We start from the raw sequence: 56,187 nt of genomic DNA, 5'->3' as shown, positions 1-56,187 counted from the left end.
GGCGCCGCGACGGCCGCCGCGGGCCGGCTCACGTCGAGCGAGTTTGACGTTCCCCACGGCACGCTCTGGTCTTCCGTCGGCAAAGGAGTCGGCGGCTTGACGACCGGACGCTACTCCCTCGACATCTACTACCTGCACCTCGCCAAGGGCACCCTGCGAACCGACGCCCAGCAGGTGGCGGCCGCCGACGTGGTCGACGTCGACGTTCGCCAGTCGATGACGCAGAAGGTCCGGGGGGTCTACACAGTGACCGTCCACGTGCAGAGGGGAGCCACGCGCGAGGTTGTGACCATGGACGACATCGCCGACGGGCCCGGGGCGCAGCGGGTGATCAACGCGACTGCTCGTGACGCCAGGCTCGCGCTCGAGCACCGGTCGATCCAGATCGACGGTCTGCGTCACCAGGCGACCAATACCGTCCGCCGGGAGATCAGCTACGAGATGGCCGGGCCCGCGCCGTCCGTCGCGCCCGTGCGAGCGCTCACCGCTGCTGTCGCGCAGGTAGCCCCGGAGATCACAGTCGACGCAGTCGAGATCGGCGCACGACCCGAGGACCTGTTCGAACAGATCACGAAGCTGGCCTCACTGCGCGACGCCGGGATCCTCACGGACGAGGAGTTCTCGAGCAAGAAGGCCGACATCCTCAGCCGCATGTAGCGACCGGCCGCCCGAGGGTTCGTCTGAGGTCTGGGTCTCGCCACGACCCTCTCCGCCGGCGGCCGACTGCTGGACGAGTCGGACGGTCGCTCGCGGGTCGTCGACCCCGAGGGCAACGAGCTGGTGATCGTCAGCGGGACGTGAGCTCGCTCGGCTCGAACCTCTCCGACATCGCCCCTGCAGAGCGGTCGGCCAGCGCGAGGCCCTGGCACGTGAGGACGGCGTCGGTGAGCATCGCGACGAGCGCGTCGTCGGCGCCGGACGACGCGGCGACGGTGGCGATCGAGGCGTCGACGATCCCGCGCGTCAGGCCGCGGACGTGCCGCGGCGTACCCATGGCCCGTGTGAACTCCGCGGCCCACGCGGCAGCCGCCGGGACGGTCGCGAGCGCCTCGGTGGTGGTCGCGCGCGGCTCGCCCGGTGCGCGCCCGTCCGTCGGCGCGAGCAGCCGGTCGAGCGTCCCCAGGGCGACCGCGAGCTCGCGCGCGTCCTGCGCGCCCGCGCACCGCAGGGCGTGCCGCACGGTGACCGCGGCGATCTCGAGCGACCACGACCGGTCGTCGCTCCGGGCGCCGGTCAGCGACGGCAGCAGGTGGATGAGCGCAGGCCGCGCCGCGTCGCTCACGCGGTCGTTGACCGAGCGAGCCAGGTGGGCGAGCAGTCGATGGGTGCAGGCGGGGTGGTCGCTCCAGCGCTCACCGGCGAGCAGGCTCACCCACTCCATGAGACATCCCCCGTCGCGGGGGTCCCGATGGTGCCCGGCGGAGAGCACCGGGAGGACGTCAGGGAATGCGGAGTCGTCGTGCACGTCGAGCACCTCCGACCGGAAGGGATGCGCTCAGTGTCCGTCCGCAGCGCCCCGGCGGCAAGAGAGGGTGCGCGGGACCCGCACCGTCAGTTCGCCTCGGAGCGCCCCGCCCGCCAGTACCCCATGAACGCCACGGCCTTGCGGTCGACGCCGCACTCGGCCACGAGGTGCCGGCGCAGGGTCTTGATGACGGCGGCCTCACCGGCGAGCCAGGCGTACAGGGCGGCGTCGCTGCGCAGCGGCGCGCCCGCCTCGTCGACCGGCACCTCCCACAGCAGGCCCCCGTCGATGTCCACGTCCTCGAGCTCGATGTCCGGCGCGGGCGCCTGCCCGGGCAGCAGGCGGGCGGCCGCCGACTGCACCGCCGGGATCAGCAGCTCGCCGTGGGCGCGGCCGTCGCGGCCGTACCAGCGCACCGTCACCCCGGCCGGCGCCACCAGCGGCAGGCGGTCGCCGGACAGCGGCATCTCGATCAGGGCCTCGCCGCGGGCGTCGGCGGGCAGGCGCTCGAGGATCCCCGCGATGGCGGGCAGCGCGGTCTCGTCGCCGGCGATGAGCAGGCGGTCGGTGTGCGCCGGGGGCACGAAGTCGACACCGCCGTGCGGGCCGGCGGCCTCGGCGTTGGGGCCGAGGATCACCAGGTCGTCGCCGGGTGCGGCCGACAGCGCCCAGCGCGAGGCCGGACCGAGGTCGCCGTGCAGCACGATGTCGACGTCGATCTCGCGCCGGTCCTGCCGGACGCCGCGGGCCGTGTAGGTGCGGATCGGGTGGCGGCGGTCGTCGGGCATCGCGCGCCAGCGGCCGTACCAGTCGCCGCTTCCCGACAGGCTGAGCAGCTCGTCGTAGGAGGCGTCCGCCAGCGGCAGGAAGAACTTGATGCGCTGGTCGAAGCCGTTGTCGGCGAAGCGGTCCAGGTCGTCACCCGTGAACGTCACGCGCAGCACGCTCGGGCACATCGGCTGCACCGCGGCCACCCGCACGGCGAACATGCGGAAGGGCAGCGCGGGGGCTTCGACCTGGACGGGCACGTCGACCAGAGTAGAGGAAGGTGAGGCTGTCCTCACACGGTCGTTCGTCACACTGCGCTCCTTCGGGTCCGCCACAGCAGGGAGATGAAGTACGGGGCGCCGATCAGGGCCGTGAGCAGCCCGGCGGGGATCTGCGCGGGGGCGATGACCGTGCGGCCGAGGGTGTCGGCGACGCTGACCAGCAGCGCGCCGAGCAGGGCCGCCACGGGGACGACGCGCCCGTGGGACGACCCGACGAGCGACCGGGCCAGGTGCGGCGCCATCAGCCCGACGAACCCGACGACGCCGATCGCGGACACGGCCACGGCCGTGAGCAGGGCCGTCACGACGAGCACGCCGAGGCGCGTTCGCTCGAGCTGCACGCCGAGCACGCGCGCCACGTCGTCGTCGACCGCCAGCACGTCGAGGTCGCGGCGCCAGCGCAGCACCAGCGGAGTGAGGACCACGAGCGCGATCGCGACCGGCCACACCTGCGCGGCCGTGCGCCCGTAGGTCGAGCCCGACAGCCAGGTGAGCGCCATGGTGGTGTTGTAGGGGCTGGTCAGGACGACGATGAGCGTGATCAGGGAGGTCGCCACGGCCGAGACGCCGATGCCGACCAGCACCAGCCGGTCGGAGCTCAGCCCGCGGCGGTTGGCCAGCCCGTAGACGAGGGCGAACGTGGCCAGCGCGCCCAGGCACGCGGCGGCGGAGACGACCCAGATGGTCGTGCCGGGGACCAGCACGATCGCGAGCACCGCGCCGACGCCCGCGCCGCCGGTGATGCCGAGCAGGCCGGGATCGGCCAGCGGGTTGCGCGCGACCGCCTGCACCGTGGTGCCCGCGAGCCCGAGCGCCGCGCCGGCCAGCAGCGCGGCCAGCACACGCGGGGTGCGCTGGTCGAGCACGAAGCTCACCTGCCGCCCGCCGACCCCGGCGAACCAGTTCGCGACGTCGCCCATCAGCAGCAGGCGGTCGCCCAGCAGGAAGCCGGCCACGAGCGCGGCGACCACGGCGACGACGAGGACGCCGACGACGACCGCGACGCGCCTCCTCGATGCCGGGTGCGCGCCCACCGCGGCGGTGCTGCGCGCCGGGCCGGAGTCGCGCAGGCGGCGCGCGAGCCAGACCATGATCGCCGCGCCGAACAGGGTGGTGACCACGCCGGTCGGGACGGCGACGCCGGCGACGCCCGGCACCGCGAGCCGCAGCAGCACGTCCGCGGCCAGCACCACGACGCAGCCGGTCAGTGCCGCGAACGGCAGCAGGAGCCGGTGGTGCGCCATCCCCGGCACCCGGCCCGCGACCAGCCTCGCGATCACCGGCGCACTGAGGCCGACGAACCCGATCGGCCCGGCGACCGTCACCGCGAGCGCCGCCAGCAGCACCGCGAGCAGGACCGTGACCACGCGCGTGCGGCGGACGTCGAGGCCGAGCACCGACGCGGTGTCGTCGCCGAGCGCGAGCACGTCGAGCCGGCGCGCCCAGACCACGAGCGCGATCCCGGCGGCCAGCACCACCGGCGCCGCCTGGACCACCTTCGTGGTCCCGGACTGCACGATGGAGCCCTCGCCCCACGCGAACATCCCCTGCGTCTCCTGCGCGAACAGGATCATCAGCAGGATCGTCACCGACGACAGCGCCAGCATGGTCGCCGAACCCGCGAGCACCAGGCGCGTCGGCCCCTCGGCTCCGCCGCGCGCGATGGCCAGCACGAGCGCGGCCGCCGCGAGCCCGCCGACGAAGGCCAGCGCCCCGCTCACCGCGAACGGCAGCGCGAACCCCGTGACGGCGGCGAGGACCACGGTGAAGTACGCGCCGGCGTTGACCGCAAGGGTGTCGGGCGACGCCAGCGGGTTGCGCGCCACCGACTGCAGCGCGCTGCCCGACATGCCCAGCGCGACGCCGACCAGCAGCCCGGCGAGCACCCGCGGCGCGCGCGACGCGACGAGCACCGCGAGGGCCTCGTCGTCGCCCGAACCCGTGAGGAGGCCCAGCAGGTCGCCGAGCCCCACGCGCGACGTGCCGAGCGTGAGGTCGACCGCGGCGAGCAGCAGGACCACGGCGGTTGCGGCGACGAACACCGCCACGATGCGCCCGCGCGCCGATCCCCCGTCCGGCGTGGTGCCCGACGCCGCGGGTGCACGGGTGGGTGCGAGATCCGCGGTGACCGGCGCTGCGGGTCCTGCAGGCGTCGGTGCGTTCACGTTCATGGGTGCGTGCTCCCGGGTCGTCATGGGGGCGGCCGGCGGGGAGCCGCCCGCCGAGAGGGCCCTCAGGCTGTGATCGCGTCCACGGCGGCGTCGATGAACGCCTCGCCCGAGCGCGGGCCGCCGAACATCCAGATGCCGTCGGGCAGCCGGGTCGTGCTGCCCGAGACCACGAACGGAAGCTGCTCCCAGATCGCGTTGCCGGTCAGCCCGTCCTTGAAGGCGTCGCCCCCGTCGGTGTCGTTGCCGACGTAGAGGAACTCGAGGTCGCCGAGGCCGGTCAGACCCTCGACGTCCGTCTGCGCGAGGCCGTAGTCGGGGTCGCCCTCGCCGGTCCACGCGTTCGTCAGGCCCAGGAGCTGCGCGACGCCGCCGAGGTAGGAGCCCGGGGTGTACATGCGGATGGAGACGGCGCCGTCGGTCACCCAGCCGTCGGCGAACGTGAAGGCGGCGCCCGCCTTGCCGGCCCCGTCCAGCGTGGCCTTCGCCTCGTCCACCGCCGCGTCGAAGTCGGCGAGCGCCGCCTCCGCCTCCTCGGACGTCCCGGTCGCCTCGCCCAGGATCTCGAGCGTGCTGCGCATCTTGCCGATCGGGTCGGACGCGTCCGAGCCGCGCAGCGCGATGACGGGGTACTCGGCCTCGATCTGCTCGATGACCTCGGCGGGCAGGTCCGTGGTGGTGACCACGAGGTCGGGGTCGAGGGCCGCGATCGCGTCCAGCGAGGGCTCGCCGCGGAAGCCGACGTCCGGCGTCGAGGCGTCCAGAGGCACGACCGTGTCCCACGTGTTGTAGCCCGCGACGTCGGCCGCGCCCACGGGCGTGACGCCCAGCGTCAGCAGGTTCTCCGTGAGGCCCCACTCGAGCGAGACGACCTTGGTGGCGGGTGCGTCGAGCTCGACGGTGCCGCGGTCGTCGGTGACCGAGATCGGGCCGCCGGTCGCGGCGGCCGACTCGACGGGCGCGGCACCCGCCGCCTCCTCGGTGGTGCCGCAGGCAGCGAGCAGCAGGGCGGCGCCCGCGAGCAGGGCAGGGAAGGTCAGCGTGCGCACAGGGATGTCCTCTGGGGTCGGTGGAACAGGGCGTGCTAGGCGGTGGTCAGGTGCGAGCGGTGCGTGTGCCTGCCGACGGGCCGGGTGTGCACGCGGCCCGTGCGCTCGTCGCGCACCACCTCGATGCGGATCCCGTACGTCTCGGTGAGGGCGTCGGCGGTGAGCACCTCATGGGGCCTGCCGGAGCCGACGACCTCGCCGCGGCGCAGCAGCACCACGTGGTCGGCGACGGCCGCGGCCTGGTCGAGGTCGTGCAGGACGACGCCGACGGCGACGCCGTGGTCGTCGGCCAGGTCCCGGACCAGGTCGAGGATCTCGACCTGGTAGCGCAGGTCGAGGTACGTGGTCGGCTCGTCCAGCAGCAGCACGCGGGTGTCCTGGGCGAGGCACGTGGCCAGCCAGACGCGCTGCAGCTCGCCGCCGGACAGCTCGTCGACGCCGCGGTCCGCCATCGACCCGACGCCCGTGACCTCCATGGCCCACGCGACGGCGCGCGGCCCGTCGGCGTCGTTCTGCCGCCAGCGACCGCGGTAGGGGTGCCGGCCGTAGCGGACGACGTCCCGGACGCTGACCCCCGACGGCGTCGGCCGCGACTGGGACAGCAGCGTCACGCGCCGCGCGAAGTCCTTGGCGGACAGTGCGTGCGCGTCGGGGACGTCGGGGAGGCTCACCGTTCCGGCCTCGGGGGCGTGCAGCCGAGCGAGCGCCCGCAGTACCGTCGACTTGCCCGAGCCGTTGGGCCCGATCAGGGCCGTGACCTGCCCGGGCCGCAGCCGCAGGTCGGCCGACGTCACGACGACGGTGCCGTGGTACGCCAGGGTCAGGCCGTCGCCGCGCAGGGCGTCCGAGGTGGTCACGCGTGCAGGTTAGCCTTATCTAAGTAAGGGTTGCCAAACCTTGCTCACGTGGTGAACGTCACACCCACCGTGCGCTAGACGACGCCCCCGAACGCCAGACCGAGCAGGTACGTGGCCGCTGCCGCGCCGTAACCGATGGCCAGCTGCCGCAGCGCACGCTTGGCCGGCGACGCCCCGGAGAGCACCCCCACCGTCGCGCCCGTCGCCAGCAGCGCGAGCCCGACGAGCACCGACGCCCACACCACGGCCGTCAGCCCCTCGGCGCCGAGCAGGTACGGCAGCACCGGGATGGCCGCACCGGACGCGAAGAAGCAGAAGCTCGCCGCCGACGCGCCGATCGCCGAGCCGACCGCCTCGTGCTCGTCGACCACCTCGACCTCCGCCTGCTCCGCCAACGCGTCGGCCTGGTCCAGCGACCCCAGGACCTCGTCGGCACGGGCCTGCGCCTCGTCCGGCTCCATGCCCCGGGCGCGATAGACCAGGGCGAGCTCGTTGGCGTCCACGTCGAGGTGCGGCAGCGCGGCCCGGGCCGCCTGACCGGGGCGCGACGCCTCGAGCAGCTCGCGCTGCGACCGAACCGACACGTACTCGCCGGCGCCCATGGACAGCGCGCCCGCGAGCAGCCCCGCCAGGCCCGTGAGCAGCACGGCCGCCGTCGACGCGCCGCTCGCGCCGATGCCGAGCACCAGCGCGAGGTTGCTCACCAGCCCGTCGTTGGCGCCGAACACCGCCGCGCGGAACGTGCCCGAGATGCGGTTGCGCCCCCGCGTGGCCAGGCCGCGCACGACCTCCTCGTGGATGGCCTCGTCCGCGGCCATGGCCGGGGTGGCGTCCTCGTCGTCGTCGTACCCCGAGCGCGCCTCCGCCCGCTGCGCGAGCGCCAGGACGAACACCGAACCGAACCGCCGGGCCAGGAATCCCAGGGTCCGGGTGCGGAAGTCGCCCCGGAGCGGCCTGCCGACGTCGTCGCCCAGCAGATCCAACCAGTGCTGCTCGTGCCGCCCCTCGGCATCCGCCAGCGCGAGCAGGATCTGGCGCTCCTCGCCCGTGCGCCGCGACGCGATGTCGCGGTAGACCGCCGCCTCGGCGCGCTCGTCGGCAAGGTACTTGCGCCACCTCCGGACCTGGGACCGGGAGGGGCTCTGACGTGCGGTGGAAGTGTTCGGCACTGCTCCATGGTCGCAGCCGCTGCTGCGACAAATCGCCTTGAGGCCGGTGTTCAGGTTGCCGAATCATCAGATGTGCAGAACCGTGGCGGGAACCGACGGGCGCCCAAGGCGGTGTTCGTCCCCGTTCCACTCTCCGGGAGGCTCCCCTTGTATGCCGAGACGGCCGTGGCGCCCGCGCTCTCCGCGATCGCTCCCGCGCGCCACTGGGCACGAGACCGACTGACCGAGGCCGGCGTCGACGACGGGCGCCTCGAGCTGCTCGTCCTGCTGGTCAGCGAGCTGGTCACCAACGCCGTGGCGCACGCCGACCCGCCCGTGGTCCTGCGCGTGCACGTCGACGAGGAGCGCACGCGCGTCGAGGTCACCGACGGCGTCCGCGAGGTGCCCGTGGTGCGCAACCCGCCGCCCACCGCGCTCGGCGGTCGCGGCGTGATGTTCGTCGACAAGCTCGCCTCGAGCTGGGGCACGTCGGAGGAGCAGGGCGAGGCCGCCAAGGCCGTCTGGTTCGAGCTCCGGCACGACGACGTCAGCGAGCTGGGCCGCTTCGGCCGCTGAGTGCCGCTGCGGCGCGTCCGCGACGTCCGGTCACCGAAGGACGACCGTGTAGACCCGCGCCAGCCGTCCGTCCCGGACGAAGCCCATGTCGACGCCGCTGACCACCGCATCGCCGTCCGCCGGGCCGAGCTCCCATGCGAGGTAGCCGAGGTCCTGGACCTGGTAGACGTCCCCCGCCGGCCGGAAGACGACGTCGGGAGCGCCGTCGAGGATGCCCTGCGCCTTGGCGTGCAACGCGTCGTGGCCCTGGAGCTGCCCCTCGGCGTCGGCGAAGACGACGTCCGGCGTGTAGGTCCGACGGATCGCCTCCAGCCGGCGGTCGGGGTCACGTTCGCCGAAGACCTCCAGCAAGTTCGCGCGCATCAGCGACTCCAACAGGTCCGGCATGGCGTCCTCCACGGTCGAGACGGTCGGCAGGCGGCTACTGATCCCAGGGTGCCGTCTCGTCGAGCTTCTTGTAGTACTTCGCCAGGTGGCTCTTGATGCGGTCGCGGTCCTTGGCCGGGACGTCGACCCCGCCGCGCGACCCCTGCATCACCGCCGCCGCTGCGAAGACGCCGCGCGGGACGGCCGTGAGCTTTCCGTCGATCACGTCGGCGATCAGCAGCTTGTAGGCGGTGAAGTTCTCCTTGGAGTCGGCGTCGTACCAGACGTGCGCGTCGCGGTACTTCTCGTTGGGCTCGGCCTCGGCCTTCGCCCAGGCCCGCACGCGCTTCTCGGCGGCGTCGCCGTCCCACGCGCGGTCGCGGTCGGCCAGGGGAAGGTCGCCGAATGCGGTCACAGCCATGTCGATCGTCCTCTCAGTCGGTGGGGGCGGCGGCGCGGAGCTTCTCGAGCAGCGGGCCGGCCGCCGTCGACAGGAACTCGTCCTGCCGCTCGTCGCCCACCTGCACGAGCGCGATGTCGGTGAAGCCGGCCTCCCAGTAGGCGGAGACGGCCTCGACCACGGCATCCAGGTCCGGGCCGCACGGGATCTGCTCGGCCACATCGGACGGCCGCACGAACTGGCTGGCCGCGTCGAACGCCTCCGTGGTCGGCAGGTCGGCGTTCACCTTCCAGCCGCCGGCGAACCAGCGGAACTGCTCGTGCGCACGGGCGATCGCCGCGTCCCGGTCCGGGTCCCAGCTGATGGGGATCTGCCCGATCTTGCGGGACTCGGGCAGCGCGTGCCCGCGGACGTCGTCCCAGTGCCGGATGGCGTCCGCGTCGGGCTCCACCGCGACCAGGTGGTCGGCCAGGGTGGCGAACCGCTCGATCGAGTCCGGGCCCGAGACCGCGGCGCCGATCTGGATCGGCTCGTCGGGCAGGTCCCACACCTTGGCGGAGTCCACCTGGAAGAAGTCGCCGGCAAAGTTCACGCGGTCGCCGGTGAGCAGCGAGCGGATGATCTCGATCGCCTCCTCGAGCATGTCCTGTCGCTCGCCGACCGCGGGCCAGCGCTCGCCGACCACGTGCTCGTTGAGGTTCTCCCCCGCGCCGACGTTGAGCTGGAACCGACCGTCGGAGAGCACCCCGAGCGTCGCGGCCTTCTGCGCGACGACGGCTGGGTGGTACCGGACGGTGGGGCAGGTCACGTAGGTCATGAGCTCGACGCGCTCGGTCGCCTGGGCGACCGCGCCCAGCAGCGTCCAGGCGTAGGGCGCATGGCCCTGCTCGTCGAGCCAGGGGAAGTAGTGGTCGCTGGACACCTCGAAGTCGAACCCGAGGCGCTCAGCGGCGATGGAGTAGCGGACCAGGTCCTTCGGTCCGGACTGCTCGGTCATGAGGGTGTATCCGAAACGGGTCACCGATCGACGGTCGCACTCCTGCCAGCGCCTCGCATCCGGTCAGGCGTCCGCCCAGGCCTCGCGCTCGGTCCGCACCGTGAAGCCCGTGCGGCCGGCCTCCTCGATCGCCAGCCCGAGCAGGTGGTCCTGGCAGCCGTCGGCCAGCGGGTACGGCGGCGGTCCGTCGCCGCGCACCCACGCGCCGGTCGCGTCCAGCAGCGATGCCACCGCGATGTCGTCGTCGGCCAGGCGGGCGCCGTGGAACGCGTTCCGGTAGAGCACGCGCCCGTCCAGGCTGAGGTGCTCCAGGTCGAACCCGTCCAGGTTCTGCTCCAGCCCGGAGACCCGGCGCACGATCGGCGAGCTGAGCACGGTGCGCTCGTCGACCCACCGGGTCACCGTGTCGTCGACGATCTCGCCGTGCGACCCGCGGATGACGATCCGGTTGGTGCGCAGCGGGTTGTGCCACTGGTTGTCCGTGAAGTCGTACAGCGCGCTGCGGCCACCGCCGAAGTCGAGAGTGGCGAGGATGTTCCAGGCGTCGGCCGGCTCGGTGGCTCCCGTCCAGCCGTCGCGGCCGAGAGGGCCGAGGAGGGGCGCGGTGAACACCGACGCCCGCACGACGACCTCCTCTCGGCCCGTGTCCAGCAACCGGCGAATGAGCCCGACCGCGTGGTACAGGTGCGTCGAGCTGATCTGTACACTCGTCGGCCGCCCGATCACGCCGTCCTCGACAGCCGCGATCCGGGCCGCGTGGGACGGCATCGCGGGGCTGTGCTCGGCCACCTGAACCAGACCCGACGAGCCCACCTCGGACCACAGGTTCCGGAGCCCGTCCGCGTCGGGGGCGGGGGGCGTCTCGGCCAGCACCGGGATCCCGAGCGACACCAGCTCGGCGGTCGCCTCCGGGGTGACCGGCCACGGGACGGAGACCACGACGAACTCGGGCCGGTCGGTGCCGCCGCCGGGCACCGCGCCCGTGACGAGCTCCTCGATGGTCCGGACCGTCGGCACGCCCCACGCCCGTTCGACCTCGGCGCCGCGCTCCGCCGACCGTGTCACCACCGCGGTCACCTGGAACCGCTCCGGCATGAGCCGGGCCATGCGGACGAAGAACTCCGCGCGCCAGCCGCTGCCGACCACGCCGAACCGGATGGGTGCCTGCTGCGTCATGCGCTGTCCTCGTCGTCGGCGGATGCGTGCGCGTCGAGACTAGTCCGCGGTGACTTCGGTGACCTGCCCGTCCTCGACGTGCCAGCGGCGCGTGAGGCGGACGGTCTCGAGCATCCGTCGGTCGTGCGTGACCAGCAGGATCGTGCCGTCGAACGAGTCGAGCGCCGACTCCAGCTGCTCGATCGCGGGCAGGTCCAGGTGGTTGGTCGGCTCGTCGAGCACCAGCAGGTTGACGCCGCGCGCCTGCAGGAGGGCCAGGGCCGCGCGGGTGCGCTCGCCGGGCGACTGGGACGACGCGGGCCGGTGGATGTGGTGGCCGCCCAGGCCGAACTTGGCCAGCAGCGTACGGACGTCGGCGGTGGGCCAGTCGGGCACCTCGCGGGCGAACGCGTCACCCAGCGGCTCGTCGCCCTCGAACGCGCGCCTGGCCTGGTCGACCTCGCCGACGAGCACACCGGAGCCGAGGTCGACCGCCCCGGACGTGGGCTGCAGCCGGCCGAGCAGGAGCGCCAGCAGCGTCGACTTGCCCGACCCGTTGGGACCGGTCACGGCGACGCGGTCCTTCCAGTCCAGCTGCAGGTCGACCGGCCCGAGCGTGAACGCGCCCCGCGTCACCACGGCGTGCCGCGCCACGGCGACCACCGCACCGGAACGCCCGGCGGTCGCGATCGACATCTGGAGCTGCCACTCCTTGCGGGGCTCCTCGACGACGTCCAGCCGCGCGATCATCTTGTCGGTCTGCCGCGCCTTCGCCGCCTGCTTCTCGGACGTCTCGCCGCGGTGGTGCTTCACGTGCTTGTCGTTGTCGGTCGCCTTGCGACGGGCGTTGCGCACGCCCTTCTCCATCCACGCACGCTGCATGCGCGCGCGGGCGTTGAGCGCGTCGAGCCGCGACGAGTAGCCCTCGTACGCCTCGCGCGCGCGGCGACGGGCGATCGAGCGCTCCTCCAGGTACGAGTCGTAGCTGCCGCCGTACGTGGACACGCGCTGCAGGCTGCGGTCGATCTCCACGACGGCGGTGACCGTGCGGCTGAGGAACTCCCGGTCGTGGCTCACGACGACGATCGCGGCCTCGGACCGCTCGACGAACTCCTCCAGCCGGTCCAGGCCGGCGGCGTCGAGGTCGTTGGTCGGCTCATCGAGGAGGTACAGGTCGTACCGCGACAGCAGCAGCGCCGCGAGGCCCACGCGCGCCGCCTGGCCGCCGGACAGCGCCGTCATCGGGTGGTCGAGGTCGACGGTCAGGCCGAGGTCGTCGGCCACCGTGCCCAGCCTCGCCTCKAGGTCGGCGCCGCCGAGGGACAGCCACCGCTCGAGCGCCTCGGAGAAGGCGTCGTCGGCGCCCTCCTCCCCCGCGCCCAGGGCCTCCGCGGCCGCGTCCATGTCGCGCTGAGMCGGGGCGACGCCCGTGCGGCGCTCGAGGTGGGCGCGCACCGACTCGCCGTCCAGCCGCTCGATCTCCTGCGCCAGGAACCCCCGCTGCGCGTGCGCGGGCGACACGGTCACCGAGCCGGTGTCGGGCGGCCGGATCCCGCCCAGGATGCGCAGCAGGGTGGACTTCCCCGCGCCGTTGGGCCCGACCAGCCCGATCACGTCACCGGGCGCGACGACGAGGTCGACGCCCGAGAACAGCTCCCGATCGCCGAAGCCGGCCCCGACTCCCTTGGCCTGCACTGTGGCGGTCATGCGGTCATTCTCCTTGCTCGGCGAAGGTGCGAAGGTACGCGGACGGGCCGCCCGCGCACCTTCCTTTTCCGCCGGACCTCAGGCGATCGCGGCGCGCAGACCCTCCACCAACGGCGTCGTCGGCCGGCCGATCAGCGTGCGCAGGTCGGCGGTCGCGTCGGCCAGGTCGCCCCGCCGGATGTCGGCGTCCAGGGTCGCGACGAATGCCGCGGTGCCCTCGTCGAGCCCGGCGTCGACCAGGATCGCGCGGTGCTCGTCGAACGAGACCTGCGTGTTGACCACCGGCGTGCCCAGCACGGTCGACAGGGCGTCCGCCAGCTCGTCGAACGACCACGCAACGTCGCCGCTGAGCTCGTAGACCTTGCCCTCGTGCCCCTCTCCGAGCACCACGGCGGCCGCCCCGGCGGCGTAGTCGTCCCGCGACGCGCTGGCCACGCGACCGTCGCCGGTGCTCGACAGGAGGGCGCCGGTGGTCCGCGCCTGCTCGAGCGCGCCGACGTAGTTCTCCGTGTACCAGTTGTTGCGCACGATGGTCCACGCCAGGCCCGATGCCCGGACCAGCTCCTCGGTGGCCTTGTGGTCGGGCGCCAGGGCGAGCGCGGCCGTGTCGGCGTGCGGGGCGCTCGTGTACACGAGCCGCCGGACGCCCGCGGCCTTCGCCGCGTCGATGACCGCGGCGTGCTGGGCCACCCGGACGCCGGGCTCGCTGCCCGAGACCAGGACGACCGTCTCCGCGCCCTGGAACGCGGCCGCGAGCGCGGCCGGGTCGCCGTAGTCGGCCGTGGCGGTGCGGACCCCGAGGTCCGCGAGGCGCTCGGTGCGGCGGCCGGTGGCGACGATCTGGTCGGCGGGCAGACCCCCGGCGAGCAGGTTCGCGACGATCAGACGGCCCAGGTGGCCGGTGGCACCGGTGACGACGACGGACATGGTGGTTCCTCTCGAAGACGTGCAGGCTTGTCGCCTACCGCAACGGAGGCACGGCGCGGGACCTTCCCGTTCGTGGGTACCCACTTCGGCGTAAGGTACGCACGTGACAGTGAGCAACGAGGTCAGCGCCCTGGACCGCCTCATGACCGATGGTGTACTCCCCGCCGCGTGCCCGTCCCGGATCGTCCTCGACCACGTGACCAGCAAGTGGGGCGTCCTGCTCCTGGTCGCCCTGTCCGAGCGCACCATGCGCTGGGGCGAGCTGCGCAGGATCGTCGAGGGCATCAGCGAGAAGATGCTCGCCCAGACCCTGCGGACGCTCGAGGCCGACGGCATCGTGCACCGCGAGGTGACCCCGAGCATCCCGCCGCGCGTCGACTACTCGCTCACGCCGCGGGGCACCGAGCTGGTCGCCCGGCTGCTGCCGCTCATGGAGTGGATCTCGGACAACGCCGACGAGATCGTCACGCCGGCCTGACGCCTCTCCGCTCGTCGCTTCGACGAGTTCGCGCACGCGACTGAACTCCGGCCGTGCCGATGCCGAGAACAGGGAGGGAACTCCCTGCCCTGTTGATCGACATCCAAGGAAGGCGGCCGTGTCCACTCCGAACGACGCGCTGTACGCCGCCCTCGGCGCGCGTCCTCAGCAGACGGCCGACGAGCTCGCCCACGCCCTGACGGCGGCCGGGTACCGAGGACTCGGCCCGGCGGATGTCGAGCTGCTCCTGCAGCGCGACCCGCGGCTCCGGAACGACGGCGGCACCCCGCCGAGGTGGCGAGCGCTCGGGGCGGCCCACCCGGTCGCCGGCCCGCACACCCCCCGGCCGCACCWGCCCGCGCCGGCCGTCCTCGCCCCCGCGGCGTCGTTCGGCGACCGCGCCCCCGCGCGCGCCCCCGAGCCGCCGGCTGGCCCCGCTCCTGCCTTCGGGCAGCATCGCATCCTTCCCGCGGCCGCCTTCGCGGGTCGGCCGTCCGTACAGCTCCAGGAACGGGCCACGGCCACGCCCGCCGCTCCCCCGCTGCCCGTCCGTGTCCCGGTCATCCCCCGCGTCGCGACGCCGCCGGCCACCGCCCAGGTCTGGGTTCCGGCCACCATGCYGGCGCGCGAGGTCCCCGCGCCCCGGCCCGAGACCGTCGTGGTCGCCGAGGCCGTCGGGCCTGTCGCGCCGATCCCGGTTGCCGAGCCGGCTCCCGTGGTCGCGCCGGCCCCCCTCGTCGAGCGGGTTCCCGCGATCGCGCCCGTGGCGCCCGTCGAGCGTCGCACCGTCGTGCCCGTGCCCGTCGTCGCCCCCGCCGCCGACGTGGCAGCGTCCCCCGTTTTCGCGCCCGTAGAGGTCGTCGAGCCCGTCCGCGTCGCCGCTCTCGTCGCCGAGCCCGTGGCGCCCGCCGAGCCCGTCCGCATCGCAGAGCCGCTCCCGGTCGCGGCCGTCCCCGCCATCGAGCCCGTCCGCACCTCCGAGCCGCCGTCGGTCGTCGTCGCGCCCTCACCCGTCCCCGCCGCCGAGCCGGTCCCGGACATCGCGCCCGCCGCGGTCGCCGAGCTCCTCCCCGTCGCGCCGACGCCTGTGCCGCCGGCCGTCGAGCGCGGCCCGCTGCCGCCGGGCGGCGAGGTCCGGTACGTCGGGCCGCAGCTGCGCCGCTGGCAGAAGGACGTGCTCGACGCCTGGCTGGCCACGGACCGGCGCGGGATCGTCGAGGCGGTGAGCGCGCAGGGGCGCGGGATCGTGGGCGTGCTGGCGGCGTGGGACGCCCTGACGCGCGGCGAGAAGGTGCTGGTGCTCGTCCCGACGGCGGACCTGATGGAGCAGTGGTTCAGCACGTTCGAGATCGACCTGCCCGGGTTGTCCCTCGGGCGCCGCGGCGACGGCTGGGAGCACGGGTTCGACGACTGCGACGTGCTGGTGTCGCTGGTCAGCGCGGCGTTCGGCAACGACCTGCTGCAGGGCCGGCCGGGGCTGCTCATCGCGGACGAGGTGCACAAGTACGGCTCGGCACGCCCCGCGGAGACGCTGCGGACGCAGTTCGGTGCGCGGCTCGGGCTGACGACCGCCGTGGAACGCATGGACCCGGGTGTGGACCAGGTCCTGCTGCCCTACTTCGGTTCCGTGCTCGACGGGTGCGGCCTGCGCCGCGGCCGCAAGGAGGGCGTGCTCGCGCAGTTCCGGGTGGCTCTCGTCCCGGTCGACCTCGACGAGGCCGCGCAGGTCGAGCACGACGCGCTGTCTGCACAGATCGACGAGCTTGCGGGCCGGCTCACGCGCGTGCACGGGTGCCGGCCCGGAGCCTTCCTCGAGGACGTCAAGACCCTGCAGGGACGCTGGCAGGAGAACAGCACCGCGGCCACCGACGCGAGCGCGTACCTGCGCGCGGTGAGCACGCGTCGCGACCTGCTCGCGACGTCGACCGCCAAGCTCGACGCCCTCGTCCGGCTCTCCCCGACGGTCGCCCGGTCGACCCACGCCGTGGTGTTCACGCACACGAAGGACGACGCGGAGTCCGCCGCTCTGCGGCTCCGGACAGCCGGGGTCGCCGCCGACGTCGTGCACCACGGCCTCGAGACCCGTCGGTCGAGCCTGCGCTCCTTCCGCGACGGCACCCTCAAGGCGCTGACGGCGCCGAAGATCCTCGACGAGGGCATCGACCTGCCGCCGGTCGACGTGATCGTCGTGCTCGCCGGCAGCCGGTCGGCCCGGCAGTCCGTCCAGCGGACGAGCCCGATCCTGCGTCCGACGCAGGCGGACCGGCTGCCGGCGCTCGTGGTGGTCTACGCGCGCGGGACGGTCGACGACCCGACCCTCGACACCGCCGAGGGCCACCTCGAGGAGCTCGTCTCGGTCGCCACCGAGGTGCGCGCGTTCGACACCACGAGCTCGGGCGCCGCCGTCGCCGCGTGGTTCGTCGGCGCCTAGCCGCCCGACGCTGTCGGCAGAGGGACCTACCCTCGCGGCATGTTCCTTCTCGACGACGGCGGTCTGGTCCTCTCCCCGAGCGACCTGGCCAACGCCGCCGCCTGCGAGTTCGCGGTGCTGCGCCACCTCGACGGCCGGCTCGGGCTCGCGGACCCCGTGACGATCGCCGCCGACGCGATGCTCGAGCGGGTGTCCGCACTCGGCACCGCGCACGAGAGCCGGGTGCTGCAGGAGTTCCGCGCCGCGCACCGGGTGGTGACGATCGCGCGGCCGCGGTACGAACCCGGCTCCGAGCGGGCGGCGCTGGAACGCATCCAGGCGGAGACAATGGCGGCGCTGTCGTCGGATGCAGACGTCGTCTACCAGGCAGGCTTCTTCGACGGCCGGTTCTCCGGCTGGGCCGACTTCGTGGTGCGCGAGCGGGCCGGCTGGACGGTGCTCGACACGAAGCTCGCGCGCAGCGTGAAGGTGACCGCGCTGCTGCAGCTCGCGGCGTACGCGGACCAGCTCGTCGCCGCCGACGTCCCGACGACCGGCGAGGTCCACCTGATCCTCGGCGACCGTTCGCGGTCGACCCACCGCCTGCCCGACCTGCTCCCGCTCTTCCGCGACCGCCGCGCCCGCCTGGAGTGGCTGCTCGACGAGCACCGCGCCACCGACGCACCCGTAGCCTGGGGCGACCCTCGCCACCGCGCGTGCGGCAGGTGCGACGTGTGCGCCGCGGAGGTGGCTGCGCGCCGGGACGTGCTGCTCGTCGCTGGCCTGCGGTCCACGCAGCGCGCGCGACTCGCGGCGGCCGGCGTCGACACCATCGACCAGCTCGCGGCCGGTGCGGGACCCGTGCCCGGCATCGGCGCTGCGACGCTGGAGAACCTCCGCCGCCAGGCGGCGCTCCAGGTGCAGCGCGTCACCCCCGACGATCCCCTGCCGTTCGAGCTGGTCGACCCCGAGGCCGTGAGCGACCTCCCGGCGCCCGATGCCGGCGACATCTTCTTCGACTTCGAGGGCGACCCGCTGTGGACCGACGACTCGGTGCCGGCGGACCAGCCCGCCGACTGGGGCCTGGAGTACCTGTTCGGCGTGGTCGAGGCGTCGGGGGCGTTCCGGCCGTTCTGGGCGCACGACCGCGCGCAGGAGAAGCAGGCGTTCGTCGACTTCCTCGCCTACGTCGCCGAGCGCCGCGCAGCCCACCCGGGCATGCACGTCTACCACTACGCGCCCTACGAGCGGACGGCGCTGCTCCGGCTGGCCGGCCGGCACGGCGTCGGCGAGGACACCGTCGACCAGCTGCTGCGCGACGGGGTTCTGGTCGACCTGTACGCGACGGTCCGGCGCGGCCTGCGCGTGGGCAGCGACTCGTACTCGCTCAAGAAGCTCGAGCCGTTGTACATGGGCGCCGAGCACCGCGAGGGGGCCGTCACCACGGCGACGGACTCGATCACCGAGTACGCCGAGGCCTGCGCCCTCCGCGAGGCGGGCGACGCGACCGCGTGGCAGGAGCGCCTCGACCGGATCGCCGACTACAACCGCTACGACTGCGTCTCCACCCTCCGACTGCGTGACTGGCTGCTGGCCCGGGGCTCGGAGCGCGGCGCCGTCCCGGCCGACGAGCCGCCGACCGCGCCGGAGGAGCCGGCTGAGGAGGACCCGCTCGTCGTCGAGCTGCTCGACCGCGCCGAGGGACTGCAGTCGACGGCCGACCGGCAGGCGGTGCAGATGCTCGCCGCCGCCGTCGGCTATCACGCCAGGGAGGCGAAGCCGTTCTGGTGGGCCCACTTCGACCGCCTGCAGTCCGACCCCGCGGAGTGGCTGGACCCGCGCGGCACGCTGCTGGTGGAGGGCGCACCCGAGGTGGTAGACGACTGGGCCGTCGGCGCGGGCAAGCGGACCCACGCCCGGCTGCTCCGGCTGACGGGGCAGCTCGAGCCGGGCAGCGACCTCCGCGTGGGCGGCAAGGCCTACGCGCTCTACGACCCGCCGCCCGGGTACGCCCAGACGTCCAGCACGGGCCACCGCGGCTGGACGGCGAGCGTCGAGATCCTCGAGGTGACCACGCGGAGTGCCGCCGGGTCGTCCTCCGGCACGCGCGACGTGCTGCTGGTGAGCGAGCGCCTGACCACGGGCGCCGTGCCGTCCCCCGACCTGCCGATGGCGCTCGCGCCGACACCCGGTCCCGGCGTGAAGAACATCGTCGAGGCCATCCGCGACCTGGCCGGCGGCGTTGCGGTCGGGCTCCCCACGCTCCCGCACCTGCAGGTCGTCGACCTGCTGCGCCGGCTCCCGCCGCGGACCCGCAGCGGCCTCGCCCTCCCTCGTCCGGACGACGCCACGGGGGTCACCGAGGCGATCATCGACGCCCTCCTCGACCTCGACGGCTCCTACCTGGCCGTGCAGGGGCCGCCCGGGACCGGCAAGACCTACACGGGCGGCCACGTGATCGCCGCGCTGGCCGCGCAGGGCTGGAAGGTCGGCGTCGTGGCGCAGTCGCACGCGGTCGTGGAGAACATGCTGCGTGCGGTGAACGCCGCGGGTCTGCCCGGCGAGCAGATGGGCAAGAAGGCGCAGGACGAGCACCCCGACGACGCCGTCTGGCAGTCGCTGCCCGCCGGCAAGGACGCGCTCGCGTTCCACGGACGGCAGACCGGCGGCTTCGTGGTCGGCGGCACGAAGTGGGACTTCACCACGCGCGACCGGATCCCCGACGGCGGGTTCGACCTGCTGGTCGTCGACGAGGCCGGCCAGTTCTCCCTCGCCGACACCGTCGCCGTCTCCACGGCCGCGCGGAACCTGCTGCTGCTCGGCGACCCGCAGCAGCTCCCGCAGGTCACGCAGGGCCGCCATCCGGCGCCCGTCGACCGATCCGCACTCGGCTGGCTCGCCGAGGGCCACGACACTCTGCCCGACGAGCTCGGCTACTTCCTCGACCGCACCTGGCGGATGCATCCCGCGCTGTGCGCGGCGGTGTCGCGGCTCTCCTACGAGGACCGGCTGACGGCCGTCCCGCACACCGCCGACCGGTCGCTCGACGGCGTCGAGCCGGGCCTGCGCACCGTGCTGGTCGACCACGAGGGCAACGCCGTGTCGTCGCCGGAGGAGGCCGCGGTCGTCGTCGGCGAGGTGCGGCACCTGCTCGGCCGCAGATGGCGCGACCCGCACACCGGTACCGACCGGCCGCTCACGGGCGCGGACATCCTCGTCGTCGCGCCATACAACGCCCAGGTGTGGACGGTCCGGCGGGCGCTCGAGGCGGCGGGCGTCGTGGGCGTCCGCGTGGGGACCGTCGACAAGTTCCAGGGCCAGGAGGCCGCCGTGGTGCTGGTCACGACGTGCGCGTCGTCTGCCGACGACGTGCCGCGCGGCATGGAGTTCCTGCTCAACCGGAACCGGCTCAACGTCGCCGTGTCCCGCGCGCAGTGGTGCGCCGTGCTCGTGCGCTCACGCCGCCTGACCGACTACCTGCCGACGAGGCCCGAGCAGCTGGCCGAGCTGGGCGCGTTCATCGGACTGTGCGGCGGCGACGCTCAGCGCGCAGGTCCCCGACGGACCCGGTAGGAACGGGTGCCATGACGATCGTCGGCTTCCACAACTCGCACGAGCAGGTCCACCCGGCCGCGCTGCTGGCGGCCACGCAGCGCGCGGAGGAGGCGGGCTTCGACGTCGCGATGTGCTCGGACCACTGGGCTCCGTGGTCGGTCCGGCAGGGCCACTCGGGGTTCGCCTGGACGTGGCTGGGCGCGGCGATGGCCACGACGCGGCTGCCGTTCGGGGTGGTCAACGCGCCGGGCCAGCGCTATCACCCGGCGATCATCGCGCAGGCCGTGGCGTCGCTCGGCGCGATGTTCCCGGGCCGGTTCTGGGTGGCGCTCGGCTCGGGCGAGAACGTCAACGAGCACATCACCGGCGCGGGCTGGCCGCCGAAGGCCACGCGCGACGCCCGGCTGCGGGAGTGCGTCGACGTCATCCGCGCCCTGCTCGACGGCGAGGAGGTCACGCACGACGGCCTGGTGACCGTGGACCGCGCGAAGCTCTGGACGCTTCCCGACGAGAAGCCGCTCCTCGTCGGGCCGGCGGTGACGCCGGCGACCGCGCGAGCCCATGCCGCCTGGGCGGACGGCCTGGTCACCGTGAACCAGGACCCCGAGACCCTGCGGCAGGTGGTGCACGGTTACCGGGACGCCGGCGGTCGGGGCGAGATCGCGCTGCAGGTCCACGTGTCGTGGGCTCCCGACGAGGCGACCGCCCTGGCCGTCGCGCGCGAGCAGTGGCGCAGCCAGGTCTTCGGTCCGCCGGTCGCCTGGGACCTCGACACCCCGGAGGCGTTCGACTCGATCGGCGACCACGCGAGCGACGACGCGGTCCGCCGCAGCGTGCTGGTCGACCACGACCCCGCCCGGCTGGCCGACCGGCTGAGCGAGCTGGTCGCGATCGGGTTCGACGCGGTCTACCTGCACCAGGTGGCCACGGACCCGACGCCGGACGACGAGAAGCACGACGACGCGGCCCCGACCCGCACGCCGCGCAGCGCGACCCTGGAGGCGTTCGTCGACATGGCGGCCGAGCACCTGCTCCCGCAGCTGCGCGGCTGAGCGACCGTCTCGACGGGCGGCCGGGCGGCGCAGCCGGTAGGAACGGTCCCCATGAGGATTCACGACACCGGTGACCTGTGGTGGAAGAACGCCGTCATCTACTGCCTGGACGTGGAGACGTTCATGGACTGGAACGACGACGGCGTCGGCGACCTGCCCGGGCTGGTGCAGCGGATCGACCACCTCGCGGACCTCGGCGTCACGTGCCTGTGGCTGATGCCGTTCTACCCGACCGAGGACTACGACGACGGCTACGACATCTCCGACTTCCTCGGGGTGGACCCGCGGCTCGGCGACGTCGGCGACCTGGTCGAGGTGATCCGCACGGCGCGCGACCGCGGGATCCGGGTGATCGCGGACCTCGTCGTGAACCACACGTCGTGGAAGCACCGGTGGTTCCAGGAGGCGCGCAAGAGCACGGACAACCCGTACCGCGACTTCTACGTGTGGCGCTCGGACAAGCCGCCGTCGACCAAGGACAAGGTGGTCTTCCCCGACAAGGAGACGGGCATCTGGACCAAGGACGACGCGACGGGCGAGTGGTACCGGCACACGTTCTACCACCAGCAGCCCGACCTCAACACGGCGAACCCGCAGGTCAGGGATGCCATCGCGAAGGTGATCGGCTACTGGGCCGAGCTGGGGCTCAGCGGATTCCGGGTCGACGCCGTCCCGTTCTTCCTGGCCGACGCCGCCAACACCCCCGGCGACGACATCCAGCACAAGCACGACTTCCTCAAGGAGCTGCGCTCGTTCCTCACGAGGCGGGTGGGCGACGCGATCCTCATGGGCGAGGTCAACCTCCCGTACGCGGAGCAGCGGGTCTACTTCGGCGGCGGGGAGGCCGACAGCGACGAGCTCACGCTGCAGTTCGACTTCATCGGGATGCAGAACCTGTATCTCGGCCTCGCCCGCGGGGACGCCCGCCCGATCGCCGACGCCCTGGCGAAGCGGCCCGACATCCCCCACGACGCCCAGTGGGCGACGTTCGTGCGCAACCACGACGAGCTCACGCTGGACAAGCTGTCGGACAAGGAGCGCCAGGAGGTCTTCGACGCGTTCGGCCCCGACCCCGACATGCAGCTGTACGGCCGGGGCCTGCGCCGGCGCCTGCCGTCGATGCTGGGCGGCGACCCGCGGCGCCTCCGGATGGTCTACTCGCTGCTCTTCTCGCTGCCCGGCACGCCGGTGCTGTTCTACGGCGAGGAGATCGGCATGGGCGAGAACCTGGCCGCCGAGGGCCGCATGGCGGTCCGCACCCCCATGCAGTGGACGCCGGGGACGAACGGCGGCTTCTCGCGCGCGGCGAAGCGGAAGCTCTCCGGACCGATCCCCGACGACGGGTACTCGCCGGAGCACGTCAACGTGGCCGACCAGCGCCGCGACCCGGACTCGCTGCTCAACTTCGTCCAGCTGCTGGTCCGCCGCTACCGCGAGAGCCCCGAGCTCGGCTGGACGGCCCGCGCCGAGATCCTGTCCCAGCCGCACCCCGCGGTCCTCGCCCACCGCAGCACGTGGGGCGACGGCTCGACCATCGCGGTGCACAACCTGGGCCCCGATGCGGTGACCGTGCCGCTGCGGTTCGCCGACTGCGACGACACCGTCGAGCTGGTCGACCTCCTGCAGGACGGCACGTGCACCATCGACGCCGAGGGCCGCACGGACGTCGACCTGACCGGCTACGGCTACCGGTGGCTGCGCGTGGTCCGCGAGGGCGACCGCCGCCTGATCTGAAGCGTTTCGGGCCGCCCACGCAGCGGCTCGCTCAGCGCGCTCCCAGAAAACTCGCGTACCGTGCCGAGGTCCGCCGCCTCCCCGGGCGGGACCCGAAACGACGGAGGACCCTCGTGCGTCGCACGACCACCACCGCCCGCCGCGGCCTCGCCGCCGCAGCACTCGCCCTGACCCTCGGCCTCACGGTCGCCGCCTGCTCCGGTGACTCCGGCGCCGACCCGTCGGCCTCGCCGTCCGCGTCGGACAGCTCGGCGGCGAACGCCGCCGACACCGCCGCGCTCGCTCAGGTCAAGGTCGAGGGCGACCCCGGCACCAAGCCGACCATCACCCTGCCGTCGACGCCGTTCACGGTGACCGGCGTGACCGTGCGCGTGGTCGACGAGGGCACCGGCGCCGAGATCACCGAGGGGCAGACGCTCTCGATCAACGAGGTCGCGGTGTCCGGCACGGACGGCAGCGTCCTCGGGGACAACTACGAGAGCGGTCCGGAGTCCGTCGTCGCCGACGACAAGCTGCCGCCGGCGCTGCACGACGCCCTGGTCGGCCAGAAGGTCGGCGTGCGGATCCTGTTCGCCGTCCCGGCCGAGGGCGGCACCAACGTCATCGCCGCCGACGTGATCGACGCCAAGGACACCCCGCCGGTCCCGGCGCGCGCCGAGGGCGAGGCCGTCACGCCGCCCGCCGGCCTGCCGACCGTCACGCTCGACGACACCGGCAAGCCGTCCATCACGCCCATCTCGGACGCCGCGCCCACCTCGCTCGTGGTCCAGCCCCTGATCAAGGGCTCCGGCGCCCCCGTGACCGCCGACCAGACGCTGACCGTGCACTACACGGGCTGGCTCTGGGACGGCACGCAGTTCGACTCCTCGTGGGACCGCGGCGAGCCGGCCACGTTCTCCCTCAGCGGCGTGATCCCGGGCTGGACGCAGGGGCTCACGGGCCAGACGGTCGGCAGCCAGGTGCTGCTGGTCATCCCGCCCGACCTCGGCTACGGCGAGAAGGGCAGCGGGGACACGATCCCGCCGAACTCGACGCTGATCTTCGTCGTCGACATCCTCGCGGCCACCTGACCGCACGGCAGTCAGCACGAGCCCGGGACGCCTCGCGTCCCGGGCTCGTCGCGTCCTAGGGTGGCGGGAAGAGCCAGACGACTCCGGAGCCCGGGAGTGGACGATGGACCAGGCAGCGACGCCGAGGATCCGGACGGTGGCGCTCGTGGGCGCCGCGGGGTCGGGCAAGACCACGCTCACCGAGGCGCTGCTGCACCGCGCCGGCGTGCTCACCCGTGCGGGACGGGTCGAGGACGGCAGCACCGTGACGGACCACGAGCCCGAGGAGATCGCCCGCGGCATCTCCCTCGGCCTGGGCGTCGCCCCCTTTCCGTGGACCGCGGCGGACGGCAACGCCTACGACGTGACCCTGCTCGACGCGCCCGGGTCGGCCGACTTCGCGGGGTCCGTCGACGCCGCGCTGGCCGCGGCGGACCTGGCGCTCGTGGTGGTCAGCGCGGTCGACGGCGTCCAGGCGGGTACCCACGCGGCGTGGCGGCTCGCGGCGGAGGCGGGCGTCCCGCGGATGGTCGTCGTCACCAAGGAGGACAAGGCGCGGGCCGACTTCCGGCACGTGCTGGCTGACCTGCGGGACGCGTTCGGCGACGGGCTGGTGCCGCTCGAGCTTCCGCTCGGCGAGGAGACGGCGTTCACGGGCGTCGCCGACGTGCTCTCCGAGGAGGGGCTCGCGTACGACCGCGAGGGCCGGCACCACTCCGAGGCGCTGCCGACCGGGCTCGCCGACGAGGAGCACCGGCTGCACGACGAGGTCACCGAGGAGATCGTCGCGCACGACGACGACCAGCTCGAGCGCTACCTGGCGGGCGAGCAGCCGACCGCCTCGGAGCTCGAGACGACGCTCGCGCACGAGGTCCGGGACTGCGAGGCGTTCCCGGTGCTCGTCGCGTCGGGCGTGACCGGCGTGGGCGTCGACCGCCTGGCGGACCTGCTGTGCGAGCTCGGCCCCTCGCCCGCCGACCGGACCTCGCGCGTGCAGGCCGGGAAGACGGAGGTGGAGGTCGCCGCCGATCCGAAGGGCCCCACGCTGCTGTACGCGTTCCGGACGCTCGCGGACCCGTTCGTCGGCCAGGTCACCATGTTCCGGGTGCTGTCGGGCACGGTCCGCAACGGCGACCGGCTGGTCAACACGGCCACCCGGACGGAGGAGCGGATCCCCGGGCTGTTCCGGCTGCGCGGCAAGGAGCACCTGCCCGTCGACGCCGTCCCGGCCGGGCAGATCGGCGCCGTCGCCAAGCTGACCGGCACGCCGTCCGGCACCCTGCTGGCCGACCGGACCGGGCCGGCGGCGTCGATGACCGCCCGCCCACCGCGGGACCGGGACACCGTCTACGGCCTGGCGCTGGAGCCGCTCACGCAGTCCGACGACGACCGGCTCTCGGCGGCGCTCGGACGCCTCGTCGCCGAGGACCCCACGCTGCGCGTCGACCGCTCGGGTGACAGCACTGTCCTGCGGGGGCTCGGCGACACGCACTTGGCCGTCGCGCTGGAGCGCCTGGCGCGGGTGTTCGGGGTGCACGTGAGCACGTCACCGGTGCCGGTCGGGTACCGGGAGACCATCCGTCGCCCCGTCGAGGCCGAGGGCAAGGTGAAGAAGCAGTCCGGCGGGCATGGGCAGTTCGCGGTCGTGCAGCTGCGGGTCTCGCCCCTGCCGCACGGGTCGGGGTTCGAGTTCGTCGACGCCATCGTCGGCGGGGCCATCCCGCGCACCTACGTGCAGGCCGTGCACAAGGGGGTGGTCGAGGCGATGGCCTCCGGCGGCCCGCACGGCTATCCCGTGGTCGACCTGCGCGTCGAGGTCTACGACGGCAAGTCGCACTCGGTCGACTCCTCGGACATGGCGTTCCGGACGGCCGCGGGCAACGGCGTCCGCGACGCCCTGCACGCGGCGGGCACCATCGTGCTCGAACCCGTCTGCCACGTGTCGGTGACCGTGCCGATGACCGCGCAGGGCGACGTGATGAGCGACCTGTCCGCGCGCCGCGGCCACATCAACGCGACGACCTCGCTGGACGACGGGCTCGTGCTCATCGAGGCGTCGGTGCCCGAGGCGGAGCTGGCCCGCTACGTGCTCGACCTGCGCTCGCTGACCGGCGGTCGCGCCGAGCTGTCGATCGCGCCCGACCGGTTCGAGGTCTGCCCGGACCACCTGGTCCCCGCGTGACCGACGAGCGCGAGCTCGCCGAGCTCACGCGCCTGGTCCGGGAGTTCAGCACCGAGCGCGACTGGCAGCAGTTCCACGACCCGAAGTCGGTGATCCTCGCGCTGGTCGGCGAGGTGGGTGAGCTGGCCGAGCTGTTCCAGTGGGTGCCGGCGGACCAGGCCGTCGCGCGGTTCGCGGAGCCGTCGCGCAAGGCGCGCGCCGCCGAGGAGATGGCCGACGTCCTCGTCTACCTGGTGTGCCTGGCCGACGTGCTCGGCGTCGACCTGGGCGAGGCGGCGCGGGCCAAGCTGGCGGACTCCCACCGCCGGTTCGCCGCCGACGAGGTTCGTGGCGTCGCGCCCGACAAGCCCTAGCCTCGTCACCATGGCCCGGTACTTCGACGTCCACCCCGAGAACCCGCAACCCCGCTCGATCGCGCAGGTGGTGGACCTGCTGCGCAAGGACGCCGTCATCGCCTACCCGACGGACTCCTGCTACGCGCTGGGCTCACGCATCGACAACCACGACGGCGCCGACCGCATCCGCAAGATCCGGCACCTCGACGACCGGCACCACTTCACGCTCGTCTGCTCCGACTTCGCCCAGCTGGGCCAGCTGGTGCACCTGGACAACAGCGCGTTCCGCGCCATCAAGGCCGCCACGCCCGGCCCTTACACGTTCATCCTGCTGGCCACCCCCGAGGTGCCCAAGCGGCTGGCGCACGCGAAGAAGCGCTCGGTCGGCGTCCGCATCCCCAACCACCCCGTGGCCCAGGCGATCCTGCGGGAGCTGGGCGAGCCGCTCCTGTCCAGCACCCTGCTCATGCCCGGCCACGAGTGGCCGATGGTCGAGGGCTGGCAGATCAAGGAGGAGCTCGACCTGGTGCTCGACGCGGTCGTCGACGCCGGCGACTGCGGGACCGAGCCGACGACGGTCGTCGACTGGACTGACGGCACGCCGGAGGTGGTCCGAGTGGGCGCGGGCGACCCGGACCGCTTCTGAGGGTCGCCCGTTCGCGGCGAGCTCGTGACTCCGCGCCGACCTCKCCGGTGACGACCGGCGAGCTCGGCTGGGAGTCACGAGATCGAGGCCGCTGGCGTGAGGCCGGAGACGGCGGGAGGGTGAGCCGGTGGGCAGCTACGTCGCAGTGGTCGGGCCGTCCGGGGCCGACGAGCAGGTCCTGGCCGACGCCGAAGACGTCGGCCGCGGGCTCGCCGAGCGCGGGCACGTGGTGCTCTGCGGCGGGCACGGCGGGGTGATGGAGGCCGTCGCCCGCGGGGCCTCCGGGGCCGGCGGTGTCGTCGTCGGGCTGCTCCCCGGCACTGACCGGTCGGCCGCGAACACCTACGTCACTGTCGCGATCCCCACCGGTCTGGGCGAGCTGCGCAACGCGCTGCTCGTGCGGTCGAGCGACGTCGTCGTCAGCGTCGGGGGGTCATGGGGCACGCTGAGCGAGGTGGCGCTGGCCGTCCGGACAGGCGTCCCCGTGGTGGCGCTGCGGGGGTGGTCGCTGCCGGGCGACCCGGCACTGCACCCCGTCGGCACGGTCGACGAGGCCCTCACCGCCGTCGACGCGCTGGCGCTCGGCGATGGCTGACACCCGCGGGATCGAGGGTCCGGCGCGAGATCGAGGATGCGCAGTCTCGTTCTCGTGCGGGGCCCTCGATCTCGCGCGGGTGCGCCCGTGACCGTCCCGACGAGCGCGGCCGACGTGGCCCGAGCCGCGGCAGCCGCGACCGACCTGGACGCGCTCGACGCCGTCGTGCCCACGTGCCGCGCGTGCCCGCGCCTGGTCGCGTGGCGGGAACTCGTGGGCGTCGAGAAGCGGGCCGCCTTCCGCGACGAGACGTACTGGGCGCGGCCCGTGCCCGGCTTCGGCGACCCGGAGGCGGCGGTGCTCGTCGTCGGCCTCGCACCCGCGGCCCACGGCGCCAACCGCACCGGACGCATGTTCACCGGCGACCGCTCGGGCGACTTCCTCTTCGCGGCGATGCACCGCACGGGGTTCGCCAACCAGCCGACGTCGGTGTCCCGCGACGACGGCCTGACGCTGACGGGCATCCGCGTCACGGCGCCGGTGCGCTGCGCCCCGCCGGCCAACGACCCGACCCCGCTGGAGCGGCGGACCTGCGGGCCGTACCTCGGCCGGGAGCTGTCGCTGATCCGTCCCGCGGTGATCGTGGTGCTCGGCGGCTTCGGGTGGCAGGCGCTGCTCACCACGCTCGCGGAGCAGGGCTGGGCCGTGCCGCGCCCCCGGCCCCGGTTCGGCCACGGAGTCGAGCTGGTGCTCGCCGGCCCGGGCGGCGCCCAGGTGGTGCTGCTCGGCTGCTTCCACGTCAGCCAGCAGAACACCTTCACGGGCCGGCTGACCCCGGACATGCTCGACGCGGTGCTGCTGCGCGCCCGGGCGCTCGCTGGATGACGTATCTCCCGGTGCCCTCCCGCCCCCCTCTGAGGTGGCCGCCGTCCACCCAGGAGAGGATCGACGATGAGCGCCACGCGGTACGAGGAGTCAGCAGGACCCACGGGACACCCCGAGGTGGTGGACCGTGCCCACCTCGACAGGATCCAGCACGACCGCGTCTTCGACGCCGAGACGCTGCAGCCCGACGAGGCCAGCCTGCAGACTCTGCGCGACTTCACCTCGCGGTTCACGGACCGCATCTCGGACCGCCCGATCTACACGCTGGCCTGGCCGTCGCGGCTCTACATCCCGGGCGACGCCGACGGCCTCACCTACTGGGTCACCGGGCCGCCAGCCGCCAACCGCTATCGGTACGCCTGGACGGGCGCCACGGGACCGGCGCCGGGCTCGTACGCCGACGCCGCGACCGGCGGCCTGGCTGCGGTCATCAGCCCGACCTCGACCCGGGGCACGTTCCAGGCCTGGGCGGGGGTCGGCATCGACTACCGGCCCACCGCGCGCCTGTCCGAGGTGCGGTTCGGCGGCTCGATCGCGGCGCTCGGGATCGACACCGTGACCGTCCTGTCGAAGGGACGGACCATCGGGTACTCCCACGTGGGCGCGTTCGGCGACATCTTCCTGCAGGGCTGGGAGATCAACCCGGTGACCGGCGCCTGGGACAAGCTCCCGCAGTTCGTGCGCCACAACGTCTACAGCGACCCGTACCACGGCGAGCTCCTCTCGGCGAACCTCTACCACCCGCTCACGCTGTCGGACACGACGTTCGGCACGCGGTTCCTGGTGGAGGGCGGCAAGCGGTACGCGTTCGCCATGACGGTCGAGGTGGCGCTCGTCGTGGACGTCCGCGAGCGCGACGACCGCACCGCGTACCGGCTCCTCCCCGGCGACCAGCTGGGCCTCGAGGCGCGGCTCGGGGGCACGATCAGCCAGATGACGGTCGACACGACGGTCGTCTACCAGGCCTGACCGCCTGTGGGCGGTCGTGGCTACGGTCGACGCATGGAGATCTCGTTCGTCGCGGGCTTCGGCCCCATCACCACCGACGGTGCCGCGGCCCGGGCCTTCTGGGGCGAAGGCCTCGGGATCGCGCTCGAGGAGCCGGTGCCGGGCTACCTCACCAACGACCACCTCGAGGGCGTCAAGGCGTTCGCGCTCTGGCCGCTGTCGCAGGCGGCCGAGTCGACGTTCGGGTCGCCGCAGTGGCCCGCCGACGTGCCGACGCCCCAGGCGTGGCTCGAGCTCGACGTGCCGACCGTCGAGGCGGTCGCCGCCGGCGCCGCCGAGCTGCAGGCGTCGGGCCACCGGCTGCTGAAGGAGGCCGCCGAGGAGCCGTGGGGCCAGACGACCGCGCGCCTGCAGAGCCCCGAGGGCCTGCTCGTCGGCATCACGTACACGCCGTGGATGCACCCGCAGTGACCCTTTGTTAAATCATCGAAGTAAGCCCTAGGCTGCCGGGATGGGCGACTACGTGGCGGGCATGACGTGGGGCTGGACCGGTGTGCGCGGCACGTGGGGAGGACCCGAGGCGGAACGGTCGCTGGACCTCATGGTCGAGCGCCTCGGGGTGACGTGGACGGCGATCGCGTTCGGCGCCCTGCAGGACACCCCGCAGTCCACCGAGATCCGGTTCCGCGACGAGCCGACGGTCACCGACGACGAGGTCCGGTGGGCCGTCCGGGCCGCCAAGCAGCGCGGGCTGAAGGTGTGCCTGAAGCCGGTGGTCAACGTGCGCAACGGCACGTGGCGCGCGCACATCAGCTTCTTCGACGTCGACGTGCCGCCCGAGCCCACCTGGGCGCAGTGGTTCGCCGCCTACACCGAGTTCATCGTCCACCACGCCCGGATCGCGGCGGAGGAGGGCGTCGACATGCTCTGCGTCGGGTGCGAGATGGTGCAGTCGGACCGCCGCGAGGCCGAGTGGCGGGCCCTCGTCGCGCAGGTCCGCGCCGTCTACGACGGGCTGATCACGTACAACTGCGACAAGTACCAGGAGGACCACGTCGGCTGGTGGGACGCGGTCGACGTCATCTCGTCGTCGGGCTACTACCCGGTCGACGACTGGGAGAACCAGCTCGACCGGATCGCACCCATCGTCGCGGCGCACGGCAAGCCGTTCCTGTTCCTGGAGGCGGGCTGCCCGAGCCGCGTCGGCTCCCCCGCCCTCCCCAACGACTGGGCGCTCGAGGGCGCCCCGAGCGAGCAGGCGCAGGTCGAGTGGTACGAGGCCGCGTTCGCGGCGTGCGCGCGTCGCGACTGGGTGGGCGGCTTCCTGCTCTGGGACTGGCCGGCCCGGCTCTACGACGAGGGCGCCGCGGCGACGAACGACGACTACTGCGTGTTCGGCAAGGCCGCCGAGGGCGTCGTCCGCCGCGCCTACGCGACGGCGTTGAGCAGGTAGAGGACGCCGAAGACGCAGCCGAGCAGTCCGCCGACGATGCCGAACCACGCCCGTCCGGACCCGTGCCCGGTGCGAGCGCGGCGCAGCGCGACGACGCCCAGCACGATCGCCACCGGCCCGAGGGGCCAGATCAGCAGCGCCGCCAGCCCGAGGTAGCCCGCCAGGACCGACTGCCACGACCGACCGACCGGCAGCAGCCAGTGCAGCGTGTTGTCGGGCCCGACGCCCGCCGAGCCCCCCACGGGTGCCGGTGGCCACGACGGGGACGTGCCCGGCGCGGGCGGCAGCGGCGACGTGTGCGGGGTCCATGCCGTGCCGTCGAACCAGCGCACCACGCCGGGCGTCGCGCGGTCGTCGTACCAGCCCGGAGCCGTCACTTGACGGAGACCGTCTTGACGATCTTGTCCGCGAACGTCTGCCGCTTCGCGTCCCAGAGCGGGAACCAGAAGCCCAGCCCGAGCAGCCAGCAGTCGAGCCAGTGGGTGATGTCGCGCAGCAGCGCCCGGCCCACGCCGACGTTCTCCCCGGTCTCCTCGCGCACCAGGCGCAGGCCGACCACCTTCTTGCCCCACGACTGCCCCGTGCGCGCCTGCTGGACTCCGCGGTTCCACACCCAGAGGCCGAGCGACACCAGAGCGCCGACGACGAGCACCGCGGTGCCCGTCGACGTCGGGACCGACGTCGGCTGGCCGTAGGCGTCGTACCCGGCGGTCGAGGAGAAGCCGGAGACGAAGGCGCCGATCCAGTACGGGATCAGCCCCAGCAGGTCGAGCAGCAGGGCGCCGACCCGCAGACCCCAGTGGGCGTACGTCGGTGCCGCGCCGTAGGGGATCGGGGCGTAGCCGTACCCGTAGCCGGGCGCGGCGTACTGGGGCGCCGTCGGGTAGCCGTACTGCGGTTCGGGGGTGCCGTACGCGGCGAAGGACGGGTGCCCGGGCGCCTCGCCGCCGTACGCCGGCGGGTACGCGGGCTGCTGGTACGTCGGCTGCTGGTAGGCCGGCTGCTGGTACGGAGGCGGCGCCGACGCCGGTCCGGGCTGCCAGGCGGCACCGCTCGGTGGCTGGTACGGGTCCTGGTGGCTCACGGCACTCCTGGTTCGGGTCCGGCAGCCCCGCGGGCCGCGCTCTGCGGACGCATCGACACCCCGCGAGCACCCATTGAGCCCCGTGCGCGTCGCGCACCCGGGCGTCACCCGCTCGGCGGAGCCCGGCTCAGTCCAGCGGCACGTGCAGGCCGACCCCGGCGGCCGCGGTGGCGATCGTGACGTCGAACAGCAGCGCAGGGTCGCCGGCGACCCGGTGCAGGTGGCCGAAGAGCTCGACCGAGATCGCGCCGACGAGCGAGGTGAACAGGGTGGCCGAGCGCGCGGCCGCGCGGACCATCTCGACGGGCACGTCCGCCGGGTCGGACCAGCCGGCGAACGCGAACACCTCCGGGCTGAGGCGGCCCTGCGGATCGAAGTCGGGGCCGGTGGCGCGCAGGGAGCCGTCCCCGACAGCCTGCATGAGGAGGCCGACGATGACGCCCCACAGCCGCAGGGCCGACGCGATCGTGTCGTCCGGGGCCCGGTAGCCGCGCACGGGGGTGCCGTAGATCAGCTCGAACGAGTACGGCTGCTCGAGCGCCCAGCCGCGGACGGCGCGCGCCACCTCCAGCCACGCGCGTGCGGGATCGGCGCCGCCTGCGCGCGCCGCGGCGACGGCCGTCTCCGCGAGGAGGCCGACGGCGTCGTACGACTCGATGATGAGCAGCGTGAGCAGCGCGTCCCGCGACGGGACGTAGCGATAGACCGCCGACGACGCGACTCCGAGGTCCCGCGCGACGGCGCGCAGCGACAGGTCGGCGGCACCCTCGCTGACCAGCCGGGCGCGCGCGGCGGCGAGGAGCTCGGACATCACCTCGGCGCGGGCCCGTTCCCGGGCTGTCTTGATCTCGGCCATGGGCCCAGTGTGCCAGAGCACCGATCGCGATTGTGAGCACTGCTCTTGCGTGCGCCTGCAGAGTTGTGCGAGCATCGCTCACAGATGAGAGCACCGCTCTCACTTCTCGGAGGGAAACGCCATGCCGCGCCACGTCGTCGTCGGGAAGGGAGCCGTCGGCTCCACGCTGGCCCAGCTGCTCGCGGAGCAGGGCACGCCGGTGCTCGTGCTCAGTCGGTCGGGTGGGGTCTCCTCCGACCTGATCACCCATGCCGCTGTCGACGCCCTCGATGTCCCCGCGCTGGTGCGCGCAGCCGCCGACGCCGACGTGCTCTACAACTGCGCGAGCCCCGCGTACCCCCGGTGGGCGACCGACTGGCCGCCGCTGATGACGGCGATGCTCGACGCCGCCGCGGCCACCGGCGCGGTGCTCGTCACGGCGGGCAACCTGTACGGCTACGCCACGCACGGCGCCGTGATGACCGAGGACAGCGCGCTCGACGCGACCGACTCCAAGGGCGCCGTCCGCGCGCAGATGTGGCGGGACGCCGAGCGCCGGCACCGCGCGGGCGAGCTGCGCGCGACCGAGGTGCGCGGCGCCGACTACCTGGGTCCTCTCGCGGACGCGCAGGCGCACGCCGGGCCGCGCTTCGTCGACCCGCTGCTGGCGGGGAAGGTCGTGCGCCCCATCGTCGGCGTCGACCAGCCGCACAGCTGGACGTACCTGCCCGACTTCGCGCGGGCGCTCGTCGCAGCCGGCAGCACGCCCGCCGCCTGGGGCCGCGCCTGGCACGTGCCCACCGCCGAACCCCTGACGTTCCGCGAGCTGGGCGCGCGCTTCTCCCCGACCGCCCGGATCCGGCCGGTGCCGGCACCCGTCGTCCGCGCCCTGGGACTGGTGTCTCCTCTGATCCGCGAGGTGGTCGCCGTCGGCGAGCACTTCTCGCAGCCGTACGTCATGGACGCCGCGGCCTCCTCGCGCGTGCTCGGCGTCGTCGCGACGCCCTGGGACCAGGTGGTCGAGCAGATGCTCGCCGCGCGAGGACCCGTGGCTGTCGGAGGCCGGGCGTAGCGTCGGCAGGCATGAAGTTCGGAGTCACCGCCTCGTGCGGGTCAGCAGCGCAGTCGATCGAGATGGCCGTCGCCGCGGAGCAGTCGGGCTGGGACGGGTTCTTCGCCTGGGACGGCATCAGCGTCGGGCCCATGGACACCTACGACCCGTGGACGATCCTCGGCGCCGCGGCGGTCCGGACCAGTCGGCTCACCCTCGGAGCCATGGTCTTCTCGCTCCCGCGCCGCAAGCCGTGGGAGGTGGCCCGCCAGGCGCTGACCGTCGACCACCTCTCGGGCGGTCGGCTGGTGCTCCCGGTCGGGCTCGGCGCGATCGAGGACGGCGGCTACAGCCGGGTGTCGGGTGAGCACGTCGGCGTCGTGGACCGGGCGGCGCTGCTCGACGACTCCCTGGCCATCCTCGACCTCGCGTGGACCGGCGAATCGTTCAGCTATTCCGGCACGTTCCACCAGGTGACCGACCTCGTGTTCCAGCCGCGGCCGGTGCGCGGCACCATCCCGGTGTGGGTCATCGGATCGTGGTTCGCGCCGCGGTCGATGCGGCGAGCAGCCGGGCGCGACGGCGTCATCGCGATCCGTCGGGAGGACGGGTTCGACCCGTTGCGGCCCGACGAGCTGCGGAAGGTGCGCGACTGGGTGACCGAGCAGCGCGGCGACCAGCCGTTCGAGCTGGTCGCTGAGGGCGTGCTGCCCACGGACCCCGTCGCCGCGCGCGACAAGGTCGAGGCGCTCGAGGCCGCCGGCGTCACCTGGTGGATCGACTCGAACTGGGACTTCGACACGGTCACGCCGGACGGGTTGCTGGAGCGGATCCGCCGCGGTCCGGTCCCCACGTGACGCGCACGAACGTGACGGTCGCCGACTGCGAGCGCGTGCAGACCAGCTGGTTCCAGCTGCACTCGGAGGTGCTCGGCGGCGACGCCTGGGAGGACGCGGGGCTGGTCTGGGCGAACGGCGACCTCATGTTTCCGCGGGTCATCGACGCGGCGGCGCTCGCCCGGGGCGTGGAGCGGGCGCGTGCGACGGGCACGACCATCGTCGGCGCCTGGTTGGGCCTCGACGTCGACCCCGGCCCGCTGGCTGCCGCGGGGTTCGAGCGAGGCTGGTCGCCGTGGTGGATGGCGGGGCCGGCCGAGCTCGGGCTGGACGCCGATCCCCGGGTCGAGCTGCAGGAGCACACCGACGACGACGCGTACGCGGCGGAGCTCGCGATGGCCCGGCTCCGACCACCCCGGGCCTGGCACGCGGCGGCGCACGAGGACGGTCGGCTGGCCGGTCGGGCGTGGTCGCACCTCGTCGGCGACCTGGCGGGGGTTTTCGACGTCGCGGTGTGGGAAGGGTTCCGGCGGCGGGGCCTCGGTACCGCCTTGATGCAGGCTGTGTGCGCCGCGGCCGCGTCGGCCGGTGCCCAGCAGGTCGTGCTCAACTCGACCCCGGCGGGGCTGGCGCTGTACGAGAGGTGCGGGCTGCGGCGCATCGGCACCGGCATCACGTGGTGGCTGCACCTGCCGGCGTGACCGGCCGGAACTGGTCGCGCAAGGTCACACCGTGCATCGTCGCAGGTCAGCGGGCGATGACGCCCCGCATGGGCAACCGCCGCCTGCGTACGGGACCTGGAGGGTCCGTGGGTGCGTCACACTCTCCTTAGACACGAAGGAGCGCCATGCTGACATGCCCGGTCTGTAGATCCGGAGAGCTCGAGCTCGTCGAACGGCTGGCGGACGATCGTCGCACCGTTCGCTGCACGGCCTGTGACCACCAGTGGACGCGCGGGGAGGCGAAGACGGCGGCTCCGCTGCCCTCGTCGTCGGCCGACCTGCAGGCGCGGTTCCCCGACCGCACGGCCGTCGACCCGGCCCGTCTCGAGCAGGTCAAGGCGCTGGCGGCGACCGCGGCTCCGACCGAGCCGGGGCACGACTGGTCGCACTACCAGCGGGTGTTCAGCCGCGAGGAGATCACGGGCTGCGAGCCGCGGGACCTCAAGGCGTTCGTCAACGAGACCCCCGGCGCGACCAACGCCACCACGGCGTCGTTCAACCGGGCGTGGGACAAGATGGGCGAGCACGAGGCCTCGGCTCGGACGCGCAACACCATCCGCTACCTGCTGTACGGGCCCGAGACGGTGCCCCTCCCGGACCGGCTGACCCGCCTGATCCTGGGCCAGGGCGGCCTCGGGATGACCGGCTTCAAGGAGCCGGCACTGACCCGCGTGCTGCACGCGATGGCACCTGACAGCTACCTGCCGATCTGGACGTACGGCGCCGCGCGCGGCGGCAAGCGTGAGATCGCGAAGCGCGTCTACGGTCTCGCGCTGCCCGAGGTCGCCAAGGAGCAGCTCACCATCGGGCGCCTCGCCCTGTGGAGCAACGACCTGCTGGTCGACCTGGCGGGCGACGACTTCGACGACCTCACGCAGGCCGCGACGTTCCTGGCGACCGTCAAGCCGTAGCCCGTTCGTCGGGACGGCTCACTCGTCGTGGGGCCGGGCAAGCTCGTCGCGCAACGTCGCGACGACGTCCGGCCCCAGCTCGAAGCCCTGCGAGCTGCCTGGGTTGACCACGATGCCCACCTCCGCGGGCATCCGCAGCAGCACCTCGCGCACCGGCATCGTGACCGCCTCGCCCCCCACGCGTCCCTCGTCGTGGAACCGCTGCGCCGACGAGAACACGACCAGGTGGTGCACGCCGTCGCGGTCGAGGATCGCCGGGATGAAGCCCTCGAAGTGCTCGCCGACCGGCCCGCCGCTCGGCACCGCCAGCGGCTCGTAGGCGAACCGCGTCAGCAGCTTGGCGCCGTCGATCGTGCCGGGAGCCGCCGTGCTCAGCGCCTGGTCGAAGTCCTTCATGTGCGTGCTCCCTCGTCGTTGCGGGCGAGGCTCACGCTACCGGCGGTTCAGGACGCGGCGAGCCGGAACAGCGTCGGCGTCACGACCTCGAGGCGCCGCACCTCGAAGCCGGTGTGGTGCCGACGCCCCAGCACGTGCCGCGACCACGCGTGCTGCCGGCACAGCTCCTCGCTCGACCACACCTGACCGTTGGGCCAGCCCGGCGTGTCCAGCCGGACGCCCATGACCTCGCCCATCACCAGGACCCAGCGGTCGTCAGGGCCGTCCGGCGCCGGTCCGATCGGGTGCACGACGGCCCAGACCGTGGAGCCGACCTGCGGCTGGTGGTCGTCGGCTGCGTCGTGGAGGCGGGGCGTGGTGAGCGTGGCGGCCATGGTCGGTCCTCTCGTCGACGATGCCCATCCGACCCTGCCGACGTAGCGCGGGAGTGACGAGCACCCGACGACCGGATGACGTCCGGCGGTCGAGTTGTCCACAGGGCTCCCGCGGCGCGCGTCGATCCGTCGCTACCGTCCCGCTGGTTGACGAACGAGGGGGATCCATGGAGGGCTTCGAGCTCGATACCGACGAGCTGCTCTCGGTAGCAGGGCGCCTGGACGCCGTCGCCGAGCTCGCCGGGTCCGTACTCGTGGAGCCCGTCGGCCACGACCGCCTCGACGCGGCTCTCGTTCGCTTCGGTGCGGCGTGGAACCGGGGCGGTCAGGTCCTCATCGCCGACGCCTCGGCCGCGGGCGCGGCTCTCCGCGACGTCGTGGCGTCGACGCGCGCGACCGACCACCTCGTCGCAGAACGACTGCTGGGGCTCCGGTGATCAGCGACCTCCGGACCCGGTCCGCCTCCTACGAGGACGCCGGCCAGCAGCTGCGCGCCGCGTGCACCGACGGCTGGAGCGGTTCCGCCGCCGACGCCTTCCGCGACCGGTTCGCCGCAGAGCCCGCGCGCTGGTTCCGCGCCGCCGACGCCATGACCGTCGCGGCCGACGCCCTGGACCGGCACGCCGACACCGTCGCGTGGGCCGACGCCCGCGCGCGCCACGCCGACCAGCTGCTCGCGCTGGCGTCAACCTGGCCCGATGGCGACCGGTTGCGCCTCGAGGCTGCCGAGATCCTCGCCGACGCCCGCGATCAGGTCACCAGCTCCGGCGACGACGCCGCCCGGAGGATCGACGAGGCCACCTCCTGGGCGCCGCAGACCCCGACGTGGGCCGACGACGTCGGGGACTGGTGGTCCCACGCCTGGCGAGCCGGCGCGAACGCCGGGATCGGCGCCGCCAACACACTGCTCTCCGTCGGGCACGCCGCCGGTCAGCATCCCGAGGACGTCGCCGCCCTCGTCGGAGGCATGGTCCTGCTCCAGCTGGGCGCAGGAGGAGAGGTCGGCGGACTCGCTCTCGACGCCACCGGCGTCGGCGCCGTCGCCGGCGTCCCGATCAACATCGCCTCCGCCGCGCTGCTCGGCCTGGGCGCCGTTCTCGTCACGGGTGCCGCCGGCTCGCTCATGCAGCACGCCGCCGACGAGCCGGTGTCCACGCTGGACCGGCTGCCGGAGGGCGAGCGGGTCACGAACGCCCGCGGCCACATCGGCGTGGCGGACTCAAACCCACCGCTGGGAGCAAACCCTGGGTGGATCAAGTTCCGCGCGGCCAATGACCGGGGATGGGTCTGGCAGGAGCCAGACTCGTTCGACGCCGGCGGCAATGCGTGGCAGTTTCGCCACATGGAGCCGACCGATCGCTATCCCGATGGGTACGTTCGCATGACGAACGGCAACCAGCAGCCGCTCGGTATCGACGGCAAACCCGGTACCTCCGCCGAGTCCCACCTCCCCATGGACTCGCGCGGCACCTATCCACTTCCCGAGAACTGGTGACCATGGACCTCGCGTTCGACGGCTTCCTCGTGACCGAGGTTGCGATCGACTTCACCTTGCGCCTGAACGGTCTGCCTCGCGGGACCTTCGCACTCGAGAACGCCGTGCTCCTCGAACGTGCCGGTGCGAGCTCGGAACTGGTGCACCTGGGCGCCAGCGACCTTTCGGGTGTTGCGACATTTGACTTCTTGTCCGGCCTGACGGTCGCCGCGGCGACCGCGAGCTCGACCGGAACGCTTTCCGTGACATTCACGGACGGCACCAGCCTCAGCGTTGAGCCGTCCCCCGACTACGAGGCATGGGGCGCGGTCGCTCCCGACGGGGTCCAGTACATCTGCCTGCCCGGCGGCGAGATCGCCACGTTCGGCCTGCCAGATCCTGCTTGAGCTACTACTCGGTCGGCGGCGGACCGCCGTGCGCGTTCACCTTCCGCGGCAGCACAAAGACGAGCGCGAACGCGACGATCGACAGCGCGGCGCTGACCGCCATCGCGTGCGCGGCGCTGTCGACGAACGCCTGCTGGATCTGCGCGGGATCGCGGCTCGTGATGTGCAGCGTGCCGAACAGGACGCTGCCGATGACGGCGATGCCGATGGCCGAGCCGACGCGCTGCATCACGCTGATCACGCCGCTGGCGGAGCCGGCCTCGGACCGGTCGACGGTCGCGACGATGAACTGGACGTTCGGCGCGATGAACAGACCGCTGCCGACACCCGCGACGAACAACGGCACGAGCAGGTCCCAGTTGGCCAGGTCCTGCGCCGGTTCGATCCGGAGCACCAGCCACACCCAGACCAACCCGATGCAGACCATCGCGGTGCCCACGACGAGCACGGTCCGGCCCAGCCGCTGCGACAGCCGGTTGCTCTGCGATGCCCCGAGGATGCTGCCGATGGCGAACGGCACACCGACCACGCCGGACTCGAGCGCGGTGTGCCCCAGCCCGGCCTGCCAGAGCAGCGAGATGGTGAAGAAGATGCTCGTGAACGCGGCGAAGTAGACCAGCGCGAGGATCGTCCCGCCCGTGAACTGCGGGTGCGAGAACAGGTGCGGCGGCACCATCGGGTTCTGGTCGACGATCCGCAGCTCCCACAGGGCGAACGCCACGATCAGCAGCACGCCGGCCGCCAGCGTGATGAAGGTCCACGGCGGCCAGCCCTTGTCCTGCCCCTCGATCAACGGCACGAGCAGGGCGACCAGCCCGGCCGTCAGCAGCACGAGCCCGACGAGGTCGTAACCCTCCTTGGCGTGCCCTTCCGAACCCGACGGCAGGATCCTCGCGGCGGCGATCAGCGCGATGATCCCGATCGGGATGTTGACCCAGAACACGAGTCGCCAGCCGTTCTCGTCGCCGAACGCCTCGATGATCAGCCCACCGAGGATCGGCCCGAGCGCCGTCGAGACCCCGATGACCGACCCCATGATCGCGAACGCCTTGCCGCGCACCGCGGGCTGGAAGAGCAGCTGGATCATCGCGGTGACCCCGGGCACGAACATGCCGCCCGCCAAGCCCTGCACCACGCGCGCGACGATGAGCTGGAAGCTCGTCTGCGCGAGCCCGCAGAACAGGCTGGCCACCGTGAACAGCAGCAGCCCGGTGAAGAACACCCACTTGTGGCCGATGCGGTCACCGATCCGCCCGGCGGGGATCAGCGCGATGCCGAACGCGAGCGCATAGCCGCTGATGATCCAGCTGAGCGTCGCCTCCGACGCATCGAGGCTGTCGCGGATCGTCGGCAGTGCGACATTGACGATCGTCGTGTCCAGCAGGGCCATGAACATGCCGGCCATGAGGACGATGAGCGCATTCCACGCACTGCGTGGAACGGCGGGGGTTTGGTAGGTGGGTGTCCTGGACGCTTCCGCCATGGGGTCTGTCCTTCGGGAGGGTCCTGACGCGGCTTGTACGGACGTCGTCGCCAACGCTCCCCCCGGTTGAGCGCGGCCGCAATCGGGGCGACCGGAACGCGCAGCGCCCTCGTTGACGACGGAACTCCTCAAGTGCGACGCCCGGACCGCCGAAGGAGCAGCGGAGGTGCAATGGGCGAGGCAGGCTTCGGCGCCGAAGAACAGGCGACCCGTCGAGCTCGACGTGTGGCCCAGCTGCGCGCCGAACAAGAGCGCGGAACAGCGCTGGACGCCGCGGTTCAGGCTCAGCTGGCGCGCGCCCAGCGAGACCAGCGCGCGTGGTCGGCGGGCGCGGAGGGTGAGCGTCTCGTCGCCGTCGCGCTCGAGAGCGTGAATCGTTACGGCTGGACGGCTCTGCATGATCTCCACTGGCCGGGAAGGCCGAAAGCGAACCTCGACCACGTCGCACTGGGGCCCGGCGGGGTGGTCCTCGTGGATGCGAAGAACTGGTCAGGGGATGTCACGGCTGTCGACGGTCGGCTTCGTCAGAACGGGTACGACCGAACGAGCCAAGTCGAGTCCGTGGCGACCGCTGTGGCGGACCTGGTTGCGCAACTCGCGCCCAACCACCGGTCGGCAGTACGCGGCGTCGTGTGCCTCGCGAGCCAAGATCTCGAACCCACCAGCTTCCCCTGGGGCGTGACCGTGGTGGGTCGGGCGCAGCTCCCGGCACTTCTTGCCAGCCTCCCGCCCCGCTTGTCGCCCTTCGACGTGGCGGACATCGGACGCTTCCTGCAGGGGCACCTCGGCGGAGCGACGAGTCCGGGCTTGGCGGCACCATCTCGGCCCMCCGGGCGGAACCGGAAGCGGTCTGCGCAGGGCGCGACTCGCAATGACCGTCCTCGGCGAGGCGCAGAGCAGCGTCGAGCCGCCGCGGCTCGACGCCAGCAGAAGGCAGCCCGCGCCGCCCTACTCCGGGTTGCACTTGTTGGCGTGGGGCTCTTCCTCGTTCTGAACCTGCTCCCACATCTGACGGGCAATTAGCCTCGCACGACTGGGCCTTGCGGTTGAACGTGCCAGCTGGTGAGCTCACCAGATGGACACCGCGATTGAGGCCGCATTACGAGTGCGGATCATGGAATGGGTCCAGGAACGTGCCGAGGCGAATGGAGGATTTCTTCACCGCCAGGAGCTGCTGGGCTTCAGATCGACGGGCGGGACCTCCCGATCATCGACTTCTCGCGGGGAATCCGGAATCCGGCGAGCTTCGCGTCGACTCTCGCAATCGTGGCATCCGCCTCAGGGCCGTACGACGACACCGAGTCCGAAGACGGACTGCTCCACTATGCCTATCGTGCCGGCGACGAATTCAGCGGCGACAACAAGAAGATGAGAGCCGCGATCGAGACGGGTATGCCCGTCATCCTCTTCCGCAAGGAGATCGCGAACTACTACACGCCGGTGATGCCCGTCTACGTCGTCGACGACTTCCCCGAGAAGCGCACGTTCCTGATCGCGCTCGACGAGGCTTTTCGCTTCATGGGTGACTTGCGCACGCTCGACGTACGCCAGCGTGAGTACGCCCTGCGGCTGGCGAAACAGCGGCTGCACCAGCCGGCGTTCCGCACGCGAGTACTGCTTGCCTACGAGACGCGGTGCGCCGTGTGCACGCTCAAGCACGGAGCCCTGCTCGACGCCGCGCACATCGTTCCGGACTCGGAGGTGCTGGGTGTGCCTACGACCCCGAACGGGCTGGCTCTCTGCAAGATCCACCACGCCGCGTATGACCAGAACATGCTCGGCATCACTCCGGACCTCGACATCCAGATCGCGACGGACGTTCTGGCAGAGGTGGACGGGCCCATGCTGCAGCACGGGATTCAGGCCATGCACGGGCGGCGGCTGACGCTGCCGCGACGGAAGGCCGACCACCCCGATCGAGATCTGCTGGCTTGGCGCTGGGACCGATTCACTCAGGCGCGCTGACGTTCACCTGGCGCGGCTCCCCGAAATCCGCCCGCAACACTCCCGCCGTACCGTCCCCCCAACGAGGCATGGACGCAGTCGTCGCCCGCACGCGACCCTGTGACCCCCGAGGACGAGCGCGAGGAGCGGCCCGATGTTCGAACGCGTCGACCCCTTCATCGGCACGGAAGCCACGAGCCTGCCCGCGCAAGAGGGCCTCGCGACGACGTGGTGGTGGCCGAAGCCGCAGGTGGGGAACACGCACCCGGGCGCCACGTACCCGCTCGGCATGGTCAGCGCGTGCGCGTACAGCGGCGCGTACCCGACCGGTTACGGCCGTTACGACCTGGGCACCGAGGGCCTCCCGACGGAGATGCACGACCGGCAGGTGGCCAGCGGCTTCACGCACTTCCAGCAGTCCGGTACCGGCGCTATCCGCAAGTACTACAACTACTTCCGCGTCACGCCGATGCTGCAGCCGCTGGACGACCTCGGGCAGCTCTGGGACATCGTCGACGAGGACGCCGAGCCCGGCTACTACGCGGCGACCCTTGAGAGCGGCATCCGCGCGGAGATCACGGTCGGCCCGAAGAGCGCCGTCCACCGGTACACGTTCCCCGCGCACCGCGACGCGCGGCTCGTCATCGACTTCTCGCTGGGCGGGCTGACCATCCCGCACGGCCGGACCGTGCCGCTCCGGGCGCACCTGCACTCGCTCAGCCCGGGCGTCGCGCAGGGCGAGATCGTCGTCGAGGGTGCGCCGCTGGCCATCCACGTGGAGTGCAACGACCCGCGCTGGCGGCAGATGCTCTGGTACGACCGCCGGCTCATGCCGGGCGGCACGCGGCTCGACTTCGACCGCATCCGGCCGACGACCCTGCGACCGTTCGGGCTGATGTGGGCGGGGCCGTCGGAGCCCGGGCAGGTGGTGGAGCTGCGGTTCGGGTTCTCGTTGCGCGGCGTCGACCAGGCCCGGGAGAACCTCGAGCGCGAGTGCGGGCCCGGGCCGTCGAGCTTCGCGTCCCGGCGGGCGGCGACGGCCGAGGAGTGGCAGTCGGCCCTCGGCAAGATCCGCGTCGACACCCCGTCGAAGGACAAGCAGACCATCTTCTCGACGGCGCTCTACCACTCCCTGATCAAGCCGTGCCTGGCACCGGACGAGTCCCCGTTCTGGCCGGCCAACGGCCCGTTCGCGTTCGACATCGCAACCATGTGGGACATCTACCGGACCCAGCTGCCGCTGCTCACCACGTTGCTGCCGGAGAAGGCGGTGGAGCTGGCGAACGCGCTCCTCTACATCTCCGAGGAGGAGGGCAACCTCCCCATCGGGTACCGGATGGCGCGCGGCGCGGACCAGTTCAGCCGACAGGCGTCCGCACTCGCGCACACCTTCCTGTCCGACCTGTGCCAGCTCGGGCTGCCCGGCATGGACTGGGACTGGGCGCTGGTGCACATGCACAACGACCTGCGCCGGACGTACGGCGAGGACTTCCTGCTGCGCGGCAAGGTGCACCCGATCAGCCACACGCTCGACCTGGCGTTCGGGTACTGGTGCACGTCGCAGATCGCGGCGCACGTGGGTGACCCGGCGCTCGTCGACCAGTTCGCTCCGCTGGCCGCGCGCTGGATCAACGCGTTCGACGAGTCGACGGGCCTGCTCGAGGACTCCACGTACTACGAGGGCGGTCGCTGGAACTACTCGTTCCGGCTGCTGCACGACATGGCGGCGCGGATCAAGCTCTCGGGTGGCGACGACGCCTTCGTCGCCCAGCTCGACGAGTTCTTCGGGCTCGGCGCGCCGCCCGTGGTCCAACCCGGGATCCGGCCGGGCATCGAGGAGATGGCGGCGGGCTACGCCCTCAACCGGTTCGAGGGCCTCAACAACGAGCCCGACATGGAGGCGCCGTGGTCCTACCACTACGCCGGCCGGCCCGACCGGACCGCCGAGGTGGTGCAGGCGATCGTGCAGAACCAGTTCGGCACCGGACGTGGGGGCATGCCGGGCAACGACGACTCGGGTGGCCTCTCGTCGTGGTTCGTGTGGGCGTCGCTGGGGCTCTTCCCCGTCGCCGGTCAGAACCTGTTCCTGCTCAGCGCGCCGGCCTGGCGGGAGTCGTCGATCGACGTCGGCGACCGCAACCTCACCGTCGAGACCTCAGGGTTCACCGAGCCGACACCTGGCGGCCCGGTCCAGTACGTACAGTCCGTCCACCTCGACGGCGAGCGTCTCGACCGCACCTGGCTCACCGGCACGGAGCTCCACCGCGGCGGCCGCCTCCATCTGACGCTCGGCCCGGAGCCCAGCGACTGGGGCACCACCGTCCGGCCGCCCTCCGTCAGCACGAACCCCCCGACCACCGCGCTGCGGCGCTGATCAAGGAGTCGACGTGACCACTCAGCGCCGCCTCGTCATCGTCGTCCGAGCCGACCCGGTCATCTGCGGGCACTCGGGCGAGGCCCGCAACCTCGCGGAGGCTGCCCTCCAGCGGGGTTTCGACGACGTCCGCATCGTCACCTGGCCGCTCGACCGGCTCGAGCAGACCGGTCTCCCGCTCAAGCCGCTCGACGGGGTGCTGCCGTACTCGCCGGGCATCACGGTGGAACGCCCCGAGCCCGTCGGCGACTACAAGGTCCCCGACGGACGCTGGCTGGCCGGGATCGTCGGCAGGCTGGTGGAGCTGTTCACCGACGGCGTCCCGACGGTCGCCATGTCGCTGTACCTGAGCCCGCACTCCCTCGCCGTCGCCGACGCCGTGCACGTCGCGCGCCGCACGGGCCTGCCCGTCAACGTGACCACCGTCGCCGAGGCCGTCGGGTCCGACGTCACCAACGTCGTGCGGGCGTGCGTCGAGAAGGACGAGTTCGGCGCCGCGGCGCACGTGCTGTCCAGCTACCTCGAGCACGACGTGTGCCTGGCGGTCAGCGACTACACGCGCGAGCTGATCATCGCCGAGGCCGCCGCCATCGACGCCAAGCACGGCACGACGTTCGCCGCCCAGTGCCGCGAGCGCGTCTCCGTGTCCTACCCGGCCATCGACGTGGCGTCCTACCTGAACCTCGACCCGGCCGTCACCGCGGGGGTCCTGGGCTCGCGCGGTCTGACGGCCGACGGCTACGTCCTGTTCCTCTCCCGACTCGCCCACGCGAAGGGTGTCGACGACCTCATCGCCGGCTTCGCCGCCAGCCGCGCGTCCGACGCCCTGCGCCTGGTCATCGCCGGCAACGGGCCCGACGCGACACGCCTCCAGGAGATCGCCGCCGCGTCGAGTGCCGCCGACCGCATCGTGTTCTTCGACGACGTCGACGACGACGAGAAGGCCCACCTGATGGCCGCCTCCGCCGCCTACGTCCTGCCGAGCAAGCCGCGCCCGGAGTTCGTCGAGACCTTCGGCATCGCGCTGGCCGAGAAGATGCTCGCCGGCGGCGGCCCGGTGATCACCACCGACACCGGAGGCATCGGCGAGGCCGTCGGCGACACCGCTCTCGTCGTCCCGGTCGAGTCCCCCGGCGCCATCGCGGCCGCCCTGGACCGCGTGCTCGCGATGTCTCCCGACGAGCGCGCCGACTGGGAGACCCGCGCCCGCCTGCACGCGCTGCAGTTCGACCGCGGCGCCGTGCTGGACGCGATCCTCGCCCGCGTGACCGAGGTGCAGCGGGTGCCGACGCCCGTCGGGTAGGCGGTTCAGCGACCGAGCCGCCGGGCGCGAACCGCCGGCACCGACGCGCGTCCCGGCACGACGATGTAGCCGCTCTCGACGTCGCCGAGGACGCGCATGCTCGGATCTCCTGTCCCCCAGAGCCACGCGAGATACGCGCACAGCACCGCGTCGACCTCGTCCTCGACCCGGCCGAGGTCCGCGATCCGCTCGGCGGACCCGACGGCGTCCCGGATCTGGGCCCACCGAGCGGAGGTGGAGAGCGCCAGCGGCTCATCGCACACGCGTTCCATGTTGTCGAGAAGCAGACCGAAGGCGCTTCGAAGGCTCTCCAGCCCGCGGCCTCGTCTGGCCTTGTACGGCAGGACGGTAGCCAGCGCGAACAGCACGACCATGGCCGGGTGGGGGTAGACCTCGATGGCGACCGAAGCCGTCCCGGCGGGCGTGCCCGGGTCGCGGTCCCAACCGAAGCGCTCGCACAACGTCTCGCCGCGGGGTGGGTCGAAGATCGTCCGCGAGCGGTTCGAGGGATACGCCCCGGCGTTGAACGGGCCGAACTCTTGAGTGATCAGGCGCTCCGCGACGCGGGACCCGCTGACGTTGGGCACGATGAGCGGGGCATCGATCGCGGCGACCACGGTGCCGGGCGCGTGAGCCGACACGAACGCCGCGATCTCGTCGTCGGTGACGACCGCGCCCGACGCGACGAGGCGCCCGGACTCGTCGAGCGCTGCCATCCCCGTCCGTGCCTTGGCAGCCCATGCCAGATCGATCCCGATGTACCGGACCACCCAGCGCCTCCCGCATCGTCGACATCTCCCCGCGCGCTCCCGGCGCGCGAAACGTACCGTCGGACTCTCTGCCCCCGTCGTGAGGACCGCACCCGATGGCACCCAACGAGCCCCTGATCTTCGTCCTGCACGGTGCCCGCGGCGACCTGGCCAAGCGGATGGTGCTGCCCGCTCTCGCCGTCCTGCAGAGCCGCGGCCTGCTGCCGGACCGGTGGGCCCTGCTCGGCACGGGACGCACGCCGATCTCGTCGAAGGAGTTCGACCAGCTGCTGCGCGAAGCGGTGAACGCGCACGGCGACGATGAAGCGGCGCAGGGTGTGCCCGAGCTGACGGAGCACACCGCGTACTGCGGTGACGTCAGCGAGGACGACAGCGCCGACAAGCTGCCGGGTGAGCTCGACCGGTTGCGGAAGGTCCTGGCGGAGGACGGCGGGGACGTCCTCGTCGTGCACTACCTCGCGGTGCCGCCGTCGTCGTTCGCCCCGATCACCCGCGCGCTCGACAAGGCCGGGCTGACCGCCGGCGTCCGCGTGGTCTACGAGAAGCCGTACGGCACCTCGCTCGAGACGTTCCGGGAGCTCGATGCCACGGTCCACGAGGCGTTCGACGAGGAGCAGGTCTTCCGCATCGACCACTTCCTCGGCAAGGAGGCGACGCAGAACCTGCACGTGCTGCGCTTCGCGAACGAGCTGTTCGGCGGGGTGTGGAACCGGCGCCACGTCGCCCAGGTCCAGATCGACGTGCCGGAGACGCTCGACGTTGCCCAGCGGGCCGAGTTCTACGACGCGACCGGTGCCGCGCTCGACATGCTGGCCACGCACCTGTTCCAGGTTGCCGCGGAGGTGGCCATGGAACCGCCGCGCCGGCTCGACGCCGCCGGGCTGGCCGGCGCGCGCGAGGACGTCATCACGCACTTCCGACCTCTCGATCCCCAGCACGACGTGGTGCTCGGCCAGTTCGAGGGGTACCGCGACATCGACGGGGTTCCCGACGACTCGACCACCGACACGTTCGTCGCCGCGCGCCTCTGGGTGGACACCGACCGGTGGGAGGGTGTCCCGTTCCTGCTGCGGACCGGTAAGCGCATGGGTGGGTCGGCGCAGCAGGTGACGCTGGTGCTGCGCACCCCCGACGAGCTCTTCGGCTCCCCCGTCGGCCCGAACCGCGTGATCATCTCGCTCGCGGGATCGGGCGAGATCAAGGTGACGACGACCGTCAAGCGCCCCGGTCCGGAGCTCTCGCTGGGCACCGGCACCGCCGACCTGGAGCTCGCCGACGTCGAGCCCGGCGACCCGCTGCCGCCGTACGCCGGCCTGCTCGAGGACGTGCTCGCCGGCGACCGGACGCTGTTCACGACGCCCGCCGGGCTCGAAGCGGCCTGGATCGCGTTCGCGCCGCTGCTCGGCGACGACCGGCCCGCGCCCGAGCCCTACGCGGTCGGGTCGTGGGGGCCAGAGGCCGCCGATCGCCTGGCCGAGCCCCACGGCTGGGCGCTCGGCGACTGAGACAACGGCGATCGCATGTCATCGCCCGCACGCAGCGCTCGTACGATGCGCGCGTGACCGCCCCTCGCCTCGAGCTCAGCTTCCTCACGTTCGTCCCCTACGACGACCCGGCGGACGCCGGCCGGTCGCTGCGTGACGCGATCGACCTCTTCCGGTTCGCCGAGGACCTCGGCTACGACATCGGCTGGGTGCGCGTGCGCCACCTCGAGAAGTTCTTGTCGTCGCCCTTCCCGCTCTTCGCCGCGATCGGCCAGGCGACCGCGCGCATCCGCTTCGGCACCGCGGTCCTGCCGATGCGCTACGCCGACCCCATCGCGGTCGCCGAGGACGCCGCGACGGTCGACCTGCTCTCGGGCGGCCGGCTCGAGCTGGGTGTGGCGGGCGGGATCAAGCCGTCGGCGTCGCTGCTCGACGGCGTCTACGGCGCCGGCGAGAGGTCGTTCGACGACGAGTCGCAGCACCGGATCGCACGCCTCCGCGCCGCCTTGGCGGGCGAACCGGTCGCAGTCGCCCCCGAAGGCGGCTTCCCGATCGCACCGCCCGGCACCGACCTGATCGTCCGCCCGCACAGCCCGGGCCTCGCCGACCGGGTCTGGTACGGCCCGGGCTCGAGATCGACCGCCGTCCGCACCGCAGAGCAGGGCATGGACCTGCTCGTCTCGACCCTGAACAGCGAGGACGACGGCCGTTCGTTCGAGGAGACGCAGCGCGACCAGATCCTGGCGTACAAAGCGGCGTTCGACGTGCCCGGCCGAACGCCCCGCGCCGTCGCCGGACGCATCGTCCTTCCGAGCGTCACACCCGAGGACGACGAGCTCTTCGCCGAGTACATCGCCTGGTACGCCGCGCGCTTCGACGACACCGGTCGCCCACCCGCCGGCACCGGGTTCGGGGTGTTCAGCCCGACGCACCACGGCAGCCCCGACGAGGTCGTGGCGAGCCTCCAGGCCGACGTCGCGCTCCGCGAGGCGACCGGCCTGGACATCGTCCTGCCCGCGAACGCCACGCACGCGATGAGTCGACGCATCCTCGAGAACGTCGCGACGTCGATCGCACCGCGACTGGGCTGGACCCCCGCCTGAGGCCAGCCGGCGAGACCGACGTCGAGCAACCACCGCGCGCCCCCCGCCGCATCCTCGGCATGCTGGTCCCCATGGCCAAGCTCCTCTACACCGCGATCACCTCGCTCGACGGCTACGTCAACGACGCGGACGGCGGCTTCGACTGGGCGGAACCCGCGCCGGACCTGCACCAGTACGTCAACGACCTCGAGCGTGAGGTCGGCACGCACCTGTACGGCCGGCGGATGTACGAGGTCATGCGGTACTGGGAGACGGCGGGCGGCGCCGACGAGTCGGCGGTGGAGCGCGACTACGCAAGCGTCTGGCAGGCGGCCGACAAGGTGGTGTTCTCGCGCACCCTCGACGCGGTGAGCACCGCGCGGACCCGGCTCGAGCGGACGTTCGAGCCGGAGGCGGTGCGCTCGTGGACGGCGGCGGCCGACCGGGACCTGTCGGTCGGCGGTCCCGGGCTGGCGGCGGCAGCGCTGCGCGCCGGGCTCGTCGACGAGGTCCTGCTGTTCGCGCACCCGGTCGTCGTCGGCGGCGGGACGCGGGCGCTACCGGACTCCGTGCGTCTCGACCTGGAGCTCCTGGACACCCGCCGGTTCGACGGGGGCGTCGTGCACTCGCGGTACCGAGTGCGCACCTCAGCCCCCTGACGAACCCGACCTGGGTGCCGCCTCGACCTCCGGGGACGGCACCCATGTCGGGTTCGTCGTGCGCGGCCCGAGGTTCGCGACGACGATCGAGCCATGGCCGACGACGAGCGCGACGACGCCCACCGACCACCCGACGGCACGTCCGAGGCGGTCGTCGACGCCGTCGGTGCGCTCACGGCGGCGTTCGAGGTGGTCGAGCACGCGCGCGGCATGCTCTACGCCTTCCACCGGCTGACCGGACGCGCGGACAACGAGCTGGCCGACGCCCTCGACCAGCTGGCGGCGGCCGGCCACGAGGACCTCGCCGACGAGCTGCGCGCGGAGCTCGTCGGCCGCAACGTGCTCCACGGGCGGTGGACGTTCCAGGTGGTCGAGGAGTACGACGCCGACTACTACCGGGTGTTCGAGGCGGCCGAGCGGCGCGTCCGCGACGAGCTCATGGGCGGTCGTCGGCACGTGTACGAGGCCCGGCTCAAGGAGGAGAACCGCACCCACGGCCGCGCGGGCCACGAGCCGACCCCGAGCTAGCGACCGGTGACGCGCGCCTTCCCGGCGGCGAGGTCGAACAGCCGCGGCAGGATCGCGTCGCCCGCCACGCGCAGCCCGTCGTGCAGGTGCTCGTTCGTGATCCAGACCTGCAGGTTGCCGACGGAGGTCACCAGCGCGAGGTCGAGGTCCACGTACGGGTCGTCGTAGTACTGGACGGCCGCCACCGGCACCTCGTTGGCCGCGAGCCGGTCGAGGTCGTACAGCGCGGGCCACTGCGTGCGCCCCGCCAGCTCCTCGGCGGCCCCCCGGAACGGGCGCAGCGCGCGGTGCTGCTCGTACATCCACGGGAACACGGCCTCGCCGGTGAGCTGCAGCGGACGCGCGTCGGCGGCGAACGACGGCCACCGGTCGTGCTCGGTCTGCGCGGCCCAGCCCGGCTCCCGGGTCCCCTGGTGGTAGATGACCTCCTGGAGCACGGCGTACAGCGGGCCGTCGTCGAAGCCCGTCGTGCGCACGACGCCCGCGAGGAAGGCGTCCGAGAGCGACCCGTCCGTCGCGAGCGCCCTGTCCAGCAGCCAGTGCACCTCGTCGACGCCGGTGCTCATGCCGAGCGGCTGCCCCAGCTGCTGCAGGCGCTGCACGGTCAGCGGCTCGCCGGTCGGCAGCGCCACCGAGCCCAGCCGGTCCGCGATCTCGCCGAGCAGCGGCACGTCCGACGGGTGGAGGCGCGCGAGCTCCCGGTTGCGTGCCGCCTGCCGCCGGTAGGTCGCGGCGTAGACCTCCTCGGCGGTGACCGTGGCCGGCGGCAGCCCGCCCGTGACGTAGCACCGGGTCAGCGCCTCGGGGTGGCGGGACAGGTACATCAGCGTGAGGAAGCCGCCGTACGACTGCCCGAGCGTCGCCCACCGGCGCCCGCCGTAGACGGTCGCGCGCAGGTGCTCGGCGTCGGCCACGATCGCGTCGCCGCGGAAGCACGCGAGGTAGTCGGCGGCCGTGGCCGCGTCGTCGAACCCCGCGATCACGCGCCCGTCCACCGGTGACGACCGCCCGGTGCCGCGCTGGTCCAGCAGGATGACGCGGTACCGCTCGAGCGCCGTCGCGATCCAGCCGCCGCCCAGCGGTCGAGGCCCGTGGTGCCCGGGGCCGCCCTGCAGGAACAGCAGGAGCGGCAGGTCGTCGGACGCCTTCTCCGGGTCCACCAGCTCGCGCGCGAACACGTCGATCGAGCCGAACCGGTCCGGCGCCGACCAGTCGACGGGCACCCGAACCCGGTGGTCCCGGACGGCGAACCCGGTCATCGCGTAGCTGTCGGACATGCTCGCCAGACTAAGGCCCGGCCGTGCGCCACGGTCGAGGGCCGCGCATGCTGGGTGCCATACAAGGAGGTCCATCCTGACTACCGCACGCACCGCCGAGGGCACCGGCGTCGGCTTCCGCTCCGAGCGCGGCCCGATCCTCATCGCGATCATGGTGACCACCGGCCTGGTCGCCATCGACGCGACGATCCTGGCCACCGCGGTCCCGACCATCGTCGCCGACCTGGGCGGGTTCACCAGCTTCCCGTGGCTGTTCTCCGTCTACCTGCTCACGCAGGCGGTGAGCGTGCCCATCTACTCCAAGCTCGCGGACACGGTCGGCCGCAAGCCGGTCATCCTGCTGGGCATCGGCCTGTTCCTGCTCGGCTCGGTGCTCTGCGGGTTCGCGTGGAGCATGCCCGCGCTCATCGCGTTCCGCGCCGTGCAGGGGCTGGGCGCCGGGGCCGTGCAGCCGATGGCGATCACGATCGCGGGCGACATCTACACGGTCGCCGAGCGGGCCAAGGCGCAGGGCTACATCGCGAGCGTGTGGGCGATCTCCTCGGTGGTCGGCCCCACGCTCGGCGGGGTGTTCTCGGAGTTCCTCAGCTGGAACTGGATCTTCTTCGTCAACATCCCGCTGTGCCTCGCGGCCGCCTGGCTGCTGGTCCGCCACCTGCACGAGAACCTCGAGCGCACCCGGCACCGCATCGACTGGGCCGGCGGCGCGCTGCTGACCACCGCGATGAGCCTGCTGATCCTCGCGCTGCTCGAGGGCGGCAAGGCGTGGGAGTGGCTGTCCGTGCCGAGCATCGGCGCGTTCGTCGTCGGCGCCCTGCTGCTCGTCTGGTTCGTCCGCGTCGAGCAGCGCGCCGCGGAGCCCGTGCTTCCGCTGTGGGTGTTCTCCCGACGCCTGCTCCGGGCCTCCGCGCTGGTGGCGGTCGGCGTCGGGGTCGTGCTCATCGGGCTGACGTCGTACGTGCCGTCGTTCCTCGAGGCCCTGCTCGACGTCTCGCCGCTGACCTCCGGCCTGACCCTCGCCGCGCTCACCATCGGCTGGCCCATCACCGCGTCGCAGTCCGGGCGGCTCTACCTGCGCTTCGGGTTCCGCACCACCATGCTCATCGGGTCCACCATCGTCGTGCTCGGCACCGCGGGGCTCGTCGTCGCCTCCCTGCACCCCTCGGTGCTCGCGGTCGGGCTGGCCTGCTTCGTCGCCGGCGCCGGCATGGGCCTGGTGGCGTCCCCCAGCCTGATCGCCGCGCAGTCGAGCGTCGGCTGGAGCGACCGCGGCGTGGTGACGGGTGCCAACCTGTTCGCGCGGTCGATGGGCAGCGCGGTGGGCGTCGCGGCGCTCGGCGCCCTGGTGAACGCGCTCTTCACCGGCGACAGCCCGGCCCAGGACCCGGCGCAGTTCGGCGACGCCGTGACGGTGGCGTTCGCGGCCGTCGCGGTCGTGGCGCTGGGGATCGTGGCGGCGTCCGCGGCCATGCCCCGCACCACCGTCGAGCACGGCGCACCCCCGGCGAGCGAGCCCGAGCAGAGGGACGCAGACTGAGTCGTCACCGACGAAGGGATCCACCATGGGCATCGAGGACCTGGCCAAGCAGGCGAAGGACGCGCTCGACGGGCACGAGGACCAGGCGAAGAGCGTGCTCGACAAGGCGGCCGAGGCAGTCAAGGCGCGGACGGGCAGCAACCAGGACGCGATCGTCGACAGCGTCGTCGACAAGGCGAAGACCTACCTCGACGACCAGAAGAAGAACTAGTCGCCGTGCCCCTGAGCGGCGAGTACCTGCCGAGCACCTCCGCCTGGGCGCGCAAGCAGGCCGAGGCCTACGAGGCGTCGGCCGGCGCCCAGGCGAACACCCTGCAGGGCAAGCCGGTGATCGTGCTGACCTCCGTCGGCGCGACCAGCGGCAAGCTCCGCAAGACCGCCCTCATGCGCGTCGAGCACGACGGCCGGTACGCGGTGGTCGCCTCGAAGGGCGGGACGCCCGAGAACCCCGCCTGGTACCGCAACCTGGTGGAGCACCCGCACGTGGAGCTGCAGGACGGCCCGGTGCGCAAGGACTACACCGCGCACGAGGCGGCCGGCGCCGAGCGTGACGAGTGGTGGTCGCGCGCGCTGCAGGTCTGGCCGGCGTACGCCGGGTACCAGAAGAAGACCGACCGGCTCATCCCGGTGCTCGTCCTGGAGCCGCTCGAGGAGTGATCCTCAGCCCAGCAGCAGGTACCAGCCGCCGACGCCGATGACCCCGCCGAGGATGGGCGCCGCCACCGGGACCCAGGCGTAGTCCCACTCGGACGAGCCCTTGTTCCTCAGCGGCAGCACCGCGTGCACCATGCGCGGCCCGAGGTCGCGGGCGGGGTTGAGCGCCGGTCCGGTCGGGCCGCCGAGCCCGGCGACGAGCCCCCACACCAGGAACCCGAGCGCCAGGTGCGCCACGGCCGGCTCGTTCGCGGTGAGGGGCGAGTGCACGATCGCGAGCGCGCACGAGAACAGGATCACCGACCCGAGCAGCTCGCTGAGGAAGCCGTTCAGCCGCGAGTGCGCGGCGTTGATCGTCGCGAACGTCGCGAGGATGTCCTCCGGGTCCGTGGTCTGGTCGTAGTACGGCTTGTGCGTCACGACGATGGCGAGCTGGCCGGCGATCGCGCCGAGCATCTGCGCGACGATGTACGGCGCGACCTCGGACCACGGGAACAGCCCCCACGTCGCGAGGCCCAGCGTGAACGCCGGGTTGATCAGGTTGCCGCTGATGCCGCCGAACATGATCGCCGGGATCATCACGCCGAACCCGTAGCCCATGGCGATCAGCGACCACCCGCCGCGGTACCCCTTCGAGCCCTTGAGGTGCACGTTCGCGACCGTGCCGTTGCCCAGGATGAGCAGGATCGCGGTGCCGATGAACTCGCAGGCCAGCCGCACGCCCAGGCTGTAGGACGGGTCCATCGGCCCCCCGCTCGTCGGTCCTCAGAGCGTCAGCGTGGCACAGCCGCCCGCTCCCGCACGAGCAGCCGCACGAGCACCGCGAGCGCGACACCCACCGCGTAGGCGAGCAGGTCGACGGCCGCGAACGTGGTGCCGAGCGCGTAGCGGGCCACCGGGACCGCGTCGACGGCCCGCGCCGGCAGCCCGGTGAGCTGGGCGAGCTCGACCAGCGCGCACACCCCGAAGGCGATCGCGGCGACGACGCCCGGGCGGGCCCGCGGCGCGACGACGACCAGGAGCGCGTACACGAACGCGGCGTAGACGGCGTCGCCCGCGGGATCGGCCAGCGGCCCGTCGAGCCGGCTCACGATCAGCCCGACGACGACGAGGCCGGCGGCGGTGAGCGCGGCGAGGGGGCGAGGAGCCAGGTGACGACGACGTTCGGGCACGTCAGCACGCTACGTGCCGTCCTGCGGAGGTCGTGTCAGGCCGATGTGTCGGTCGTGCGCTCGTAGAGGTGGATCTTGAGCTCGATGGCGTCCAGGTGGGCGGCGACCTCGACCAGCTGCTGCTGGACCCGGTCGCGGTGCGCCCGGAGCAGCGCGAGCCGCTCCTCCTCGTTCCCGTCGCCGGCCCGGACGAGCGCCGCGTACTGCCGGACCTCGCGGATCGGCATGCCGGTCCCGCGCAGCCGGGTGAGCATGCGGATCCAGCCGAGGTCCTGCTCCGCGTAGCGGCGGTGGCCCGACGGCGACCGGTCGACCGCGTCGAGCAGCAGGCCGTCGCGCTCGTAGTAGCGCAGGGTGTGGGTGGTCAACCCGGTGGCCTCGGCCGCCTCCGCGATGGTGAGGCTGACCCGGTCGACGTCGACGACGCTCATGGTCTCGATGGTCGCTCTTCGAGTGCGCTCGAAGTCAAGCCGAGCCGCCCACAGCCCCGGCCGTCCCCAGTGGCCGTCGATGCCGCCCGGCGGTCCGGTCAGCCTGGAGCCGTGGAGCGGACCGCGCCCTGGCGACGACCCTGGCCCTGGCTCGTCGCGCTGGCGGTGTGCGTCGCCGTCGGTGCGGGCGTTCCCGCGTGGGCGCAGGCGCGCGACGCCGCGCGGTACGCCGTCACCGCCGACGACCTCGCGGCCGGCCGGTCGGCGCTGGCC

57 protein-coding genes (1 of these 57 only partly in view) are annotated in these 56,187 nt (G+C 72.9%); 34 read left to right on the top strand and 23 right to left on the bottom strand.

Translation table 11 applies throughout. The features are described from left to right. Window positions 1–657: the 3' portion of a DUF2510 domain-containing protein gene (locus tag AC1DQC_RS13280; RefSeq protein ID WP_477051714.1), read on the top strand. It extends 168 nt beyond the left edge of the window; only the last 657 of its 825 coding nucleotides appear in the window; its start codon lies beyond the left edge, outside the window; its stop codon occupies window positions 655–657. Window positions 658–787: 130 nt separating this feature from the next. Here AC1DQC_RS13280 and AC1DQC_RS13275 read toward each other — a convergent pair whose 3' ends face one another. From AC1DQC_RS13275 to AC1DQC_RS13250, 6 genes are all read right to left on the bottom strand, one after another. After that, window positions 788–1,381 carry a hypothetical protein gene (locus tag AC1DQC_RS13275; protein ID WP_477051713.1) on the bottom strand — a complete coding sequence of 198 codons (594 nt, stop codon included), beginning with the start codon at window positions 1,379–1,381 and terminating at the stop codon, window positions 788–790. Window positions 1,382–1,551: 170 nt separating this feature from the next. Continuing rightward, window positions 1,552–2,454 carry a siderophore-interacting protein gene (locus tag AC1DQC_RS13270; RefSeq protein WP_477051735.1) on the bottom strand — a complete coding sequence of 301 codons (903 nt, stop codon included), beginning with the start codon at window positions 2,452–2,454 and terminating at the stop codon, window positions 1,552–1,554. An 86-nt stretch (window positions 2,455–2,540) separates the two neighbouring features. Next, entirely contained in the window at window positions 2,541–4,685 is a 2,145-nt protein-coding gene (locus AC1DQC_RS13265; RefSeq protein ID WP_477051712.1) for an iron ABC transporter permease, read from the bottom strand. Window positions 4,686–4,747: 62 nt separating this feature from the next. Beyond that, window positions 4,748–5,731, bottom strand: a complete 984-nt coding sequence (locus tag AC1DQC_RS13260; RefSeq protein WP_477051711.1) for an ABC transporter substrate-binding protein — start codon at window positions 5,729–5,731, stop codon at window positions 4,748–4,750. A 35-nt stretch (window positions 5,732–5,766) separates the two neighbouring features. Then, the gene (locus tag AC1DQC_RS13255; protein WP_477051710.1) at window positions 5,767–6,588 is read right to left on the bottom strand and encodes an ABC transporter ATP-binding protein; all 822 of its coding nucleotides are present in this window, start codon (window positions 6,586–6,588) and stop codon (window positions 5,767–5,769) included. 74 nt (window positions 6,589–6,662) lie between these two features. Further along, window positions 6,663–7,757: a VIT1/CCC1 transporter family protein gene (locus AC1DQC_RS13250; RefSeq protein WP_477051709.1), complete on the bottom strand. Its 1,095-nt coding sequence runs from the start codon at window positions 7,755–7,757 to the stop codon at window positions 6,663–6,665. A gap of 147 nt (window positions 7,758–7,904) precedes the next feature. Here AC1DQC_RS13250 and AC1DQC_RS13245 point away from each other — a divergent pair, with 147 nt between their 5' ends. Continuing rightward, window positions 7,905–8,312, top strand: coding sequence for an ATP-binding protein (locus tag AC1DQC_RS13245; protein ID WP_477051708.1), 408 nt, complete (start codon window positions 7,905–7,907; stop codon window positions 8,310–8,312). Between the two features lie 30 nt (window positions 8,313–8,342). On the opposite strand, the gene AC1DQC_RS13240 is transcribed toward AC1DQC_RS13245, so the two are convergent. The 6 genes from AC1DQC_RS13240 to AC1DQC_RS13215 form a co-directional block, all read right to left on the bottom strand. Then, window positions 8,343–8,699, bottom strand: a complete 357-nt coding sequence (locus AC1DQC_RS13240; protein WP_477051707.1) for a nuclear transport factor 2 family protein — start codon at window positions 8,697–8,699, stop codon at window positions 8,343–8,345. Window positions 8,700–8,733: 34 nt separating this feature from the next. Further along, window positions 8,734–9,099, bottom strand: a complete 366-nt coding sequence (locus AC1DQC_RS13235) for a hypothetical protein (RefSeq protein ID WP_477051706.1) — start codon at window positions 9,097–9,099, stop codon at window positions 8,734–8,736. Between the two features lie 13 nt (window positions 9,100–9,112). Further along, entirely contained in the window at window positions 9,113–10,099 is a 987-nt protein-coding gene (locus tag AC1DQC_RS13230; RefSeq protein ID WP_477051705.1) for a TIGR03557 family F420-dependent LLM class oxidoreductase, read from the bottom strand. A 39-nt stretch (window positions 10,100–10,138) separates the two neighbouring features. Then, a complete protein-coding gene (locus AC1DQC_RS13225; RefSeq protein ID WP_477051704.1) occupies window positions 10,139–11,251 on the bottom strand; it encodes a Gfo/Idh/MocA family protein in 1,113 nt (370 codons plus the stop codon). A 39-nt stretch (window positions 11,252–11,290) separates the two neighbouring features. Continuing rightward, a complete protein-coding gene (locus tag AC1DQC_RS13220) occupies window positions 11,291–12,937 on the bottom strand; it encodes an ABC-F family ATP-binding cassette domain-containing protein (protein ID WP_477051703.1) in 1,647 nt (548 codons plus the stop codon). A 78-nt stretch (window positions 12,938–13,015) separates the two neighbouring features. Continuing rightward, a complete protein-coding gene (locus AC1DQC_RS13215; protein ID WP_477051702.1) occupies window positions 13,016–13,864 on the bottom strand; it encodes an SDR family oxidoreductase in 849 nt (282 codons plus the stop codon). A 142-nt stretch (window positions 13,865–14,006) separates the two neighbouring features. Between AC1DQC_RS13215 and AC1DQC_RS13210 the strand changes: the two genes are divergently transcribed. The 14 genes from AC1DQC_RS13210 (at window position 14,007) to AC1DQC_RS13145 (ending at window position 31,126) form a co-directional block, all read left to right on the top strand. Next, a complete protein-coding gene (locus AC1DQC_RS13210) occupies window positions 14,007–14,342 on the top strand; it encodes a winged helix-turn-helix transcriptional regulator (protein ID WP_477051734.1) in 336 nt (111 codons plus the stop codon). A gap of 118 nt (window positions 14,343–14,460) precedes the next feature. After that, on the top strand, window positions 14,461–16,773 hold the full coding sequence (locus AC1DQC_RS13205; RefSeq protein WP_477051701.1) for a helicase-related protein: 2,313 nt from the start codon (window positions 14,461–14,463) through the stop codon (window positions 16,771–16,773). A gap of 39 nt (window positions 16,774–16,812) precedes the next feature. Continuing rightward, complete coding sequence (locus tag AC1DQC_RS13200) at window positions 16,813–20,325, top strand: TM0106 family RecB-like putative nuclease (RefSeq protein ID WP_477051700.1); 3,513 nt, start codon at window positions 16,813–16,815, stop codon at window positions 20,323–20,325. An 11-nt stretch (window positions 20,326–20,336) separates the two neighbouring features. Beyond that, a complete protein-coding gene (locus tag AC1DQC_RS13195; protein WP_477051699.1) occupies window positions 20,337–21,359 on the top strand; it encodes a TIGR03885 family FMN-dependent LLM class oxidoreductase in 1,023 nt (340 codons plus the stop codon). A 51-nt stretch (window positions 21,360–21,410) separates the two neighbouring features. After that, the gene (locus AC1DQC_RS13190) at window positions 21,411–23,093 is read left to right on the top strand and encodes an alpha-amylase family protein (protein ID WP_477051698.1); all 1,683 of its coding nucleotides are present in this window, start codon (window positions 21,411–21,413) and stop codon (window positions 23,091–23,093) included. 113 nt (window positions 23,094–23,206) lie between these two features. Beyond that, window positions 23,207–24,163: an FKBP-type peptidyl-prolyl cis-trans isomerase gene (locus AC1DQC_RS13185; protein ID WP_477051697.1), complete on the top strand. Its 957-nt coding sequence runs from the start codon at window positions 23,207–23,209 to the stop codon at window positions 24,161–24,163. 103 nt (window positions 24,164–24,266) lie between these two features. Further along, window positions 24,267–26,324, top strand: coding sequence for an elongation factor G (locus AC1DQC_RS13180; RefSeq protein ID WP_477051696.1), 2,058 nt, complete (start codon window positions 24,267–24,269; stop codon window positions 26,322–26,324). Further along, window positions 26,321–26,677: a nucleotide pyrophosphohydrolase gene (locus AC1DQC_RS13175; protein ID WP_477051695.1), complete on the top strand. Its 357-nt coding sequence runs from the start codon at window positions 26,321–26,323 to the stop codon at window positions 26,675–26,677. The genes AC1DQC_RS13180 and AC1DQC_RS13175 overlap by 4 nt, the downstream gene beginning before the upstream one ends. Before the next feature lie 10 nt (window positions 26,678–26,687). Then, a complete protein-coding gene (locus tag AC1DQC_RS13170; protein WP_477051694.1) occupies window positions 26,688–27,305 on the top strand; it encodes an L-threonylcarbamoyladenylate synthase in 618 nt (205 codons plus the stop codon). Window positions 27,306–27,432: 127 nt separating this feature from the next. Further along, window positions 27,433–27,900: a TIGR00725 family protein gene (locus tag AC1DQC_RS13165; RefSeq protein WP_477051693.1), complete on the top strand. Its 468-nt coding sequence runs from the start codon at window positions 27,433–27,435 to the stop codon at window positions 27,898–27,900. 87 nt (window positions 27,901–27,987) lie between these two features. Further along, on the top strand, window positions 27,988–28,725 hold the full coding sequence (locus AC1DQC_RS13160) for a uracil-DNA glycosylase (protein ID WP_477051692.1): 738 nt from the start codon (window positions 27,988–27,990) through the stop codon (window positions 28,723–28,725). 66 nt (window positions 28,726–28,791) lie between these two features. Then, window positions 28,792–29,694: a hypothetical protein gene (locus tag AC1DQC_RS13155; protein WP_477051691.1), complete on the top strand. Its 903-nt coding sequence runs from the start codon at window positions 28,792–28,794 to the stop codon at window positions 29,692–29,694. 33 nt (window positions 29,695–29,727) lie between these two features. Continuing rightward, complete coding sequence (locus AC1DQC_RS13150; RefSeq protein ID WP_477051690.1) at window positions 29,728–30,144, top strand: glyoxalase; 417 nt, start codon at window positions 29,728–29,730, stop codon at window positions 30,142–30,144. 40 nt (window positions 30,145–30,184) lie between these two features. Beyond that, entirely contained in the window at window positions 30,185–31,126 is a 942-nt protein-coding gene (locus AC1DQC_RS13145; RefSeq protein WP_477051689.1) for a glycoside hydrolase family 113, read from the top strand. Here the strand turns inward: AC1DQC_RS13145 and AC1DQC_RS13140 are convergent. From AC1DQC_RS13140 to AC1DQC_RS13130, 3 genes are all read right to left on the bottom strand, one after another. Continuing rightward, on the bottom strand, window positions 31,102–31,503 hold the full coding sequence (locus AC1DQC_RS13140; protein WP_477051688.1) for a DUF2510 domain-containing protein: 402 nt from the start codon (window positions 31,501–31,503) through the stop codon (window positions 31,102–31,104). The genes AC1DQC_RS13145 and AC1DQC_RS13140 overlap by 25 nt on opposite strands. Continuing rightward, window positions 31,500–32,210, bottom strand: coding sequence for an RDD family protein (locus tag AC1DQC_RS13135; protein WP_477051687.1), 711 nt, complete (start codon window positions 32,208–32,210; stop codon window positions 31,500–31,502). The genes AC1DQC_RS13140 and AC1DQC_RS13135 overlap by 4 nt, the downstream gene beginning before the upstream one ends. Window positions 32,211–32,337: 127 nt before the next feature. After that, the gene (locus AC1DQC_RS13130; RefSeq protein WP_477051686.1) at window positions 32,338–33,066 is read right to left on the bottom strand and encodes a TetR/AcrR family transcriptional regulator; all 729 of its coding nucleotides are present in this window, start codon (window positions 33,064–33,066) and stop codon (window positions 32,338–32,340) included. Between the two features lie 121 nt (window positions 33,067–33,187). Between AC1DQC_RS13130 and AC1DQC_RS13125 the strand changes: the two genes are divergently transcribed. The 4 genes from AC1DQC_RS13125 to AC1DQC_RS13110 all read left to right on the top strand — a co-directional run bounded on the left by AC1DQC_RS13125 (window position 33,188) and on the right by AC1DQC_RS13110 (window position 36,565). Then, complete coding sequence (locus AC1DQC_RS13125) at window positions 33,188–34,117, top strand: NAD-dependent epimerase/dehydratase family protein (RefSeq protein ID WP_477051685.1); 930 nt, start codon at window positions 33,188–33,190, stop codon at window positions 34,115–34,117. An 11-nt stretch (window positions 34,118–34,128) separates the two neighbouring features. Beyond that, complete coding sequence (locus AC1DQC_RS13120; RefSeq protein ID WP_477051684.1) at window positions 34,129–34,953, top strand: LLM class flavin-dependent oxidoreductase; 825 nt, start codon at window positions 34,129–34,131, stop codon at window positions 34,951–34,953. Then, window positions 34,950–35,633: a GNAT family N-acetyltransferase gene (locus AC1DQC_RS13115; protein WP_477051683.1), complete on the top strand. Its 684-nt coding sequence runs from the start codon at window positions 34,950–34,952 to the stop codon at window positions 35,631–35,633. Before AC1DQC_RS13120 ends, AC1DQC_RS13115 begins: the two co-directional genes overlap by 4 nt. Window positions 35,634–35,779: 146 nt before the next feature. Further along, window positions 35,780–36,565: a zinc ribbon domain-containing protein gene (locus tag AC1DQC_RS13110; protein ID WP_477051682.1), complete on the top strand. Its 786-nt coding sequence runs from the start codon at window positions 35,780–35,782 to the stop codon at window positions 36,563–36,565. 18 nt (window positions 36,566–36,583) lie between these two features. Here AC1DQC_RS13110 and AC1DQC_RS13105 read toward each other — a convergent pair whose 3' ends face one another. Together AC1DQC_RS13105 and AC1DQC_RS13100 are read right to left on the bottom strand one after the other, a co-directional pair. Beyond that, window positions 36,584–36,961, bottom strand: a complete 378-nt coding sequence (locus AC1DQC_RS13105) for an SseB family protein (protein WP_477051681.1) — start codon at window positions 36,959–36,961, stop codon at window positions 36,584–36,586. 47 nt (window positions 36,962–37,008) lie between these two features. Next, a complete protein-coding gene (locus AC1DQC_RS13100; RefSeq protein ID WP_477051680.1) occupies window positions 37,009–37,335 on the bottom strand; it encodes a hypothetical protein in 327 nt (108 codons plus the stop codon). Between the two features lie 167 nt (window positions 37,336–37,502). Between AC1DQC_RS13100 and AC1DQC_RS13095 the strand changes: the two genes are divergently transcribed. From AC1DQC_RS13095 to AC1DQC_RS13085, 3 genes are read left to right on the top strand one after another with little or no spacing between them, the layout of a single operon-like run. Beyond that, window positions 37,503–37,772: a hypothetical protein gene (locus AC1DQC_RS13095; protein WP_477051679.1), complete on the top strand. Its 270-nt coding sequence runs from the start codon at window positions 37,503–37,505 to the stop codon at window positions 37,770–37,772. Beyond that, on the top strand, window positions 37,769–38,830 hold the full coding sequence (locus AC1DQC_RS13090) for a WXG100 family type VII secretion target (RefSeq protein WP_477051678.1): 1,062 nt from the start codon (window positions 37,769–37,771) through the stop codon (window positions 38,828–38,830). The genes AC1DQC_RS13095 and AC1DQC_RS13090 overlap by 4 nt, the downstream gene beginning before the upstream one ends. A gap of 2 nt (window positions 38,831–38,832) precedes the next feature. Beyond that, window positions 38,833–39,216, top strand: coding sequence for a DUF6188 family protein (locus tag AC1DQC_RS13085; RefSeq protein WP_477051677.1), 384 nt, complete (start codon window positions 38,833–38,835; stop codon window positions 39,214–39,216). Between the two features lie 4 nt (window positions 39,217–39,220). Here the strand turns inward: AC1DQC_RS13085 and AC1DQC_RS13080 are convergent, their stop codons facing one another. Then, window positions 39,221–40,699: an MFS transporter gene (locus tag AC1DQC_RS13080; protein WP_477051676.1), complete on the bottom strand. Its 1,479-nt coding sequence runs from the start codon at window positions 40,697–40,699 to the stop codon at window positions 39,221–39,223. Between the two features lie 171 nt (window positions 40,700–40,870). Here AC1DQC_RS13080 and AC1DQC_RS13075 point away from each other — a divergent pair, with 171 nt between their 5' ends. The 4 genes from AC1DQC_RS13075 to AC1DQC_RS13060 all read left to right on the top strand — a co-directional run bounded on the left by AC1DQC_RS13075 (window position 40,871) and on the right by AC1DQC_RS13060 (window position 46,320). Next, entirely contained in the window at window positions 40,871–41,722 is an 852-nt protein-coding gene (locus AC1DQC_RS13075) for a nuclease-related domain-containing protein (protein ID WP_477051675.1), read from the top strand. 243 nt (window positions 41,723–41,965) lie between these two features. Continuing rightward, entirely contained in the window at window positions 41,966–42,664 is a 699-nt protein-coding gene (locus tag AC1DQC_RS13070) for an HNH endonuclease (protein WP_477051674.1), read from the top strand. 133 nt (window positions 42,665–42,797) lie between these two features. Continuing rightward, window positions 42,798–45,017 carry a glycoside hydrolase domain-containing protein gene (locus tag AC1DQC_RS13065; RefSeq protein WP_477051673.1) on the top strand — a complete coding sequence of 740 codons (2,220 nt, stop codon included), beginning with the start codon at window positions 42,798–42,800 and terminating at the stop codon, window positions 45,015–45,017. A gap of 13 nt (window positions 45,018–45,030) precedes the next feature. Beyond that, window positions 45,031–46,320, top strand: a complete 1,290-nt coding sequence (locus AC1DQC_RS13060; RefSeq protein ID WP_477051672.1) for a glycosyltransferase — start codon at window positions 45,031–45,033, stop codon at window positions 46,318–46,320. Between the two features lie 5 nt (window positions 46,321–46,325). Here AC1DQC_RS13060 and AC1DQC_RS13055 read toward each other — a convergent pair whose 3' ends face one another. Continuing rightward, window positions 46,326–47,090, bottom strand: coding sequence for a DUF429 domain-containing protein (locus AC1DQC_RS13055; RefSeq protein ID WP_477051671.1), 765 nt, complete (start codon window positions 47,088–47,090; stop codon window positions 46,326–46,328). 95 nt (window positions 47,091–47,185) lie between these two features. Between AC1DQC_RS13055 and AC1DQC_RS13050 the strand changes: the two genes are divergently transcribed. The 4 genes from AC1DQC_RS13050 (at window position 47,186) to AC1DQC_RS13035 (ending at window position 50,843) form a co-directional block, all read left to right on the top strand. Further along, on the top strand, window positions 47,186–48,595 hold the full coding sequence (locus tag AC1DQC_RS13050; protein ID WP_477051670.1) for a glucose-6-phosphate dehydrogenase: 1,410 nt from the start codon (window positions 47,186–47,188) through the stop codon (window positions 48,593–48,595). A 53-nt stretch (window positions 48,596–48,648) separates the two neighbouring features. Further along, entirely contained in the window at window positions 48,649–49,677 is a 1,029-nt protein-coding gene (locus AC1DQC_RS13045) for an LLM class flavin-dependent oxidoreductase (RefSeq protein ID WP_477051669.1), read from the top strand. 71 nt (window positions 49,678–49,748) lie between these two features. Then, window positions 49,749–50,315: a dihydrofolate reductase family protein gene (locus tag AC1DQC_RS13040; RefSeq protein WP_477051668.1), complete on the top strand. Its 567-nt coding sequence runs from the start codon at window positions 49,749–49,751 to the stop codon at window positions 50,313–50,315. A gap of 93 nt (window positions 50,316–50,408) precedes the next feature. After that, on the top strand, window positions 50,409–50,843 hold the full coding sequence (locus AC1DQC_RS13035; RefSeq protein ID WP_477051667.1) for a hypothetical protein: 435 nt from the start codon (window positions 50,409–50,411) through the stop codon (window positions 50,841–50,843). On the opposite strand, the gene AC1DQC_RS13030 is transcribed toward AC1DQC_RS13035, so the two are convergent. Further along, window positions 50,840–52,120, bottom strand: a complete 1,281-nt coding sequence (locus AC1DQC_RS13030; RefSeq protein WP_477051666.1) for an alpha/beta fold hydrolase — start codon at window positions 52,118–52,120, stop codon at window positions 50,840–50,842. The genes AC1DQC_RS13035 and AC1DQC_RS13030 overlap by 4 nt on opposite strands. A 151-nt stretch (window positions 52,121–52,271) precedes the next feature. Here AC1DQC_RS13030 and AC1DQC_RS13025 point away from each other — a divergent pair, with 151 nt between their 5' ends. Genes AC1DQC_RS13025 through AC1DQC_RS13015 form a run of 3 tightly spaced genes read left to right on the top strand, consistent with a single transcriptional unit; the run spans window position 52,272 to window position 54,314 of the window. Beyond that, complete coding sequence (locus AC1DQC_RS13025) at window positions 52,272–53,657, top strand: MFS transporter (protein WP_477051665.1); 1,386 nt, start codon at window positions 52,272–52,274, stop codon at window positions 53,655–53,657. Window positions 53,658–53,682: 25 nt separating this feature from the next. Then, window positions 53,683–53,868, top strand: coding sequence for an antitoxin (locus tag AC1DQC_RS13020; RefSeq protein WP_477051664.1), 186 nt, complete (start codon window positions 53,683–53,685; stop codon window positions 53,866–53,868). A gap of 5 nt (window positions 53,869–53,873) precedes the next feature. Beyond that, window positions 53,874–54,314: a nitroreductase family deazaflavin-dependent oxidoreductase gene (locus AC1DQC_RS13015; RefSeq protein ID WP_477051663.1), complete on the top strand. Its 441-nt coding sequence runs from the start codon at window positions 53,874–53,876 to the stop codon at window positions 54,312–54,314. A gap of 3 nt (window positions 54,315–54,317) precedes the next feature. On the opposite strand, the gene AC1DQC_RS13010 is transcribed toward AC1DQC_RS13015, so the two are convergent. The 3 genes from AC1DQC_RS13010 to AC1DQC_RS13000 are packed head-to-tail and all read right to left on the bottom strand — an operon-like array spanning window position 54,318 to window position 55,914. Further along, window positions 54,318–55,055: an MIP/aquaporin family protein gene (locus tag AC1DQC_RS13010; protein WP_477051662.1), complete on the bottom strand. Its 738-nt coding sequence runs from the start codon at window positions 55,053–55,055 to the stop codon at window positions 54,318–54,320. A 29-nt stretch (window positions 55,056–55,084) separates the two neighbouring features. After that, window positions 55,085–55,483 (bottom strand): ribosomal maturation YjgA family protein, encoded by a 399-nt coding sequence (locus tag AC1DQC_RS13005; protein WP_477051661.1) that lies wholly within the window; start codon window positions 55,481–55,483, stop codon window positions 55,085–55,087. A 35-nt stretch (window positions 55,484–55,518) separates the two neighbouring features. After that, complete coding sequence (locus AC1DQC_RS13000) at window positions 55,519–55,914, bottom strand: MerR family transcriptional regulator (RefSeq protein WP_477051660.1); 396 nt, start codon at window positions 55,912–55,914, stop codon at window positions 55,519–55,521. Window positions 55,915–56,187: the final 273 nt, after the last annotated feature.

Source organism: Cellulomonas sp. P4_H12, from assembly GCF_056400905.1.
This window is presented reverse-complemented; position numbering and strand designations above follow the sequence as displayed.

Coding starts and splice junctions, on each gene's coding strand:
- AC1DQC_RS13225 (WP_477051704.1), bottom strand. CDS start 11,251: ATGACGCAGCAGGCACCCATCCGGTTCGGCGTGGTCGGCAGCGGCTGG.
- AC1DQC_RS13145 (WP_477051689.1), top strand. CDS start 30,185: ATGGGCGACTACGTGGCGGGCATGACGTGGGGCTGGACCGGTGTGCGC.
- AC1DQC_RS13195 (WP_477051699.1), top strand. CDS start 20,337: ATGACGATCGTCGGCTTCCACAACTCGCACGAGCAGGTCCACCCGGCC.
- AC1DQC_RS13155 (WP_477051691.1), top strand. CDS start 28,792: ATGAGCGCCACGCGGTACGAGGAGTCAGCAGGACCCACGGGACACCCC.
- AC1DQC_RS13130 (WP_477051686.1), bottom strand. CDS start 33,066: ATGGCCGAGATCAAGACAGCCCGGGAACGGGCCCGCGCCGAGGTGATG.
- AC1DQC_RS13040 (WP_477051668.1), top strand. CDS start 49,749: ATGGCCAAGCTCCTCTACACCGCGATCACCTCGCTCGACGGCTACGTC.
- AC1DQC_RS13095 (WP_477051679.1), top strand. CDS start 37,503: ATGGAGGGCTTCGAGCTCGATACCGACGAGCTGCTCTCGGTAGCAGGG.
- AC1DQC_RS13210 (WP_477051734.1), top strand. CDS start 14,007: ATGACCGATGGTGTACTCCCCGCCGCGTGCCCGTCCCGGATCGTCCTC.
- AC1DQC_RS13080 (WP_477051676.1), bottom strand. CDS start 40,699: ATGGCGGAAGCGTCCAGGACACCCACCTACCAAACCCCCGCCGTTCCA.
- AC1DQC_RS13150 (WP_477051690.1), top strand. CDS start 29,728: ATGGAGATCTCGTTCGTCGCGGGCTTCGGCCCCATCACCACCGACGGT.
- AC1DQC_RS13275 (WP_477051713.1), bottom strand. CDS start 1,381: ATGGAGTGGGTGAGCCTGCTCGCCGGTGAGCGCTGGAGCGACCACCCC.
- AC1DQC_RS13030 (WP_477051666.1), bottom strand. CDS start 52,120: ATGTCCGACAGCTACGCGATGACCGGGTTCGCCGTCCGGGACCACCGG.
- AC1DQC_RS13200 (WP_477051700.1), top strand. CDS start 16,813: ATGTTCCTTCTCGACGACGGCGGTCTGGTCCTCTCCCCGAGCGACCTG.
- AC1DQC_RS13035 (WP_477051667.1), top strand. CDS start 50,409: ATGGCCGACGACGAGCGCGACGACGCCCACCGACCACCCGACGGCACG.
- AC1DQC_RS13085 (WP_477051677.1), top strand. CDS start 38,833: ATGGACCTCGCGTTCGACGGCTTCCTCGTGACCGAGGTTGCGATCGAC.
- AC1DQC_RS13010 (WP_477051662.1), bottom strand. CDS start 55,055: ATGGACCCGTCCTACAGCCTGGGCGTGCGGCTGGCCTGCGAGTTCATC.
- AC1DQC_RS13020 (WP_477051664.1), top strand. CDS start 53,683: ATGGGCATCGAGGACCTGGCCAAGCAGGCGAAGGACGCGCTCGACGGG.
- AC1DQC_RS13235 (WP_477051706.1), bottom strand. CDS start 9,099: ATGGCTGTGACCGCATTCGGCGACCTTCCCCTGGCCGACCGCGACCGC.
- AC1DQC_RS13105 (WP_477051681.1), bottom strand. CDS start 36,961: ATGAAGGACTTCGACCAGGCGCTGAGCACGGCGGCTCCCGGCACGATC.
- AC1DQC_RS13265 (WP_477051712.1), bottom strand. CDS start 4,685: ATGAACGTGAACGCACCGACGCCTGCAGGACCCGCAGCGCCGGTCACC.
- AC1DQC_RS13110 (WP_477051682.1), top strand. CDS start 35,780: ATGCTGACATGCCCGGTCTGTAGATCCGGAGAGCTCGAGCTCGTCGAA.
- AC1DQC_RS13025 (WP_477051665.1), top strand. CDS start 52,272: ATGGTGACCACCGGCCTGGTCGCCATCGACGCGACGATCCTGGCCACC.
- AC1DQC_RS13000 (WP_477051660.1), bottom strand. CDS start 55,914: ATGAGCGTCGTCGACGTCGACCGGGTCAGCCTCACCATCGCGGAGGCG.
- AC1DQC_RS13180 (WP_477051696.1), top strand. CDS start 24,267: ATGGACCAGGCAGCGACGCCGAGGATCCGGACGGTGGCGCTCGTGGGC.
- AC1DQC_RS13050 (WP_477051670.1), top strand. CDS start 47,186: ATGGCACCCAACGAGCCCCTGATCTTCGTCCTGCACGGTGCCCGCGGC.
- AC1DQC_RS13170 (WP_477051694.1), top strand. CDS start 26,688: ATGGCCCGGTACTTCGACGTCCACCCCGAGAACCCGCAACCCCGCTCG.
- AC1DQC_RS13190 (WP_477051698.1), top strand. CDS start 21,411: ATGAGGATTCACGACACCGGTGACCTGTGGTGGAAGAACGCCGTCATC.
- AC1DQC_RS13215 (WP_477051702.1), bottom strand. CDS start 13,864: ATGTCCGTCGTCGTCACCGGTGCCACCGGCCACCTGGGCCGTCTGATC.
- AC1DQC_RS13125 (WP_477051685.1), top strand. CDS start 33,188: ATGCCGCGCCACGTCGTCGTCGGGAAGGGAGCCGTCGGCTCCACGCTG.
- AC1DQC_RS13240 (WP_477051707.1), bottom strand. CDS start 8,699: ATGCCGGACCTGTTGGAGTCGCTGATGCGCGCGAACTTGCTGGAGGTC.
- AC1DQC_RS13120 (WP_477051684.1), top strand. CDS start 34,129: ATGAAGTTCGGAGTCACCGCCTCGTGCGGGTCAGCAGCGCAGTCGATC.
- AC1DQC_RS13270 (WP_477051735.1), bottom strand. CDS start 2,454: ATGTTCGCCGTGCGGGTGGCCGCGGTGCAGCCGATGTGCCCGAGCGTG.
- AC1DQC_RS13065 (WP_477051673.1), top strand. CDS start 42,798: ATGTTCGAACGCGTCGACCCCTTCATCGGCACGGAAGCCACGAGCCTG.
- AC1DQC_RS13100 (WP_477051680.1), bottom strand. CDS start 37,335: ATGGCCGCCACGCTCACCACGCCCCGCCTCCACGACGCAGCCGACGAC.